Origin of the sequence: Acidovorax facilis (assembly GCF_050626955.1) — a bacterium.
Taxonomy (GTDB): domain Bacteria; phylum Pseudomonadota; class Gammaproteobacteria; order Burkholderiales; family Burkholderiaceae_C; genus Acidovorax; species Acidovorax facilis.
The window spans coordinates 57,672-115,342 of record NZ_CP192462.1; the positions used below are offsets into that span (position 1 = coordinate 57,672).

A 57,671-nucleotide genomic window follows, 5' to 3' on the forward strand; every position below is an offset into this window, starting at 1 on the left:
GGATGAAACGTACCTATCCATCACGGATCGCAAGAGTCCCGCCACCCCTGCAGGGCGCAAGAGCAGCACCACCAAAGTGTTGATGGTCATGGCGGTGGAGATCGTGGAGCCCAAGGGGTTTGGACGCATCCGGTTACGCCGCATTGACCGAGACGCCGCCACCCACGTCATCCCCTTTGTGCAGGAGGTGGTCGAGCCCGGAGCCCAGGTACGCACGGATGGTTCGGCGGCATACCGCGCTCTGGGAGAGCTGGGTTACACCCACCGGCGCACCGTCATGCTCGGCTCAGGCGTGCCTGCCCATGTCTCCATGGCGGGAGTGCATCGAGTCGCCTCACTGGTACAGCGCTGGGTGCTGGGAACACATCATGGCTCTGTACAGCCAGACCACCTGGATGCCTATCTCGATGAATTCGTGTTCCGTTTCAACCGGCGCACATCCAACTCACGCGGGATGCTGTTTTACCGCTTGCTGCAGCAAGCGGTGGTCACGCCGCCAGTGACGTATGGGGATGTCGTGAGCAAGAACACCGGGGAGAGGCAATCGGATACTATTGCTGGATGAAATCACAGCATCAACGGGGCTACTGGAGCTAAATAGATACCCCTTACTTGCATACAGTGATTCTAGCGCCCACCCATGTCGACCCTCGCCCTGTGGCAAGAAGGCCCCGAGCCTTCGCCAGGCCCATCTGCCGTCGTACCTCCGGAAGAGCTCACCAGAGCGCTGCCGGTGCACGTGGCCGAGGCCGTGTGGCGAGGGACCGAGTTGGGCAAGGTGGAGGCGCGCGTTGTCAGCAGCGGGTTTCCGGCCCTTGATGCCGAGCTGCCAGGGGGTGGTTGGCCAACCCGCAGCCTGACCGAGTTGCTGCTTCCCCAGTCGGCCATATGCGAATGGCGACTCCTCGGCCCGGCGGTGCCGTCGCTGCTCGCGGAGGAAGGCAGCACCGTCTACCTGGTGTCCCCACCAAAGCAGCCCAACGCGCCAGGTCTGGCCCAGCTCGGCGTGGCGCCTGACCGCTTGGTTTGGATTGAGGTGAAGGGGCCGGCAGACCGCCTGTGGGTGGCCGAGCAGCTCATCAAGTCCGACCCGTGCGGCGCCGTGCTCGTCTGGCTTCCACAGGCCCGGCCAGAGCAGCTGCGCAGGCTGCAGGTGCACTCACAGAGCTGCGATGCGCCCGTGTTCATTGTTCGGCCAGAGACGGCCCTGCGCGACACTTCTGCAGCTCCACTGCGCGTCTCCGTGACCCTCGGCGCTGGGTGGAACATTGACGTCCGCATCCGCAAGCGCCGCGGTGCCACGTTCGATGGTGTTCTTCAATTGCCGGCGATGCCCAGCAACCTGGACATTGTCATCCCGCCACGATTGCGAACGCTGCCTGCGCCCAGGCCTGCGCGTCAGGAGGTGCCCCATGTACTGGGCAGCCCTGCTACCAATCCAGCTGCCGCATTCCGCGTCGCCCATTGATGCAGCATCCCTCGGCACGTGGTCGCTTCAGTTCTCCCCCAGGGCCACCCTGTGCGAAGAATGCGTCCTCGTCGAAGTGGAGGCCAGCGCTCGGCTGTTCGGTGGAATTTCCAGGCTGCGGGAGCGCATCGAACTTGGTGCTGCAGAGCTAGGTGCGCGAGTAGCGTGGGCGCCCACGGGCTTGGGCGCACTCGCCCTCGTGCGCTGTGAGCTTGCGGACGGATTCCAGGCCCCGTGGCAGAAGGTGCTCGACAAGCTGCCCCTGACTGCATTGACCGCCGTGGCCGCGCACCAGGCGACGCTGGCGCGCGTTGGCTGCCGCACGCTGGGTGACGTTCGCGCATTGCCTCGGGGCGGCATCAGCCGGCGGTTCAGCAAGGAGTTGCTTTCCGCCCTGGACTTGGCCTATGGGCTCCGGCCCGAGACCTACGCATGGCTCACCATTCCCGAGAGCTTTCATGCGCGGCTGGAACTGATGTCGCGCGTGGAGAGCGCACCCGCGCTGCTGTTTGGCGCCAGGAGGCTCCTGCTGCAGATGTCGGGATGGTTGCAGGCAAGGCGCCTCGGCGCGACTGCATATACGTTTCGCTGGTGTCACGACGTGATGCGCGCCAAGGATGCCGGCACCGGTGGTGAGCTGACCATCCGGACGGCCATCCCCACACAGAACGTCGACCATCTCGGCAAGCTGCTTGCGGAGCACTTGGCACAGGTCACGCTGCTCGCGCCGGCTGGCGACATCGAGCTGCTGGCCACAGAGGTGCTGCCCGTCGTCGAAGAGAGCCGCTCATTTCTTCCCGAAGTCAGACGCAAAGGCGCCGCCACTGGCCTGGCGCTTGAACGCATGCAGGCCCGATTCGGCGACGACTGCATCCGCCGCCCACTGGTGTGCGCCGACCATCGCCTGGAGCACGGGCAGCTGTGGTCCCACACCGATGCGGAGAAGCCTGGCAAGGCGCAGTCCAACGGGTACGACCTCCCGCAGCCGAGCTGGCTGCTTGTGGAGCCGCTGCGCCTGGTCGAGCGTGACCACCGGCCCCAGTACCAAGGGGCCCTGCAGCTGCTTCTGGGGCCTGACCGCATTGAAGGGGGATGGTGGCATCGTGCGCAGGACAGCGGCGAAGAAATCACACTCAACGTGCAGCGCGACTACTACCTTGCGCTGAGTCCGCACGCGGGTGTGCTGTGGGTCTTCCAAGCGCGTCTGGCGGCCGAAGAGACTGCGTGGTTTCTGCATGGGCATTTCGCATGAAGACCAGAGCACGCTCGGTCCAAACCGGTAACGCAGTACCGTTTCTGGGTAAATCGGTACTGCATTACCGCTTTGAGGCGGGGCCACGCCCATGAGCCAGCCCACCACACTCCCCGAATACGCCGAGCTGCGGTGCATCTCGAACTTCACATTTTTGAAGGGCGCAAGCGCGGCAGATGAACTCGTACACCGCGCGAAGGAACTCGGGTACAGCGCGCTGGCCATCACGGACGAATGCTCAATGGCTGGGGTGGTCCGTGCCCATGTCGCAGCCAAGGAGGCCGGGCTGCCGCTGCTGCTGGGCGCGCAGTTCCTCGTGTCACCCCGCAGCAGTTCCGAGGCCCCGTTCATGCTGGTGGTGTTGGCCCAGACACTCGATGGCTATGGGAACCTCTGCCAGTTCATTACCAAGCTTCGGCGCAGCTCCGAGAAAGGCACCTACCACCTCACCCTGGACACTATCCGTGGCGACGAGCTCAAGAACTGTGTAGCCCTGCTGTGCCCGGAGCGGTCAGCCAAGGCTGCTCAGCTGGAGGCCATGGGCCGCTGGATGCTCGACCACTTCGTGGGCCGGTGCTGGATTGGGGTCGACCTGGTGAGACGCATCGACGATGAGATGTGGCTGTACCGGATGCGCGAGCTGTCGGCGCTCACGGCGCTGCCCCTGGTCGCCGTGGGCGATGTGCACATGCATGTGCGCTCACGCAAGCCACTGCAGGACGTGATGACGGCGACCCGTATTGGCAAGCCGCTGACCGAATGCGGCAAGGAGCTGGACCGCAGCGCAGAGCGCCATCTGCGCAGCCGGTTGCGGCTTGCGCAGACCTTTCCTGCGGAGCTGCTGGCCGAGACCCTCAACGTGGTGGCCCGGTGCAGCTTCAGCATCGATGCGTTGAAGTACCAGTACCCGACCGAGGTCGTGCCGCCTGGCCACACCGCTGCGAGCTACCTGCGCCAGGCTACCTACGAAGGTGCAGGCCGGCGTTGGCCGGCGGGCATCCCCGAGAAGGTCCAGCAGCAGATTGAACATGAGCTCGACCTCATCTGCGAGCTGCAGTACGAGCCGTACTTCCTCACCGTGTACGACATCGTGGTGTTCGCGCGGTCGCGCCACATCCTTTGCCAGGGCCGCGGCTCGGCTGCCAACTCGGTGGTCTGCTACTGCCTCGGGGTCACCGAGGTCGACCCCGCACGCATGTCGGTGCTGTTCGAGCGCTTCATCAGCAAGGAGCGCAATGAGCCTCCGGACATCGACATTGATTTTGAGCACCAACGGCGCGAGGAAGTCATCCAGTATCTCTACAGCAAGTACGGACGCGACCGCGCAGCGCTGACTGCCGCGGTCATCTCGTACCGGCCACGGTCGGCGATACGCGATGTGGGCAAGGCCCTGGGCTTTGACTTGGAGACCGTGGACGCCATCGCGAAGGGGCAGCAGTGGTTCGACGGCGACAACCTCCGCATGGAGAGATTCGATGAGCTCGGCATGGACGCTTCCTCGCTCGCGGTGCGGCAGCTTCTGACCCTGACGGACCAGTTGGCGGGGTTTCCAAGGCACCTGTCGCAGCATACGGGTGGCTTCGTGCTCACGCGCGATTTGCTGTGCCGCATGGTGCCCGTGGAGAACGCATCGATGCCGGACCGCACGGTCATTGAGTGGGACAAAGACGACCTCGATGCCGCCGGCCTATTGAAGGTCGACGTGTTGGCTTTGGGCATGCTGTCGGCGATTCGCCGGGCGCTGGACTTCATCAGCCTCCAGCGAGGCTACGACTTTGCGATGCAGGACATTCCTTCCGAAGACCGCAGGACCTACCGGATGCTGTGCAAGGCAGATACCGTGGGCGTGTTCCAGGTCGAGTCGAGAGCGCAAATGATGATGCTGCCGCGGCTGCGGCCACAGTGCTTTTACGACCTGGTCGTTGAAGTCGCGCTGGTTCGGCCCGGGCCCATCCAGGGCGGCATGGTGCATCCCTACCTGCGCCGGCGCCAAGGGCTGGAGCCTGTGACCTATCCGAGCAAGGCGTTGGAGGTTGCGTTGGGGCGGACCTTGGGCGTGCCGATTTTTCAAGAGCAGGTCATGCAGATATCCATCCTGGCCGCGGGCTTCTCTGCGGGTGAAGCAGACGGGTTGCGCCGCGCGATGGCGGCCTGGAAGCGCAAGGGCGGCCTCGAAAAGTACTACGACAAAATCGTGAACGGCATGCTGGACCGCGGCTACGAGCGCAGCTTTGCCGAGTCCATCTTCGAGCAAATCAAAGGGTTCTCGGAATACGGTTTTCCAGAGTCACACGCCGCCAGCTTCGCACTGCTGGTCTACGCCTCATCGTGGATAAAGTGCCATGAGCCTGCGGCCTTCCTGGCCGCGCTCCTCAACAGCCAGCCGCTCGGCTTCTACAGCCCGAGCCAGCTGGTGCAGGACGCCCGCCGCCATGGCGTTGTGGTGCGGCCCGTCGATGTGATGCACAGCGATGTGGACTGCACGCTGGAAGACCTGCCAGGCAAACCTGCGGTGCGCCTGGGCCTGCGGCTCATTGCAGGCCTTCGAACCGCCAGCGCCGTGCGCATCGAAGAAGAGAGAGCACGCGCGCCCTTCGACAACGCGGAGGAAATCGCCCGCCGATGCGACCTAGAGTTGCACGAAATGAAGCTGCTCGCCGCGGCCGACGCGTTGGCCTCACTGTCCGGGCACCGGCGCGAGCAGGTGTGGGAGGCTGCTGCGCTGCATGCCACCCCGGAGATTCTTCACGATGCCCCTATCGATGAAGAAGTGCTGGAGCTGCCGCCGGCGCGCGAGGGAGAGGAAGTGCTCTGGGACTATGCGTCCACCGGTCTCACGCTGCGCAGCCACCCGCTCAAGCTCCTGCGGCCCAGACTCGACAAGTACAAGCTCAAGACCTCGGCCGACCTGCGAAGGGTGCGCGATGGACAGGTGGTGCGTACCGTCGGCATCGTGACACTGCGGCAGCAGCCTGAGACGGCCAACGGGGTGGTGTTCGTTTCGCTTGAGGACGAGCACGGCGCCGTTCAGGTCATCGTCTGGGAGCACGTGCGCGAGCGGCAGCGGCAGGTGCTGTTGGGCTCGCGGCTCCTGGCGGTGCAGGGGCGTTGGCAACGACAGGGGACGGTGTGCAGCCTGATTGCGGACAAGCTGGCGGACCTGTCGCATCTGCTAGGGCGGCTGGCCACTGAAAGCAGAAACTTCAAGTAGCCTCCATAGAAGTGCTGATGGCAGCAACCGCCCCAATGTATGTGTGAGCATTGAATCTCCTCGAAAGCCTCTTCTTGTCTGCACTTACCGCTCGTGGCGACCGACAAGACTCTCAACGCTCAGAATCAGGCTCTCCTGCGGCGTCGGACCCGTCTACGATCACATGGTTGAAGTAAGGCCGGACCCTGCTATCCAGGATTGCATCCAGCACGTCAAGGTCATGTTGCTCTGGGTCTAACCAGGCGTCGATGTCTTCGCGGCGCAAAGGGATGATGCACCTGTCATGACCGGCCGCAAGCACTTCAGGCGGAGGTTCGTCTGTGATAAGCGCGAAGGACAGTAGCTCTGGCTCACCCTGCCCTGTCCACCTTGCCCACACGCAAGCCGCATGCAGGTACTGTTCGGGCTCAGGTCGAAATTCCACTACCGCAACTTTCACGAGCTCACCTGGGGCCAGCTTGCGTCCTTCGGCCATATGCCGGTGGACGTGCTCATAGAAGTTGGTCAAGATGACCACTCCGCGGCAATTGGTGTATTGCTCCCGCCAGAAGCCTTTGAGCTTGTTCCGTCTAGCGTTGTATGTCCCGTCGTACTCTTTGTCGAAGGACGGTGGCACATGTGGTGGTCGAAGCCGAAAGCGCATGGGCTTCAAGATGCGTTCTCCATCCTGCATCAGCATCATGGGAACAAACTCACCTGGGAAGAAGCGGGCGTCACTGGCAAGCGCATAGGTGCGCTGCAGGTTGTCGATGAGACCTTGTAGCCAGGGAATCTTCTTGAGCGCGACGCGTCTATCGTTGGTCGCAAGCTTGGTGACCTTCTTGAGCAGCTTGGCCTCCGCGGTCACCAGGCGCGCCTTCTGCTTCTCCAGGTCCTCTGTGAGCTCGGCCATCTTGGCTGCGGCGTGCTTGGCAATCAGGTCTTTGACCGCACGCTCGTCCTCCGTCTGCGGCGTGGCGAAGGCCATCTCAGCGCTGCGAACTACATCGAGCTTCCGGTCCTCGAGGCGCCGCCAGAAGATCTCGTAGAAATCCTTGATGCTCATCTTCGCGCCGTACTCCCGGACGAAGTTCTGGTAGTCCGCTCGGACCATCGCGCTGTAGCACATCACGCTCTCCCTGGGTTGGCTGCAGTATGCCGTGCCTCCAGAGTTCAAGAACAAGCACTCCCGCAGAGCCTCTGCGGCTTGATCGTTCACCCACTGACTCAGATTGGCGTACCAGAGCCTTTCGGAGAGGTGCTTTGACTTCCATCCCTATTCGGCCACCCTGGCGTCATCGGACAGCAATCGCTGAAGTCTTTGTAGAGGTGTGTGACCCGATTCATTCTGCGTTGAGATCCGGAAAGCTCCGCAAGCATCCGGTAGGCCAGGTGCATCAAGCCGTTGGACATGCGGATGAGTGCAAGCGCCATCTCACTCGGAAAGCCATCGCGCACCCGGCGAAGCGGATGGATGCCGGTATGGACATACGAGTTGAGCGCATGACGTGAGTATTCATTGAACTCTGCCAAGTGGGCCGTCATACCCGCAGGCCCCACTTGGACTACCCGTGCCAGCATGTCCATGAGACCAGGGAGATTCTTCGCAGCCTTCTCTGACGCAAGATCGAGGTCACAGGCCAACTTGGCAATCTGATCAGCATTGGCGACCCATCGGAGCCAGGCTGCTCGCAGCAACGCCTCGTACTGTAGTCTCAGAACACCGGAGGCCGAATTCGGCGCGTCCACCTCGAACGCCGAGCGGACCACGCTTGCGTGTTCAATGCACAGCAGACAGGCCCCAGCAACCAGTTGGCTTTGCTGTGTGTCGTGCGCTAGCAAATATCCTGAAGCGGGGTAGCAATCGACGATGGCGTCCTCGAACTCGTCAGATCGGTCAAGGAGCGTTGAAAGAGCGTCTTCGTCGGTGGATGGGTCTGCGTGAGAGGTAGTCATAGGTTGCAACGATGGGCCTGACTGGCGCCCCGAGAGTAGCCCCTGGCCTGGCTTGATGCACCTCAATTGCGACCGGTAGTTTTCCCCCTTGCAGCCCTTCGGACAACTCCACAGAATGAATTCGAGGGAGGAGATACATGTTCAAACTGCTGTTGGGGATCTTGTGCGTCTGCGTTGGCATTGGAGCAACTGCTGAAGAGCTCTGCGCAACCAAGGACACGGCGGCATATGCTGCCCACCCGGACCAAGGCCCAAAGTCTCCCGCCAAGCTGCAAGTGGTGAAGGGACGAAGCTACTCCGTCGCAACGCGCATCAGTGGCTGGGTAGGTGTCCAATCCGGAAGCGAGTTCGGATGGGCGTCAGAATCCGCTTTCAGCCGCTGCACATCAAAGAACGCGGGCTCCAGCGCTTCTTTGCTGGCGGGAACAGCGGCAGCAGCGCCAAAGTCGTCAGTTGTAGACAGGTCCTCCAGCGCCAAATCTTCGCCCGATGCTTCGCGCAAGTCTGCCTCCGCTTCATCCAGTGTCGGGGGTTGCCCTTGCGGCGGCGGAAAGGTCTGCGTCGGCCCCAGGGGCGGCCGGTACTGCATCACCAGCGGTGGGAACAAGCGCTACGGCGTGTAGCCGCACCCGGCCTCGTCGGTAAGTTGAGGGTGGTAGTTCAGCGCATTGCGGCCTTAAGCACCTTGTGCTGGAATTTCCAGGCCAGCACTTGCGGCTGGCTCCACAACGACCTACAACACCGGAGTACCCATGCGCAAAATCCTAACCTTGGCCATCCTGGCCCTGACCTTCGCTGCCGCCCACGCCCAAACCGCCCAGCAGAACCTGATGGGCACCTGCAATACCGAGGCCACGGGCAAGAAAGGCGATGAACGCAAGGCCTTCATGAAGACCTGCCTGAGCGACGGAAAGAAGCGCCAGCAGGAGCGCATGAAGTCGTGCAACGCAGACGCGACAGGCAAAAAGGGAGATGAGCGCAAGAAGTTCATGAGTGAGTGCCTCAAGAAATGAAGTTCACCTCTCTGTAAGACCCTGCTTTATGCTGCCCTTTCGGCCAGCGCGGGCTGGCCAAGGGTGGTTCAATGCGCCGTTTCCTTCAACGACGCACAACGTGAATCTGCTTTCTTCTTGGCCACGCGGTCTGTTCGTGGCCACGGCCCTGGTCCTGGGTCTTACCGGCGCTGTTTCGGCACGCTCCTCGGGCCATGGCTTTGACAGCTCCGCCCTCCTCGTTCCCCAACCCACCAGCTTCGCCCAGTGCCCACAGTTCTTTGCGCGCTCGACGCCGCCAGCGCTAGCACCAGCACCGCGGCTCCGAGAGCTCTGCTACGAGGCTTTTGCGATCTTGCACGATGGTGGTACCCATACCCCCGTCTACGTGGCCCAGCGCCTCAGCAGAAAGTCCATCGAAGCTGCCGACCACAAACGCTCAGACAGGTTCTTTGCCGACGCGCGCCTGCCTGAGAGCGAGCGTGCGGAATTGGATGACTACAAGCGCTCTGGCTATTCGCGCGGTCACATGGCACCTGCTGGGGACATGTCCACTCCGACCTCCATGGCGCAAAGCTTCTCGTTGGCCAACATGGTGCCCCAGGACATCCAGCACAACGGAGGAGCTTGGGCCAAAATCGAGCAGGACACCAGGCGCTACGTGCTCAGAGCCAAGGGGGATGTCTACGTGATCACCGGGCCGGTTTTCACACCCGCGAGCCCAGTGATTGGGCGCAATGCGGTGAAGGTCCCCACCTACCTGTACAAGCTGGTGTACGACGCCACAACGCAGCGCGCTTGGGCCCACTGGCAGGCCAACCGAGAAGGTGAACGAGTCGGTCCCCCGATCAGCTACCAGGAGTTGGTCAAACGCACTGGCATCGATTTCCTGCCCAAGCTGAATCCTCAACATTGAGGCCGTGGAGGAATGTTGGCGCAGAGAGCGCCAGATGCAAGTGCGCTATAAATCGCCTTTCCATCATTTCTGTGCAAAACCATGAATCGCGCTGATCTCGTCGAAATCCTTGCCGCCAAGCATGACCTGTCCAAGGTCGCAGCAGGCGCCATCCTCGAAACCCTCATCGACACCATCCAGACTGCTGTGAAGAAGGACGATGCGGTTCAGCTCGTGGGCTTTGGCACGTTCAAGGCTGCCAAGCGCGCAGCACGCACCGGCAAGAATCCTTCCACCGGCGAAGCCATCAAGATTCCAGCCGCTACCGTGCCCAAGTTCGTGGCCGGCGCCAAGTTCAAGGCAGTGGTAGACCCCAAAGCTGCAAAGCGCAAGGCCGAGAAGGCTGGCAAGTAATTGCCCATGACACACAAGACCGCCAGGCCCGCAGCCGTGGCGGTCTTTTTCATTTCTGCGCAGGCGATGTCTGCTTGCGCCGGCTGGTACACAATCCGCCTTGACTACCTTCTCCAATGCATTCCGCTCTGAGGTCGTTCGGATGGCTCGTAAAGAGCTCAAGCCTGAACTACAGGGCATGCGCAAAGCGCTGACTTCGCATCGTTCGGAGATCGCTGCGCTCAAGCGCGAAGTGAAGACTTTGACGTCTCAACTCAAGGCGGCTCAGCGGTTGGTCAAGGCTCCTCCGCCGCAACTCGAGGAAGAGGCGCCCTCGGTGCGCAAAGGAGGGAGAAAGTGGGTCTTCAAACCGGAAGCACTGACCGCAAAACGCGCCGAGCTGGGGATCACAGCGAAAGACATGGCCAAGCTATTGGAGGTGTCGCCGCAGTCACTCCCGAGATGGGAGTCTGGCAAATCACGTCCCCGTGCGGCGCAACTGGAGAGAATTCGGACAGTTCTTGATGTTGGGAAGAGGAAGGCGCTCGCCATACTCGCCGAAGGCCAGTAGCGTGTACCGACGGATGCGCTGCAACTAGCGAGTCCATTCGCGCGCCGCCATCCTTGGGGCAACGCCGAGTTTGACACCATCGTGCATTGGCGCTTGCACGACGTCACTCGCTTAGCAACAGAGCCCTCAAGCAATCTCGCAACGTAGGGCTTCTTCAGGTACTTGGCTGGGACCGAGAACTTCGGCCATAGGTCATGCAAGTCTCTCCGGCGACGTGCCTGCAATGCACGCAGCTCGATATCTGCGGATCTAACCTTAGCCAATTGAACTAAACTTACATGACTTGAGCTAAAAGCATGTATCAACGCACGCGACTGCCAATCAGCAAACACACTCAACAAGCTCAAGTCATGTAAGTTTAGTTTTGACATATGGTTGAACATCCACCAGACGGCAGAGAACTCTTTCAGCAATGGTTGAGGAAAGAGTCGACAAAAACAAACGACCCGCTACAGCTCAAATCAGCAGGCCCGTACCAAGCAATTTGGGAGTCATGGCTGAAGGATCTGTCGTCCGTCTTGCTCGTCTCCGAAAACGGATCTTCGATCCGAACACTTGCCTGGCACCAAGCGAAGCGAGAGCATGTGGTGCAGTTCCTTCAGCCCCGCGCAGGCCAGAAGGCGTCTCACAATCCAGCAAGGTCGATCAGCGAGGTAACCAGGCGAAGGTATTGGAGAGTTCTCGAGCGCGTGTATTCCTTCGCGTTGGCTCAGAAGTGGATCACTGAAAATCCAGCCTCAGAACTCTCCATTGAGGAAAAGCCCGCACCCTCTTCCCAACTAGGGCATGTCCTGTCGGATCCGATCTGGCATGCGCTCCCTTCATTTTTCCCCTCCGGCGAGTCGATGTACGAGATCCGAGATCGCGCAGTTCTTCTCCTGCTCTACGAACTCGCACTTGCACCAGAGGAAGTCCGACACCTACGGCCTGAAGACATCACATTCAACGGGACGGACGCGTCCCAAGGGCCCACGCCGTTTTCACTGCACATTCAAGGAAAACGCGCCAATCAAAGTCGTACGCTTTTGCTGTCGCTCGGGTTGAGCCAGGCGCTACGGCGCTGGCTGGAATGGCGATCGCATAGCGCTAAGGCTGCCTCATCAGAATGGCTGTTCGTCTCAAATCGAGGAACGGCCCTGGCAGTCTCGGTGCTGTTCTCCGCAGTGAGCGCCTGCGTGATGGCTGCCAGCCGTGGAGCTTCTCCCGGCCAAGAGCCAAAACGTGTAGGCCCACAGGTTCTGAGAAACACTTTCATCGTCCACATGTTGAATCGGGGCCACCCTGAGGTTGAAGTCATTCAATTCGTGGGAATCAAGAGCCCAAAGGGACTGCGACGGCTCGTTCAGGCCGTAAATGCACGCGATCACGTGCAAAGCTGACGACGGGGTCTCCTCGTTTTCAGTGCAATAAGTGACGGTACGCAAAGCTAGCACTGGCGCGGGGGTGGTCTGGGTAGACCGTTGATTTCATTGACTTTCCTGTTCGCTTTGTAAACGGGTATGGTGGCCTCCCACTTTTGAGGTTCACGATGCAGGGTTGGCACACAACGTTTTTGGGGATGCGTGGGCTCCCCCGCGATATCAGCGACTTCGAGATGAAGGCATTTTTCACCTTCGATGGTGCCGAGCGCGACGCAATCAATGCACGCCGAGGTGATTCCCACAAGCTTGGTCTGGCGCTCCATATTGGTTTCCTGCGCATGAGTGGGCGTTTGCTCGGTGCCTTTCGGGTAATTCCAGTAGCCTTGTGGCGCCACCTTGGCAACGAGCTTGGCATTGCAGCACCAGAAGTCGCCTCGCTGAGAGCCATGTATGAACGCGGGCGCACGCTATTCGATCACCAACAAGTAGCCTGCACGGTCCTTGGATTCCAGTGGATGAGCGAGCACCAGCGCCGCTCACTGGTACGTGAACTGCGCGACGAAGTGGCGCGCTGCGCCGACCGCGATCAGCTACTCGTGCGGGCGCGTCAATGGCTGTACAAGAACAAGCTGGTGATCGTGCACGAGCGGGCAATTCGGACACTGATTGCGGCGGCACTTGCCCAGCTTGAAGTTGAAACAGGCACCGCCATCGCCGCCAGCGTTGATCCAGCAACACTTGATCGCTGGCGAGCCTCAGTTTCAGAGCTGCGCCCAGATGGACAAACCCAGCAGAGTTGGCTATGGGCTGCACCGGCGAAACACTCAACCCGCCAAATCAGCGAGGTACTGGAGCGCATCGACCTGCTTTACACGCTGGACGTTCATAAGCACCTGGCAGACATCCCCGATCTCATCTTGCGCCGCTACGCGCGCCGACTTGTCTCCAGGCCGCCCTCAGCCGGAGCCAAGATCAAAGAGCCAGCGCGCACCGTGGAGGTCGCATGCTTTCTTCGGTATTGCCTGTTCACCACCACAGACCAGTTGATCCTTATGGTGCAGCGCCGGATCGCCGATCTGTGGCGTCAGGCTGCCGCCGATGTCCCCGCTACCGTCAATTGGGCCGCAATGTACAAAACGCTGCTCGGCGAACTTGTTGCCTTGAGCGCGCAAGGTGCGGTGCCAGATGCTGAGTTGCGTGCCCGTCTTGAAGCCTTGATCACCGAAACCCAGAAACGCAAACCACCGAGCAGGGCCTCCCTGGTCCGCGAGGGATTGATTGATGGAATTCGCCCCGTGCGGTCGTTGCTCGTCGCCATTGCAAAGCTGCCCTGGCAGGCCACCGGCGAGCATCCTGCCATCGAGTACCTTGCCAAGCTGCAAGCTTTATATCTCAAAGGATCCAGAAAGCTGCCAGTTGAAGTGGTGGCACCAAGTCTGGGAATGATCTGGCAGGTTTCGATCTCCAGCCCAGACCGGGAACGGGCGTTTCAGGCGTTGGAGGTGGCCACCCTGTTTGCCCTGCGCCGCGCGGTGCGCAATGGCTCGGTCTGGATTGAGCACAGCCTGAGCTTTCGGGGTCGTGCGCGCTTGTTCTTCACGGACGAGCGTTGGCAGGCAGAGTCCAAGAAACACTATGCCCGTCTATCGTTACCCAGCAAGGCTGCCACTTTCTTGAAGCCTTTGCTGGCCAGAGTAACTGCCGGTGTCGATGCGGTGGCCGCTGCAGCCCGCAGTGGCGTACTGCGCGTGGATGATGAACTCCATTTGTCGCCATTGCCCGCAGAGGACGAAGACCCAGAAGTGACCAAGCTGCGCGCGGCTTTGGATCACCGCATCGGTGAGGTTCAATTGCCGGAAGTGATTCTGGCCGTTGACGCCCAGGTGCGCTTTAGCTGGATCATGCTCGGACGTGAGCCGCGCTCTACCGACGAGCTGCTGATGGTCTATGCCGGCATCATGGCCCACGGCACCAGTCTGACTGCGGTCGAATGCGCGCGCATGATTCCGCAATTGTCTGCCACCAGCATTCGCCAGGCCATGCGCTGGGCGCGGGACGAACGGCGTCTGAGCCAGGCCTGCCAGGCTGTGCTGGAATTCATGCAGCGACACCCGATTGCCGCCACCTGGGGGCGGTCCGATTTGGCATCTTCTGACATGATGAGCATGGAGACCACCAAACGGGTGTGGCAAGCCCGGCTTGATCCTCGGCGCAACACACCTTCCATTGGAATCTACTCCCATGTAAAAGACCGGTGGGGCATCTTCCATGCGCAGCCCTTTGTGCTCAATGAGCGCCAGGCGGGCGTGGCCATTGAAGGTGTCATCCGCCAAGAAAAGCTGGAGACCAGCCAGCTTGCTGTGGATACCCATGGCTACACCGACTTTGCCATGTCACATGCCCGTTTGCTTGGTTTTGATCTTTGCCCGCGGTTGAAGGAACTCAAACAGCGCCACCTCTTTGTGCCACGCGGCACCAAAGTGCCCGCAGAAATCGCTGCGGTGTGCGAAGCCAATGTCGACGTCGCTTTGATCGAAAAGCATTGGGATAGTCTGGTGCACCTGGCAGCCTCGGTCATGAGCGGACATGCCAGTGCGGTGGCAGCTCTTGCGCGGTTCGGTTCTGCCGCCCAGGGCGATCCAATCTATGAGGCTGGCGTGCAATTGGGGCGGTTGCTGCGTACGGCGTTTTTGGCTGACTACTTTGTCAAGGACGCTTTCAGGAACGAGTTGCGCCGGGTGCTCAATCGGGGCGAGGCTGTTAACGCCCTCAAGCGCGCCATTTATACCGGCCGGATCAGCCCGGCGCAGGCCAAACGTGTCGATGAAATGCAGGCTGTGGCCGATGCGTTGAGCCTGATGGCCAACATCGTGATGGCGTGGAATACCTCACAGATGCAGGCGGTCCTGGATCGCTGGTCGAACCGCCGCCAGGTCATTCCACCGGAACTGATCGGGAAGATTGCGCCCACCAGGCTGGAGAGCATCAACTTGCGGGGTGTGTTTCGCTTCCCGGTTGACCGCTATGCTGACCAAATCCTGCCTTCGCGGCCAAATGCATCGATAACTGGCACCAATGGATGAAACCGACCACGGTTTGACGCCACGAATCGCAGATTTGAAAGTGAACAGGAAAGTCAATGAAATCAACGATCTACCAACACCACCTCCGCGCCAGTGCTAGCTTTTCGTACCGTCACTTATTGCACTGAAAACGAGGAGACCCCGAGTCGTTCCGGGTTCCAACGCACACGTGTCGTACATCCAGTGCACCCTAGGTGGGGACGTCCTTGAGCAGCGGCGAACGCTGGGTACTGGTAATGGCCAGCGGCCGTAGCCTTGGCTCGCTGCCCGACACGTAGGGCATCACCGCGGAGATCCACTCGAACATGATGTTCACGGTTCCCGCGATCAGGTCGTTGGTCGCGGGCGCACCGCCTTTGTAGGCGATATGCGTCAACTCGATGCCAGCAGCTTCCTGGAACAACTCACCCGCAAGGTGGTGTGATCCACCGATCCCGCCCGAAGCAAAGCTCAACGTTTTCGGCTTCGCTTTGGCCGCAGCGACCACGTCCTTGACGGTTTTGAACGGGGACGACTGCGGCACCGAGATGACCAGTGGCCCCTTCTCGATCATCACGATGGGTACCAGATCGGTCGCAGGGTCGTAGTTGAGCTTTCGGAACAGCGCTTTGTTGACCGCCAGCGGCGCGAAGTTGCCTAGCCCGATTACATAGCCATCGGCCTTGGCTTTGGCGATGTACTCCGTGCCGATGTTGCCACCCGCACCTGGCCGATTCTCGACCACTACCGGTTGGCCATAGGCGACTGCAAGCTTGGTCGCGATCTGGCGTGAGCGCGTGTCGGAGCTTCCGCCGGCCGCATAGGGAACGACGAAGGTGATGGGCTTGTTGGGATAGCTGGCTGCCATGTCCGTATTGGTAAGGCAGGCTGAAGCCGCTAGCGTTGTGCGTGCGGCCAAACAGCTCTTGCGCAGCCGCAAAGGGTCGGTCAAATACTCCGTTTTCTCTCTATGGTTGATAGACTGTGTGCAGCATCATTTTGTATTTTATAATTACTTTATACAATGCAAGCTGACCTGAAATCGTCATATTTCGCGCTTAGTAATGAACCAAAAATTGTTTTAGTGCATTCAACACCGCTTGCTGTCGTGCCAATGCAGCAAGCCCTATAGCGTCGTACACCTGCTGCGGCACGCCGTCGCGGCACGCACTGCCACTACCAATTCCCTCACCCCTACCCGCAACTGACTGGAGACCTTCGTGAAATTCATCGTTCTGCCCTGCGACGGCATCGGCCCCGAGATCGTCGACGCATCCGTGCGCGTACTGACCGCCGCAAGCACGCGCTTCGGCCTCGACTTCCAGTTCGACTATGAGGATCTGGGCTTCTCCAGCCTCGCAAAATACGGTGTCACCGTCCGCGACGAACTGCTGGAACGCTCCAAGACCTACGACGGCATCATCCTGGGCACGCAATCGCATGCCGACTACCCGCCGCCAGAGAAGGGCGGGCGCAACGTCTCCGCGGCCTACCGCATCGGGCTGGACCTGTACGCCAACGTGCGCCCCGCACGCACCCGCCCCTTCCTGCAGTCCAACATGCGCGAAGGCAAGACCATGGATCTGGTCATCATGCGCGAGGCCACCGAAGGCTTCTACCCGGACCGCAACATGTCGCGCGGCTGGGGCGAGGTCATGCCCAGCCCCGACATGGCGCTGTCCACCCGCAAGATCACCCGCCACTGCAGCGAGCGCATCGCGCGCCGCGCTTTTGAGTTGGCGATGACCCGCAAGAAGCATGTCACCGCTATCCACAAAGCCAACAGCTTCCACATGACGGACGGCCTGTTCCTGGAAGCCGTGCGCCACGTGGCCAAAGATTTCCCCGAGGTGGTGCTGGACGACCTCCTGGTGGACGCTTCCACCGCCCACCTGGTCAAGGAACCCGAACGCTTCGACGTGCTGGTAGCCACCAATTTCTACGGCGACATCCTGTCGGACCTGTGCAGCGAGCTATCGGGCAGCCTGGGCCTGGCGGGCTCCATCATGGCCAGCGATACGAACTGCTGCGCCCAGGCGCAGCACGGATCGGCACCTACCATCGCGGGTCAGGACAAAGCCAACCCCACATCCATGATCCTGTCCGTCGCGATGATGGTGGCCTGGCTGGGTGACAAGCGCGGCGACGCCAAGCTCAACCAGGCGGCCAAAGCCATTGAGACTGCGGTGGACAAGGTGCTTGAGAACCCGGCCACTCGCACCGCCGACATCGGCGGCAGCACTGGCTGCAAGGCCTTTGCCTCCGCAGTGGCGGATGCCGTGACAAACGCCTGAGCGGGGAACTATACCTATGACTCCCCCCTTTCTGGGTTGCATCGCCGATGACTTCACCGGTGCGACCGACCTTGCCAGCAACCTGGTGCGAAGCGGCATGCGGGTGGTGCAGACCATCGGTGTACCCACCGAGCAGATCGGGAGGGAGGTCGATGCCATCGTGATCGCGCTGAAGTCGCGCACCATCGCGGCAGAGGAGGCCGTAGCACAGTCCTCGGCCGCGCTGAATCGCGGTAGGCTAGCGCCAATGGCCTCCACGTGACCCTGAAGTCCGGCAACTTCGGTGCCGTGGACTTCTTCACCCGGGCCTTCGACCTGCTGACCTGATCCCCATACAACCACGTTCGCACCATGCCCTCCACCGCCGCTGCCCCGGCCGCCCCTTCCGGAAACGTCAGTCCGCTGATTCCCAAGCTGGCAGCCCAGATCCTCGACATCGTGCGCCGGGAAGAGCTGCCCAAGGGCTACCGGCTCACAGAGCAGTCGCTGTGCGATGAGCTGGGCGTCTCACGCTCGCCCGTGCGCAAGGCGCTGCAGTTCCTGGAGGCCGCAGAGGTGGTGAACTCCAGCCCCAACCGAGGCTTCCAGTTGGCCCGGGATGCGCGCGACCTGGCGGGCCTGGACCTGGCCGATACAGCGGCGCCTTCGGAAGACGCCTATATGCGCATCGCCAGCGACCGCATCAAGGGCCACATCGAGCAGGAGGTGACGGAGGCCGACCTCATGGCCCGCTATGGCCTGGCCCGCCCCCAGGTGCAACGCCTGCTCAACACCATGGCCAAGGATGGCCTGGTGGACCGCAAGCCCGGGCGCGGCTGGGTCTTTCGCCGCATGCTCACCAACGTCGAATCGCACCGCGAGAGCTACCGCTTTCGCATGATGCTGGAGCCCGCGGCCATCCTTGAACCCGGCTACGCGGTCGACCTGGCTGAGCTGGAGCGCTGCCGCCGCGAACAGCAGGAGCTGCTCGATGGGGGTATCGAACAGTGCACGCCGGCCCAATTGTTCCAGGCGGGCAGCCACTTCCATGAAACCGTGGCTGCGGGCAGTGGCAACCGCTTCGTGGTCGATGCGCTGCGCAACGTCAACCAGATGCGCCGCATCGTCGAATACGGCACCCTGCTGGACCGTACCCGCCTGCACCGCCAGTGCGAGGAGCACCTGCAGCTGATCGAGCTGTTGGTGCGCGGCGAACGCATGGAGGCCTCGCTCTTCCTCCGCCAGCACCTGAACACCGCGCGCATCACCAAGCTGGGGGGCGTAGAGTGACTGAATCCCAGGCCCGCGAAGAAATCTGCCGCGTGGGCGCCAGCCTCTTCGCTCGCGGCTATGTGCATGCCACGGCCGGCAACATCAGCACCCGCCTTGCGCCCGAGCAAGGCGGTGGCTTCCTCATCACCCCTACCGACGCCTGCCTGGGATTTTTGGATCCGGCACAACTGGCCCGCATTGGTGACGATGGCGCGCAAGTGGGTGGTGCCCGTACGAACAATACGGCGCGGTTGAAAAAACCATCCTGAGGTCGATAGCTCCCCAGACGGAGTTATCACAAGCGCATTTCCCAAGGCGTGCCCAGGCTGGTGAACCTGCCCAGGATGCACTTGCAGCTCTGTGTCTTGCCGGTCAAGGTCGCGTGCCATAACCCGCTCAGGCTTTCAGCTAGCTCTCTAGATCTCGTTGCAGGCCTGAGCGTTCGCGCTGGCATCCATCCATTGCTTTTCGTTCGTGCAGTCTGTATCTCCAACGTCTGCGTATCGACGCCCAGCTGGACTTTGCGCCACCGGCGCCAGCGGTCAGTGCCGTGCCTCATGGTCTCCCATTCACTTTCTGCCAACATCTTCACACCGGTGCTGTGAATCAGCAGGTGCGAGCCGGTGCTGCTGGGACGTGTGGTGATGCCGGCACAGCGTGCCTTAGTCAGGCACCGGCCAATCGAATCTGGCAAACCGCAGCTGGCTCTCGGACCCCTGTTGCCTGGCGCCACCCATGGCTCAACGTGCACTTGAGGGTGAGGCAAAACTGGAGCGCGGCATCATTGAAGACGGCTGACCGTCACTTCCTTCCAATGGGCGATGCCTGCCATTGCAGGTCTGCATTGAGCCAGACCATCAAAGACTCTCGGCGTTTGAGGGCGGCGTTGTACTCGGTCCAGCTCGTCGTGCGACACTTCGCCCGCGCATTGACCGACTCAACACACGAACCTATCAAATTTCCTTGAGCATCCTGCGCAACACTTTGCCAGTCCCACTGGCAGGCAGCCCCTCGCGGAACTCGATTTGCCTAGGCACCTTGTAATGCGACATGTTCTCGCGCGCCCATCCGAGCAGTTGATCGATATCGAGCGACTTCGACTTGGGCACAACAAAGGCCTTGATAACCTCGCCCTTGTCTTTGTCCGGGACGCCGATCACGGCGACCTGCCTCACCTCGGGGTGCAGGATCAGGATGGCCTCGACCTCCTCGGGGAACACGCTGAAACCCGACACCTTGATCATTTCCTTCACCCGTCCAATGAAGGTGAGATAGCCTTGCTCGTCCATTCGGCCGATGTCCCCGGTATGGACCCAGCCATTTCGGAGGACCTCGGCAGTAGCGTCCGGACGGTTCCAGTAGCCGCGAAACACGCCTCGACTACGCACCACGATCTCGCCGCTTTCGCCCACCGGTACTTCGCTGCCGTCGGCACCGAGGATCTTCAGCTCAACGCCGCGCCCCGGCACGCCGTTCGTGCCCCAGCGGACCGCGTCGCGGGGCATGAGCACGTCGTTGGTGTGCGTCTCGGACAGCCCATAGCCCGCTTCGTACACTAGGCAGCCGTTGGCGAATGCGCTCCAGCGCGTGGCGAGCTCTTCTGTCAGCTTGATGCCAAAGCTGGTCGCCATCGTGGTGCGCAGCGTCGACAGGTCGAACTTCTCCGCCCCGGGCTCATTCATCGAAGCTACCAGCATCGGAGCCATGGCAAACCACCAGGTCACGCGATGCCGCTCGACGGCCTGCAGCACGGCCAGCGCGTCCATGCGGTTGAGCAGCACCACCATCGCGCCAGTGTATGCCAGCATCGTCACGCCACTGATCATCCCGGCGATGTGATAGAGAGGCGCAACCGCGAGCATCACCTCGTCGCTGCGGATGCGAAACATCTCTTGCCCCACCGCCGTCTTGTAGAGCGCGTTCCGATAGCTCAGCATCGCGCCCTTGGGCATGCCGGTGGTGCCCGACGTGTAGGTCATCAGCGAGACATCGTCCATCGACAGCTCGACCACTGGCGCCGCAACATCTGCGCGCGTGATAGTCGCATGGAAGTCGATGGTGCCATCGGGCAGCGGCCGCCGCGCAGCGATTTCGTCGGGAACGCGCAGCGTGGGCTTCTCTGGCAGAAAATCCGCGTAGCGCACGCTGAACACGTTCGGCACCTTCACTCGGTCGGCGACCGATTGCATGATCGGCACCAGATGATCTGCCGCGACGATCGCCTTGGCGCCCAGATCGCCGACCTGATAGGCGAACTCGTGCGCCTTGAACATCGGGCTGCAGGGACTCACGATTGCGCCTATCTTCTGAATGCCGAAGTGCGCAATCAGGTACTGTGGGCAGTTCTGCATGAAGAGCGCCACGCGGTCCCCCTTCCCCACGCCGCGCTCATGAAGCGCTTGCGCGAAGGCGTCGCTCATGCGATCAAGCTCGCTATAGCTGATCTCGCGCCCATACCAGGCGAGCGCAGGCTTTGCAGGTACGCGCCGCGCATGGCCGCGCAGGTACTCGTGGAGAGGCTTCTCGCCCTGGAGGTAGTCGATGTCGTCGTCGTGTACTGGCATGCGTGTCCTCTCTTCGTCCCGGGATGTTCAAAGGCCGAGCGCGTGCTTGGCCATGATGTTCTTCTGCACCTCGGTGCTGCCGCCGTAGATCGTCATCGCTCGGCAAAAGAGGTAGTTGGCGACAGGCCCAAGCCCGTGCTCAGGGCCGATGAGCTCGCGTTCACCCTGGCCGAACAGCGGTCCGGGCTGGTAGCGGATTGCATCAGGCCCACTTGCTTGCACCAACAGTTCGGTGATGCGCTGCGCGATCTCGGTGCCGCGGATCTTGATGAAGGACGACTTGCCGGGCCCAGCGGGTGCGCCGGCTTGCATGTCCGACAGCATCCGCAGAAGACCGATCTCCAACGCCTTGAACTGCACCTCGACCGCGCTGACCTCAGCCATGAATGCGGGATCGTCCGCAAGGCGACGGCCGTTGCTACGCACCTGCGAAGCGACGTGCCGCAGCTTCTGCAGTTCCTGGGTGATAAAGCGCAGGTTCGCGTTCTCCACGCGCTCGTGCTCCAGCAGGAATTTCGCGTAGGTCCAGCCTCGCCCTTCCTCGCCGATTCGATTGGAGGTCGGCACCTTCACGTCGTTGAAGAACACCGCATTGAGGTAATGGCGTCCATCCAACATCCGGATCGGCTGCACCTCGATCCCCGGAGTCTTCATGTCGATCAGCAGGAAGGAGATTCCCTGCTGACGTTTGCCCTCGCGGCCGGTACGCACAAGGCAGAACATCCAGTCGGCGAAGTGCGCGTACGAGGTCCAGATCTTCTGGCCATTGACGAGGTAGTGGTCGCCGCGGTTCTCGGCAGCGGTCTGGAGCGATGCAAGGTCCGATCCCGCGCCGGGCTCCGAATAGCCCTGGCACCACCACACGGACGAGTCGCAGATTGCAGGCAAATGCAGGGCTCTCTGTTCCGGCGTGCCGAAGGTGTAGATTACCGGCCCGACCATCGCAGGGCCGAAGACCTGCAGTTCGGGGCAATGCATCTCCCCCGCAACGCGATTGAAGATGATGGTCTGCATGGCCGTCCATGCATGGCCGCCGAACTCTCGCGGCCAAGCACCAGTGAACCAACCCTTGCGGCCGAGGACCTGCTGCCAGCGCATAAAGTCCTCGCGATCAAGGTGGCGGTCCTGCAGCACCTTCTCGCGAATGTCGTCCGGCAGTTCTCGCGCGACGAATTCACGCACTTCCTCTTCGAATGCCCGCTCCTGGGGCGAAAGACCGAGATCCACGTTGAGGTCCTCCCGTATGGCTCAAGCCAGCGCGTGGCGCTGCAGGTGCCAGCTCATGTCGCCGAAGGTCACGCCGATCATCGACAGGCGTTTGAAATAGTGGCCCACAGCGAGCTCGTCGGTCACGCCCATCGCGCCATGCAGCTGGACCGCCTCCTGCCCGACGCGTCGCGCGGTCCTGTCGATCTCGATCTTGGTGGCCGATAGCGCCTTACGCCGCGCGGCCGAGTCGGACTCGCCCAGCATCAACGCGCCGTAGAGCGCCATCGAGCGCGCTTCGTCGAGCGCGATGTACATATCTACCATGCGATGCTGCAGAGCCTGGTTGGTGCCGATCGGCCGACCGAACTGCTGGCGGGTCTTAAGGTAGTCGAGCGTCATGTCAACCAGTGCACCCATGGCACCGACCGCTTCGGAAGCGATCGCGGCAATTGCCTGGTCGATCACCAGTTCGAGCGCCGGGAACGCCGTGCCAGCTTCGCCGAGACGGCGAGCGTCGTCGACCTGCACTCCGTTGAAGACTAAATCGGCCGCGCGCGTGCCGTCATGGCTGGCGTAGGGCGTCACTTCGAGTCCGCGCGCCCTCGCGTCGACAACGAACGCCGTCAGACCCAGCGCATCGTCGACCTGCCCCGAGGTTCGTGCGATCAGCACGTAGAAGTCGGCGACGCCGCCGCCGTGGACGAAGGACTTTCGCCCGTCGATGCGCCATCCAGCGCCCGCGCGCTGCGCAGTAGTCGTGCAATGCGCAAGCTCGTAGCGCGATTCAGGCTCGGCATAGGCCAACGCCAGCTTGCGCTCGCCGGTCATCATCGGCTGCAACCATTCCGCCTTCTGCCCGGGACCGCCGAGCGCGGCCAACACGCCGCCTCCGAGAACGACATTGGCAAGATACGGCTCCAGCAGCAGCCCGCGCCCCACTCCTTCCATGACGATGCCGGTGTCAGTGGCATCGCCGCCGATGCCGCCGTCCTCCTCCCTGAAAGGCACCGCGAGCCAGCCGAACTCGGCGTAGCTGCGCCAGCAGTTCTCGTCATGGCCGGGATCGCTCGCCGCGAGCTTGCGGCGGCGCGTGAAGTCGTATCCCTCGCGCACGAAGCGCTCGACGCTTTCCCTGAGCTGGTTCTGTTCCGGGGTGTACTGGAGATCCATGGGTCTTTGTGTTGGCGTTGGAATGGATGGAAGGCCCTTTCAGAGCGCAAGATAGCGCTGCTGGACCTGCGGATTGGCATCGAAGCGCTCCCAGTCGCCCTCGAACACTACGCGGCCGGTGTCGATCACGTAGACGTACTCGGTGCAACGGCGGGCGAACCAGATGTTCTGCTCGCACAGCAGCAGCGCGACATTGCCTTCGGTGCAGGTGCGCACCACGTCGTGCGCCATCTCCTCGACGATGATCGGCGCGAGACCCTCAGTTGGCTCGTCGAGCAGCAGGAGGCTTGGGTTTGCTGCCATCGCACGCGCGACCGCCAGGAGCTGCTGCTGCCCGCCGCTGAGCTGGCCACCATAGCGCTGCTGCAGCGGCGCGAGCATCGGAAAGCGCGCGATGATGTCCGCCACCGGCACCGAGGGCCGAGAAGGTGACGCACCGTAGCGCGCGATCGCGATGTTCTCTGTCACGGTGAGGTGGGTGAAGATTCGCCGGTCCTCCGGCACCAGAGACAGGCCCATGCGCGTACGCTGGTGGGTCTGCACGTCGCGCAGGTCCCTGCCGTCGAAGCGCACCACGCCGCGCACGCGCGGACCGGCGTTCATCACGCTCTTGAGCAGGGTCGACTTGCCAGCGCCGTTTCGGCCGAGCAGCGCGACCCGCTGCCCCGCCTTCACCGAGATCTGCGCGCCATGCAGGACATGGCTGTCGCCGTAGAAGGCATCGAGTTCGCGGACTTCAAGCACCAACCATCTCCTTGCCGAGGTAGACCTCGCGCACCTTCGGATCGGCACGCACCTGTTCAACGCTGCCAGTGGAGACGACCGCGCCGTAGTTCATCACCATGATCCGGTGCGCAAGCCCGAACACCACATCCATGTCGTGCTCGGTCATTACTACGGTGATACCCCGCTCCTTCTGCGTGCGTGACACCATCTGTGCGATCTCGGCGCGGTCACTCGGCGACATGCCGGCAGTCGGCTCGTCGAGCATTAGGATGGTCGGGCGGCCCGCGAGTGCGATCACGAATTCGAGCCGCTTCTTATCGCCGTGGGAAAGAAAGCGCGCCGCCTCGCCCGCGAGGGTGTGCAGCTTCACGTCTTCCAGCAGCGCAATAGCTTCATCGCGCACCTCGGACGAAGGCGCACAGCGCCAGCGCGAACCGAGCGGCTCGCGCTTGAATTTGCGACGCGCCTCGACAGCTGCGATCACATTGTCAAGAACGGTGAAGTCATGAAACACACGCGCCACCTGGAAGGTGCGTCCGAAGCCTTCGCGCACGCGCTCGTGCGCCGGCATCCGAGTGACGTCCTTGCCGCCGAAGTGAATGCTTCCGCCGTTGCACGGCACCTCACCAGTCATGACCTTGAACATCGTGGTCTTGCCCGCGCCGTTGGGGCCGATGATGGCGAAGACTTCGCCACGCCCCACGGACAAGCTCACGCCACGGAGCACCTCAATCGGGCCGTAGTTCTTGCGCACGTCCTGGACGCGCAGCATCGGATCGTTCATCGCGCACCTCCGGCCTTGAGCTCGCCGACTGGTGCAACCAGCGGTGGTGATTTCCCAGGTTCGCTCGTTCGCGGTGCGCGGCGGCCCCAGAGGCGTTCCTCTAGACTGCGCCACAAGCCCACCGCTCCGTTGGGCGCCAGCAGGATGATGGCGAGCAAGCCTGCGCCGACGATCAACTCCGATAGGCCGACCAGCGTGCGTGTCGCATAGGTGATGGTAGCGAACAGGCCCGCACCGACCACCGGCCCCCAGAAGGAGCCGACGCCACCCAGGAGCGTATTCAGCATCGGTTGCGCGGAAGCGAGCCAGTGCACTTCCTCCACCGTCACGATGCGCGACCACGGTGCGTACAGCGCGCCAGCCAACGCCGCGACAGCGCCCGATATGACAAAGGCCGCAAGACGGTAGCTCGCCACGTTCGTGCCCATGAAAGCGGCACGCTCTGCGTCCTGCCGCACCGTCTGCAGCGTGCGCCCGAAGCGGCTGTGCAGCAACCACCACAGGAAGGCGGTGATTAACACCGTTGCAACAAGCAGGAACCAGTAATATGCATTCGAACTTGCGAGATCGATGCGCAGCAGTCCGAAGTTCAGCGCCGGCCGCGGGATGTCGGTGATGCCGTCCTCACGCCCCAACAGGGTTGAGAAGCCGATGATGAGCCGTAGCGCCTCTGCGAGTGCCACGGTGAGCACCGCGAGAAAGACGCCGCTCATGCGCCGCAACGCCAGTACACCGACCACCCATGCAGCGGCAGCCCCGAGTAGCGCGGCCCCTCCGAGTACACCGAGAAAAGGCACGCCCGCGATATGACGCAGCGCCAGTGCCGCCAGATAGGCCCCCAGCGCGAAGAAGCCCGCGTGCCCGAAGGACACCAGCCCGGTGTAGCCGAAGAGAATGTTCCACGACAGCGCGAACACCACCTGCACCAACACCGTCCCCACCACATAGAGCGGGCCGGCGTTAACCCAAAGCGGCAGAGTTGCGAGTACTCCAACCGTGGCCACGCCAAGCACCTGCCAGACACTGCGCGAAATGCGCGGGCGATGCAGCAGTCCGGTGCCATGCGCTTCGGGGCCGGACTCAGAGTGCGCGCCGACCGCAGGGAACAGGCCGCTCGGCTTCCACAGCAGGAAGGCCGCGAGCACCACATAGATCGCAAGACCCGGTACCGAAGGCAGCAGTACCGTGTTCAGGCTTTGCACGAGCCCAAGCACCAGCGAACCGATGAACGCACCGCGGATGTTGCCTAGCCCACCAATGATGACCGCGAAGAAGGCATACATGAGGTACGAATCCCCTAGGCCCGTCGACAGGCTCTGGTTCGGCAGCAGCAACCCGCCCGCCAGCCCTGCGAGAAGGAAACTCGCCATCACGCTCAGCGCAATGCCGAAGGACACGTTGAGCCCAAGCACCCCCGACATCCACGGGTCGGCCGCAAGCGCCTGCATGAGCTTGCCGAACCACATGCGATGGATCGCCACTTCGAGCAGCGCGTAGACAAGCACCCCTGCCACGATCACGAAGATCTGGTAGGCCGAGAAGAACATGCCGAATGGGTTGAGCGGCTGGTCCAGCCCTGGCGGCGGATTGACTGAGAAGAAGTCGACGCCCCAGATCAGCTTGGTGGCGCCAGTGCACACCATCATCAGTGCGAAGGTGGCAATGAGCACGTAGTGCGGATCGACATGGCGCAGCCGGCGCAGCACCAGCTTGTCGGTCACGAGGCCCAGCAGCGCTACTACAACGCCACCCACCAGCGCTGCGAACAGGAACATGCCCAGCGACTGCACGTCTCGCCCCATGACCGAATAGGAGGTATAGGCGCCGATCATGAAGAAGCCGCCCTGCGCCATGTTGAGCAGGCGCATCAGGCCAAAGATCAGCGTCAGGCCGGCGGCGACTACGAAGATCGCCATGCCGAACGCGGCGGCGTTGAACACCGCGAAAAGGAGATCGTTGGCCACGCTCAGCCCTCGAACTTTTTGCCAGGAGACGGCGGCTCGACGATCTCTGCTTCATCCAGGCGGACGACCTGTTCCAGCCCATAGCCCGGCGCTGAGTCGCGGGCACCGATCTTCGCGAAGTAGAACGAGCCTATGCCTTGGTGGTCCTCCTTGCGGATGCGGTAGGGGCCCGCGGCCGTGTCGAATTGCAGGCCTTCGAGTGCGGAGATGACCGCGTCTGTATCGGTCGAGTTCGCCTTCTTCACCGCGTTGAAGATCGCGAGCGCGGATCGATGCGATGACTGCACGATGCCTGGCACGTAAGGCGTGCCCGCGACCTTGACGATATGTTCACTCAGGTCCTTACTGACCGGGAACTGGGTCTTGAACGGCTCAAGCTCCGGCGCCCAGTAGGTCGTGCCCCACAGGTTCTGCGGCGTCGCCTTCTGCATCGCCTTGGCGATCATCAGTTCAGTGCCTGCCTCTCCGATCACCTTAAAGCGCTTTTCCATGCCCACCGCGCGGCCCTGCTGCAACAGGCTCACGCAAGGTGCGGCGGTCAGGCCGACGAATAGGCCCTGCGCACCAGAATTCATCAGGCTGTTGATCTCGATTTTGTAGTCAGCCTTGTTGAGGCTCGCGAACACCGGCTCGAGCACCTGCACCTTGCGCCCGCTTTTCGCGGCGGCCTGCGCCACGCCGGCTTTAAAGTAGCGAGCGACATCGCGGCCGTTTTCACTGTCGGGCGCGATCACCGCCCAGGTCTCGACATCGGAGAAGCGCGTCGTCATCAGGTTGCCAATACCGCCGTAGAGCATCAGCGCGTTCGACGCGAGCCGGAAAAAGTTGCGGCTGAAGTTCTCGTGCGTCAACGACATCACGCTCGGCGCGGGGGCGACGACCACGCTCTTGAGCTCGGACAGGATTGGCGCTATGGCCAGCGCCATCGGCGATTGTCCTGCGCCAATGGAGAGATTGATGCCCTCGCCAGCGAGCTCGCGCGCCGCAGCTACCGCGCCTGCGCTTGTGAACTTGTCGTCGCGAACGACAATTTCTATCTGTCGACCCAACAGGCCACCGTTGGCGTTCCATTGCATCTGCGCGGCCTTGATGCCATTGAGCCAAGCCGCGCCGGCCTCGGCGCCGATGCCGCTCATCGGCAGCATCGCGCCAACACGTATCGGCTGGCCCTGAGCCTGCGCGGACGGGAAGAATCGCGTGTTGGCACTGCCAAACACGGCTGCCGCGCTGGCGGCCTGGATGAGGGTTCTACGCTTCAGGCTCATAGCGGTGTCTCCTTGCGTTGCGTCCCGAAGAACTAGGGACGAAATTTGTTATAACAGATGACAATTTACAGGCGCGTCTGTACACACCGCACTGGCGTAAACCCTAAGGAGATGGAATGAAGGTGACGGGAGAGCCGCTCGCCGCTGGTTCAGCGCGCAACGCAGCGCAGCAGCACCGATCGCAGCCAGCGATTGGCAGCGTCGTTGTCCGTGCTTGCATGCCAGTACATGTAGGCGTCCAACGACGATAGCGGCGTCGGAAAAGCCATCACTTGGTTGCCGAATTGGCGATTGGCCATGTGCGCGTAGCTCTCCGGCATCGTGAGCAGCAAATCGGTCTCCGATACTGTGCGACAGGCCGCGAAGTAGAACTGGCAGCGCAGCGCAATCTGGCGCTGCACGCCCATGCGACGCAGTTCGATGTCCTCGAAGCCCATGCCTTGCCGCCGCGATGTCACGAGGACATGGCGCTGGGCGATATAGGTGTCGAGGTCCACCGATCCGTTGATCGCCGGATGCCCTTTTCGCGCCACCACCGCCATGCCATCCACCGTGATGCGCTTGACTTTGACCGCATCCGAGAGCGGGAGCAGCACATCAACCGCAATATCGAGCGTGCCTGCGGCGAGGTCGCTCTCGAGGGCCCGGCGATTGGCGCGCACGCTGGAAACCTCGACCTCCGGTGCCTCGATCGCGAGCACCTTCATCAGCGGCGAAAGCACGGTGGATTCCATGAAGTCGCGCAACCCGATCACGAAGCGCTTGCGCGCCGCCATCGGCTCAAAGCTCTGCGTGTCATTGAGCAACGACCCGATCGACTGCAGCGAGCCGCGCAGCGGATCAATCAGCCGCTTAGTCAGCGGGGTCGGCACCATCCGGTGACCCTGACGCTCGAAAAGCGGATCATTGAAGAGGTCGCGCAGACGCGCCAGCGCGTGGCTGATCGCAGGCTGCGTCAGATGCAGCTTTTCAGCCGCCTTGGTGATGCCACCTTCGGTGTAGATGGTGTCAAGCACTACGAGCAGGTTGAGGTCGACTCTCGATATATGCATTCGCTGTATCCAGGCCCATTCCAAGCATTCATTGGCCTCGCGGGCACTGGTGCCCTTAGGCTCAATGCCAATGAACGCGCCACATCATGCCGCGTGATGGCGCCCGAGTGCATTCACCGAGGAGACAAGACCCCATGAGCGAGCCCTTCAGCGGCACCACCGATGTGCAGCAATCTCAGCGCTTCGACGAGGCACGCCTGCGGCAATGGTTCGCGTCGCATGTGGACGAGGACGTGCGGAGGCACTTCGGCATCCAGCAGTTCAAGGGTGGCCAGTCGAACCCCACCTTTCTCATCGACGCAGGCCGACGCCGCTATGTGCTGCGCCGCAAGCCTTCGGGGGATTTGCTGCCATCCGCGCACGCAGTCGAACGCGAATTCCGGATCATGAAAGTACTCGCGCAAACCGATGTACCGGTGCCGCGCGTGCATGCGCTGTGCGAAAACGACGAGGTGATCGGTAGCGCCTTCTATGTCATGGATTTCATGGACGGGCGCATTCTCTGGGACCCGAAGCTGCCGAAGGTCAGCCGCGAGGAACGCAGCTCAATCTGCGACGACATGAACCGCGTTCTGGCTGCACTGCACGAGGTGGATTTTGAAGCGGCCGGGCTTGCCGACTTCGGCCGCACCGGCAATTACATCGAGCGCCAGATCGCACGGTGGACCCGCCAGTACCGCGCCAGTGAGACCGAGCGCATCGGGGCCTTCGAAAACCTCATCGCGTGGCTGCCGCAGAACGTGCCCGCCGAATCGGCCACCCGCATCGTGCACGGCGATTTCCGGCTCGACAACCTTGTCTTTGCACGCGACGCGCCCCGCGTCGTCGCGGTGCTCGACTGGGAGCTCTCTACGCTCGGCGACCCGATGGCCGACTTCGCCTACCACTGCATGGCCTGGCAGCTCTCGTCGCCGCTCCGTGGACTCGGCGACCTGTCGAGCATCGAGCTAGTCAAGCTCGGCTTGCCTTCCGTCGAGAGCTACCTCGCGCGCTACTGCCAACGCCGCCGCCTTCCGGCGGTGACCACTTCGGCATGGCGCTTCTACGGCGCCTTCAACCTGTTCCGCGCCGCGGCGATCGCGCAAGGCATCATGGGCCGGGCGATTGCAGGAAACGCTTCGAGTGCCCATGCGCTTGAAGCAGGACAGCAAGCCCGCGCGCTGGCGGAACTCGGCTGGCGCAACACCCTGGATTGCGCCTAGGATGACTGCAGATCTGCAGCCTCCCCGCTTGCGCGGCCTGCGCCTGGCGCTCGAACGCGAGGACGCGGCCTCGGTGTTCGGGCGGATTCTGGGCATGGAGGCCGCGCAGCGATTCTTTCTAGACGGGCAATGGATCGAGGTGAACGCTACGTCGGGTGACGCACTGGACCTGCACTGCAACGATCTCGATACCCATCGCACGCACTTGCACCGGCTCGGCGTCGAGACGCTGGATTGCGCTGCACTCGGCTACGCGTCGGCTCTGCGCCTCGACGCCATCGAAACAGGCGCATGCACTGTACATCTGAGGGAAGAATGCGCAGTATCCGCTGAGGACCCGCATGCACCCGGCGCGCGGCTCTGCGCGCTGGAACTCGCGGTTCGCGCACCAGAGCGCGTCGCACTGCATTGGGCGCAGATGTTCAACGCGCCGAACTCACGCAACGGCAACGGACTTCCGATGCTGGCGCTCGATGGCGTAGACCTGCGCTTTTTGCCACCAGCGGAAGGCCGCCTGGGCATCAGCGCGCTGCACTTCGCGACCCCCGATATTGCCGCTTGGACGCATCGAGCATCCGCGCAGGGCTTCAAGGTTGACGACGGCCGCGACCACGCGACCTTCGTCGCGCTCGGTGTCGCTTTCCGCCTGCGCGCACTTTAGACGAAAGACCGGCCTTCGGCCGCCAGCTTGGCCAGCAGCGGGGCGGGCTTCCAGAACGCCGCGTCGTCGTTGGGGTTCTTGGCAAAGCGGTCCATGGCCTGCACCACGTTGAACAGGCCCACTTCGCTGGCGTAGTGCATGGGGCCGCCGCGGTAGATGGGGAAGCCATAGCCCGTGAGGTAGACCATGTCGATGTCGCCGGACTTGCTGGCGGTGCCGTCTTCCAGGATGTGCGCGCCTTCGTTGACCAGGGAGAACACCAGGCGCTGCACGATTTCCTCGTCGGAAATCTTGCGCGGCGTGATGCCCAGTTCCTTGCGGTGGTCTTCGATCATCTTGTTGACCAGCTCGCTGGGGATCGCATCGCGCTTGCCGGCCTGGTAGTCGTACCAGCCCGCGCCGGTCTTCTGGCCGAAGCGGCCCAGCTCGCAGAGCTTGTCGGCCGTGCGGCTGTACTTCATGTCGGCGCGCTCGACGGCACGGCGCTTGCGGATCGCCCAGCCGATGTCGTTGCCGGCCAGGTCGCCCATGCGGAACGGGCCCATGGCGAAGCCGAACTTCTCGATCGCCTTGTCCACCTGCTGGGGGGTTGCGCCCTCGTCCAGCAGGAAGCCGGCCTGGCGGCTGTACTGCTCGATCATGCGGTTGCCGATGAAGCCATCGCACACGCCCGAGACCACGGCGGTCTTCTTGATCTTCTTGGCCACGGCCATCACGGTGGCCAGCACGTCCTTGCCGGTCTTGGCACCGCGCACCACTTCCAGCAGCTTCATCACGTTGGCGGGGCTGAAGAAGTGCATGCCCACCACGTCTTCGGGGCGCTTGGTGAAGGCGGCGATCTTGTCCACGTCCAGCGTGGAGGTGTTGGAGGCCAGGATAGCGCCGGGCTTCATCACGGCGTCGAGCTGCTTGAACACGGTTTCCTTGACGCCCAGTTCCTCGAACACGGCCTCGATCACCAGGTCGGCGTCCTTGAGGTCGGCATAGTCGAGCGTGGTGGTCTGCAGGGCCATGCGCTGCGCGTACTTGTCTTCCTTGAGCTTGCCCTTCTTGACCTGGGCTTCGTAGTTCTTCTTGATCGTGGCGATGCCGCGGTCCAGGGCTTCCTGCTTGGTCTCCAGGATCTTGACGGGGATGCCCGCGTTCAGGAAGTTCATGGAGATGCCGCCGCCCATGGTGCCGGCGCCGATCACGGCCACCGACTTGATTTCGCGCTTGGGCGTGTCGGACGGCACGTCCGGGATCTTGGAGGCTGCGCGCTCGGCGAAGAAGGCATTGCGCAGCGCGGCGCTCTCGGGCGACCATAGCAGCTCGGTGACCGCAACGCGCTCGTAGTCCACAGCCGCATCAAATGGAAGCCGCACCGACTGAGCGATGCAATCGAGGCAGCGTAGAGGTGCCGGATAGTGTGGCCACTTGGCTGCAACCATGTTGCGCGCGAACTGCAGATACGCCTCAGCATCAGGATGCTCGACCTTGCGCTCGCGTGAACGTGGCAACGGCCGCAGGTTGGCTATGTCGTGCGCAAGCTCAGTGGCAGCAAGCACTACATCGTCTTCCACTAAGCGATCGAACAACTTCTGCCCCGGCATTGCCGCAAGCACTTCGCTCATCACGGTGTCGCCGGACACGATCATGTTGAGCGCGGGCTCGAGTCCAATCAGGCGCGGCAACCGCTGAGTGCCGGTCGCGCCGGGCAGGATGCCGATGCGCACCTCCGGCAGCGCTACCTGCGTGCCACGGCGAACCACACGGTAGTGGCAGCTCATAGCTAGTTCGAGCCCACCGCCCATCACCACGCTGTGAATCGCGGCCACAACCGGCTTTTCGCAACCTTCAACGACGCGGATGACATCGACGATGTCGGGCGCCATCGTGGCCTCCGGCTTGTTGAACTCGCGAATGTCGGCGCCGCCGCAGAAGGCACGGCCGCGACCGGTCAGCACGATGGCGTGCACCGCTGCATCGTCCTGCGCGCGCCGGACCGACTCGGCGATGAAGCGGCGATTGCCGAAGCCCAGACTGTTGACGGGCGGATTATCCATCGTGACAACGGCAATGCCGTCGCGAACTTCATAGCTTGCAGTCACACGCGCTCCTTCTGAAATTGGGGTTGACAAGCAATGTTCGTTCACGCGCAGCGGGGCCGCATCAACAAGGCGCATGTGACGGATGAAAAGTCTTCATGTGCCGATGTACCAGCGCACGGCACCATCTACGCATCCTCATCAGTAGTCCTTACCATGCCAATACTCACGAGAGACAACTTGCAGCAGCACATCGGCCGATTGATCGGAACCTCATCCTGGGTGAACGTTCCGCAGTCCCGCATCGATGCCTTTGCGGACTGCACGGAGGATCGCCAGTGGATCCACATCGACGTGGATCGCGCCAAGCGCGAAAGCCCTTTCGGCGCGCCAATCGCGCACGGCTTTCTGACGCTCTCGCTGCTGCCGATCACGTCCTACGAACTACTTTGCGGGCTCAAGCCGGCCAAGTCCGTCAACTACGGACTCGACAAGCTGCGCTTCATGTCGCCGGTGATCGCCGGCTCTCGGGTGCGCAATCACATCAAGTTGTTGAGCGTCGAGCCACGCGAAGACGGATGGACGCTGCTGCGCACCGAAAACACCATCGAGATCGAGGACCAGCCCAAGCCGGCGCTTGTCGCCGTTTCCCTCGGCCTGCTCTCGTGGAACTGAGCGGTCAACCTCTTCAATTTCCTACTCACTCGCAAAAACGCCATGCAATTCGAATACAGCCCCAAGGTCCAGGACCTTCGCAACCGTTTGCTCGCCTTCATGGATGAGCACATCTACCCGAACGAAAAGCGCCATGAGGAGGAAGCCCATCAGTCATACCTCAACGCGCAGAAAGGCGGAAGGTACACGACCCTTGCGCTGATGGAGGAGCTCAAGCCGAAGGCTCGCGCCGTGGGCCTGTGGAACCTGTACCTGCCCGAAGCCGGCCACGGTGCCGGACTCACGAACCTGGAGTACGCACCGCTGTGCGAGATCATGGGCCGCCGTTACTGGAGCGCCGAAGCATTCAACTGCAGCGCGCCGGACACCGGCAACACCGAAGTCATCGCGCGATATGGATCGCCGGAGCAGCAGGAACGCTGGTTGCGTCCGCTGCTGGATGGCGAGATCCGCTCCTCGTTCGCGATGACTGAGCCTGCGGTGGCCTCATCCGACGCGACCAACATCGAATGCAGCATCCGCCGTGACGGCGACGACTACGTCATCAACGGGCGCAAGTGGTACATATCGGGCGCGATGAACGAGCGCTGCAAGCTCTTCATCCTGATGGGCAAAACCGATCCGGACAATGCTGATCGCCATCGCCAGCAGTCGATGATCATCGTGCCGAGCGACACGCCCGGGGTGACGGTTGTGCGCGACATGGCTCTGATGGGACACTATGACGCGCCCTTCGGCCATCCTGAAATCTTGTTCGAGAACGTGCGGGTTCCCGCATCGAACATTCTGCTGGGCGAAGGCCGCGGCTTCGAGATCGCGCAAGGCCGTTTGGGCCCCGGTCGCATTCACCACTGCATGCGGATGATCGGCATGGCCGAATCGGCGCTGGAGATGATGTGCGAACGCGTGGTGTCCCGCGTGGCGTTCGGTAAGCCGCTTGCCGAGCAGGGCGTGTGGCGCGAGCGGATTGCGCGTTCGCGCATGCTGATCGACCAGACTCGTTGGATGGTGCTGCATGCCGCTTGGCGCATGGACACCGTTGGCAACAAGGTCGCAGCGAAGGAGATCGCGATGATCAAGGTGATTGCGCCCAACAACTGCGCGCAGGTGATCGACGATGCCATGCAGGCCTTCGGCGCGGCGGGTTTGAGCCAGGACACGTTGCTGACCTCGTTCTACGCGTATGCGCGCCATCTTCGTGTGGCGGACGGTCCGGACGAGGTGCACCGCAACGCCGTCGCCAAGCACGAGCTGGCCGGCTACCGCCCCAAGGCCGTGACGCGCTGAGGCACGCGCGGTCCGGCTTCTTCAGCTAATGGCCATCGACGTGGAAGAGGCCGGATCGCTCAGCATGCGGCGCAGCAACTTGCCGTTCTTCGACGATGGCAGCCCGCTGCGAAAGATCACCGTGCGCGGCACCTGGTAGTGGGACATGTGCTGCAGGCACCACTCGATAATCTTCTGGTCTGCACGGTCTCTCGACCGCCCTGCGCGAACGCGCGCGGCGGCCTCCTCCTTGAGTACGACATATGCCTGCACCGACTCGCCGCGGTCGGGATCGGGCAGGCCAACGACGGCAGCCTGTCGCACATCAGGGTGCAGCGCCAGGATGGCCTCGACTTCTTCTGGAAACACGCTGTAGCTCCACACCTTGATCATTTCCTTGGTGCGACCGAGGAAGGTAAGGTATCCCTCCTCGTCGAGCTTGCCGACGTCGCCAGTGCGTAGCCAGCCGTCAAGCATCATGGCCTGCGTGGCCTCGGGATGCAGCCAGTAGCCCCTGTAGCGCACGGGGCTGCGCAGCACGATCTCGCCGCGCTGACCGACGGGCATGTCGCGGCCGGTCTCGGGATCAACGATGCGCACTTCCACGCCGGGTAAGGGTTTTCCGTTGGTACCCCATTTGATGGCGTCCAAGGGCATCACCGTGTCGCAAGTATGGGTCTCGCTCAGGCCGTAGCCGGCCTCGTAGACGAGGCAGCCGTTGGCGAAGCTGCTCCAGCGTCGCGCGAGCGATTCGGTCAAGTGCACGCCGAAACTGGTGCCCACGGTGGCTCGTAGCGACGAGAGGTCAAACGTTCCCGCGTCGTCACAGTTCATGACCGAGAGCAGCGAAGGCGCCATGGTGTGCCACCAATTCACCTGGCAAGCTTCTATTGCCTGCAGCACCGCACAGGCATCGAAGCGATGCAGCAACACGACGGTTGCGCCACAGTAGATCGGTAGTGCCAGACCGTTCATCATCCCCGAAATGTGGTGCAGCGGGACGTCGGCGAGTATCACGTCATCGGGTGCAATCCTGAAACCGTCGGCGCTGACTCCTGTCTTGTAGAGCGCGCACTCGAAGCTGATCATCGCGCCCTTGGGTAACCCCGTGCTGCCCGAGGTGTACGCCATAAGACAGACGTCGTCCATCGCGATGGTGCTGACGGGCGTGAAGCCCTCCGCCTCAGCCAGCGCATCGGCGAAGTCAATGACGCAGGACGGAAGCGGCGGCGCCGCTTCGTGCCGCATGCGGATCCCGGGAGGCACGTCCATCGCGAGCGTCGCAGGCAGCATCTCGCCATAGCGCACCGCGAAGACATGCTTGACGGTGCGCATCGCTTTGGAACCCATGAGCACCTTAAGCAGGTCTTCTGCCGCCACGAGAGCGCTGGCGTCCAGTTTCGAGAGCTGGTGTTCGAGTTCGTAAGCTCGCGCATCGGGATTGCAAGGACTCACGATCGCACCGAGCTTCTGCACGCCGAAGTGGGCTATCAGGTACTGCGGGCAGTTGTGCATGAAAAGCACCACCACGTCACCTTGCCCGATCCCGCGGTCCCGCAGACTTTGCGCGAAGCGGTCGCTCAGGTCGTCGAGCTCGGCATATGTGATCTTTCGGCCATACCAGATCACTGCAGCCTTGTCGGGCTTCTGGCGGGCGTGCTGGCGCAAATACTCATGCAGCGGCTGGAAACCGTGGCGATAGGCGAACATGCAGGCTTGTCTCCGGGTCGTTCGGCGCTTCCGGATCAACACCCGTCTCGGGCGGCTTTGTCCGGTTTTCGCGATCATGCAGCCAGAGTCCGAATGCGGCAAGAGAATCCCAATGAATATTGGGCATTTACTTCCATTTCCCTGATGCATGGACCCGGCTGGACCCTGACCAGGTCAGACCGGAAGGTTAGGCCAATTGGCCCGCGATGCGCCGCACGTTCGTGGGCCCCTGCTCCACCGCAGCCGCGCGCTCGCGCAGGTATACAAGGATCGGCGCCGCGGTGCGCTCGATCTCTTCATGAATGCCGCGCCGTGCGACTTCGGCATCGTGCTTGCGCAGGCCGCGCATCACCATGTGGTGCGGATGCTGTTTACGTGGATCGTCCAATGCATGGGTCTGCAGCGCCTTCATGAGTGGGCCGCACTGAAGCCAGAGGCTTTCGACGATGCGCTGCAGAATCGGCATGCCTGCAAGCGCATATACAGCCATGTGGAAACGTTCAGATTCGAGCAATTCGCCGGCCGTGTCGCCCGCCTCCTTTAACGCCGCCATGCGCTCGTGGATGGCCGCCAGCTTTTTAATATCATCAGCGCCCGCAAGCTCGGCGGCGCGCGCGGCGGCCTGGCCTTCGAGCATGAGCCGCAGTTCGCGCACCTCGGAGAAGCGTGCCTCGCTCATCACCGGCACGCGCACCGAATGGTGACCCATCTGTTCGAGCGCCTGCTCGGAGATCAGCCGCGCCAGCGCCTCGCGAACCGGAGTTGGGCTGATGCCCATCACCGCCGCGAGATCCCGCAGCTTGAGCTTTTCGCCGGGCGCGAACCTGCCGGCCTTGAGGTCGCGGCACAGCCGGTTGTAGGCCTGTGCGTTGAGGCTATCGCGGGTGATGATGTCTTCCATGGCGGGGAAGACGTGCGGGTAGCACGTCTATTTCAAATAGCCTATATGTTATTTCAATGCGGGTACCGATTTCATCGCCCAGTGAAGGCCGACGGACGCTTTTCGAGAAAGTGAGCCACGCCTTCGCGGAAGTCCTCACTCGCAAAGGAAGCCTGCATCTCCTCGTCGGCGCGGCGCCACGCGGTGTCGAGGTCCTGGAACAGGCTGTCGTACACCTGCCGCTTGATGACGCCGATCGAACGCGGCGACGCGCTCTCGATCATTTCCCGTGCGATGGCCTGGACTTTGGCGAGGAAGTCGTCTGGCGGTAGCGCCTTCACGAGGCCCAGCGCCGCAGCCTCTGACGTGACCAGCGTGCGCGCGGACAACAGTAGGTCGAGCGCGTTCGTCGGCCCAACCAACCGCGGCAACATCCACGAGATTCCGTGCTCCGCGATCAACCCGCGCTTAGCGAATGCGGTGGTCAGCTTTTGACCTTCGGCCATATAGCGGAAATCGCAGAACACGGCCATGCACAGGCCAATGCCGGCGATCGGTCCGTTGATCGCGACGAAGATCGGCTTGCGCACCCGAAGCAGGTAGCTGAACTTCCACGCGTAATTGACTTCAATGCCCGACGGCGGCGCTTCCGCCACTGCGGCGGCAACAGGCTCGCTGACCGCGCCGGCGGCGCCCGCTTCGACGATATCCATGTCCACACCCGCGCAGAAGCCGCGACCTGCACCGGTGACCACGATCGCGCGCACCGTTTCATCGCTCTCTGCCGCATCCACCGCTTGGCGGAACTCGGCCTCCATGCGATGCGTCCAGGCGTTGAGCCGGTCGGGGCGATTCAGAGTGAGCGTGCGAACGCGGCCTTCGGTCGCCACGGTGATGTCCTTGTAGTCCATGCCTTCTCCCCTGTGCTCAGGCTTCGCCGCCGATAGTTACGCCGCCGTCAATCACGATGGTGGTGCCGGTGATGAAGCGCCCCGCATCGGAGCCCAACAGCAGCGCCGCGCCCGCGATATCCTCGGGATCGCCTATCGCGTTGAGCGGGCTCGAAGCCAGCGCCGCCGCGAGCGTCTTCGGGTTGTCCCACAAATCCTTGGCAAAGTCGGTCTTGATCAGCCCCGGCGCGATGCAGTTGGTACGCACGCCCTGCTTGCCCCATTCGAGCGCGAGGTTGCGAGCGAGTTGCATGTCCGCAGCCTTCGAGATCGCATACGCCCCCAGCACGCGCGAGCCAGTGATCCCTGCGATTGAGCTGATGATGACGATCGATCCGCCGCCGCGCTCCGCCATGCCAGGCGCGACGCGGTTCACCAACCACAGGTTGGAGCGGATGTTGACGTCCATTACCTTCGAGAACGCCTCATCAGAGATGCCCGACATCGGCCCGTAGTATGGGTTGACAGCCGCATTGCATACCAGCACATCGACCTGTCCGTAGATTTTCTCGGTCTGGCTGACTAGCGCGAGAACCTCGTCCTTCTTCGAGATGTTGCAGGCGATCGCAGTGGCCTCCAAGCCTTCACTGCGAAGCGCCTCGACGACCGCGAGGCAGGCATCGGCCTTGCGGCTGGTGATAACGACGCGCGCGCCCGCGCGTGCATAGGCGACGGCGATGGCGCGCCCGATCCCGCGCGATGAACCGGTGACGATGGCGGTCTTGCCCTTGAGAGAAAAGGGGTTCATGGGTGCTGGCTCCTTCAAATATGGACGAACTTCGGCGCGCGCTTCTCGACGAAGGCCCGGGCCGCTTCCTGATGGTCATCGGTCATGCCGCAGCGGATGTGGCGAATGGCCTCGTGGTCGAGCGCTTGCCCTAACGTGACGCCCTGCTCGGCGGCATTCAGGTTCGCTTTGATGTGCCCGATCGCGATCGATGGCCCATCGGCAAGCTGACGCGCGAGTGTCGTGGCCTCAGCGTCGAGTTCGGCATCTGGCACCACGCGCGCGGCCAGTCCAAGCGAAAGCGCTTCGTCGGCCTTGACGACCGGAGACAGCAGCGCGAAGGCGCGCGCACGCGGGCCAAGCAGCTGTGTAAGGAACCAGGTGCTGCCGAAATCGCCCGAGAGTCCGACCTTCACGAAGGCCGATGTGAACTTCGCAGTATCGCTCGCCAGCAGCAGGTCGCATGCAAGCGCTAGCGATAGACCCGCGCCGGCCGCGGCGCCGCGCACAACGGCGATGGTCGGCTTGGGCATTTCGCGCAGCAGCCGCGAGCTTTCCATGTGCTCGCGCAACTGCAACGTGCGCGATTCAAGCGTGTGCTGCGTCGCGTCGTCCTCGGCCATAGCCTTCACGTCGCCGCCGGCACAGAAAGCGCGGCCCGCTCCCGTGATTACGACGACGCGCACCTTCGTGTCGACCGCAGCGCGCCGGAGCGCGGCGAGCATCGCTTCGGTCATCGGAACGGTGAGCGCGTTGAGCTGCTCTGGCCGGTTGAGGGTGAGCGTAAGAACCCCCTGCTCTAGATGCTCGATGAGTTCGGTGGCCAAATAGATGTCTCCTGTTGATATGTTGTCTGGAGCGATGGACCGGATCAGAGCGCGCCTTCGGACTCGAGCGCCTCGATCTGGCTGACTTCGTAACCGAGCCATTGCCTGAGCACTTCAGCGTTGTGCTCACCGACCTGCGGCAGTGGGCTGCGAATCGACAGCGGCGTGTCGGACAGATGAATGGTTACACCCTGCATCGGCACCGTGTAGTCTCCGAAGGAGATCTCCGCAATGGCGCCGCGATGATGCAGTTGCGGATTTGCAACCACCTCGTCCACCGTCGCGACCTTGGCGCATGGCACGCCTTCGGCTTCCAGGCGCGACACGATCTCATCGGCGTCGAGCGAAAGCATCCATTCGGCCACGGCACCTTCAACTGCCTCGCGATGCTTGAGACGCGACACCATAGTCTGGAAGCGCGGATCATCGAGCAATGCCGGTTGCTTCATCGCACGGACCGTGCGCGGGAACATGTTGTCGTCGCCGCCCACTATCAGCACATAGCGGCCGTCGCGCGTCGCGAAGGTATTAGACGGCGCGACGAAGCGGTCGCGGCTACCCACGCGCGTCATGGTGGTGCCGAAGAGTTTGTGCTGCGGGATCGCGGTCATCAGCATCGACACTGCGCTCTCGAGCAGTGACACATCCACGAACTGCCCTTTGCCTGAGACGTGACGCGCATGGAGTGCCGAGAGAATGCCGAGCGCTGCGTACATGCCACTGGTGTAGTCGCACATGAAAGAGCCGATCATGGTCGGCGCGCCGTCATCGGGGCCGGTCATGTCCATGAGGCCGCTCATCGCTTGTGCCACGCCATCGAAGCACTGCTTATCGGCGAGCGGCCCGTCCTGCCCGAAACCGGAGATGCGCGCCATCACGAGTCGTGGATTGAGCTCGTGCACTGCATCCCAGCCGAGCCCCATCTTCTCCATCGTTCCGGGGCGGAAGTTCTCGACCAGCACGTCGGCCTGCGCAATTAGTTCGCGCAGCACGTTCAGACCACTTCCGCTGCGTAAGTCGATCGCCAAGCTCTTTTTGTTGCGGTTGACGATGAAAGTGTAAAGGCTCTGTCCGTTGATACCCGGCGCGGCGCGGCGAGCGTACTCGCCCTCGCCCGGCGGTTCAATCTTCACAACCTCCGCTCCCATGTCGCCCAGGATCATGGCGCAGTAGGGCCCAGCAATGAAGCGGGAGAGATCAAGAACACGCAATCCGGTCAGAGAAGTCATGGATCAATGTCTCATTGTGAGTTTTATATTTGTTATATCATATTAAATACAACAACGAGAGGCAATCTGATGTTGAATAAATATCTGCGGCTGCGACAGCTTTGTCTTGTGGCGCGCGAGCTCGCACCGGTGGAGGAAGACCTTTGCGCTGTTTTCGGCGTGCACGTGTGCCACCGCGACCCAGAAGTCGGCCAGTTCGGCCTGCACAACGCGCTCATGCCCTTCGGCACCAGCTTCGTGGAGGTGGTTGCGCCGCTGCGCGAAGGCACCAACGCCGGCCGCTATCTCGAGCGGCGCAAAGGCGACGGCGGCTATATGGTGATCCTAGACAGCGAATCACTGGAGCGCTGGCGCACGCATGTCGACGCGATCGGCGTACGCATCGCGGCACCTCTCGCGGTTGGCGACTACGAGGGATTGCAGCTCCATCCGCGCGACACCGGCGGTGCGCTGCTGGAAGTCAACTCGACGTTGAACGGCGCGGACCTGCAAGGCCCTTACTGGCCCGCAGGTCCGCATTGGCGGGACGCGGTGTCGCAGCAGCGCGTAGAGGGTATCACCGGCGCGGCATTGCAGTCGGTCGATCCCTCGGCGCTGGCAGAGCGCTGGAGCCGCATCCTGCAGCGACCCGCAGAGCGAGACAGCGCGGGCTGGCGCCTGTCGCTCGATCAGGCTACCCTGCGCTTCATCGCGCCGCGCGACGATCGCGGCGAAGGGCTGGCCGGCATTGAGCTGGCGGTGCGCGATGCCAAGGCCATCCGCGGGACGGCCGAGTCCCGTGGGCTCCTCACTGATTCAGACGGCGTCTTCGTCGGCGGCGTCCACTTCGCATTGCATTCAATCAGCTGACAAGAAGACACCCGGGGGAACTGGCAATCGCGCAATAGGATCAGGCGTTTGCCGACGAAGTGAGCGCCTTCACTACTGAGAACCCGCCGCGGGACATCGCACGACGCGTGGAGCACGACCTATCCCTGCACCCAGACGATTTCATTCGTTGGCAGCACATCCGCGGTAGGGCGCGGCTGGCATGTCTACACCTGGCCCGTTGCGCAGGGTTGCTCGGGTTGGTACGCCACTCAGCGCTACCTCTTCGAGACCATCAGCGCGGTGCCGAACTGCCCGACATTTCGACCCGCGCACAGCGGGGATCGATGATCTTCAACTTCGGCAGGAAAACGCAGAAGCAGCGACACCAGTCTCGTCGGCGAGGAGGGTCGAGCCACTCAAGCTAAGCCAAGTTCCTGCTCGATCACGACCAGGTCTAGAACATCGGTATCTCGACATTCGCGCTGCACCGCCTGCACCACATGGCGTCCGAGATTCGGCATCACGGCCGGCCGCTGATCGAAGGCACCGTGTTCCGCGCGAATTTCGCAGAGACCGAAGCGCAACTTTAAGTGGTCGCAGTGTCCACATCGGCGTCGCTCTGGCATCTGCGCTGAAGATCCGCGGCACCGCGATCGGCCAACGGCGCATCACAGAACTGATCTTTGCAGCTGCCGGCCCTGCCAGCCAGGTGCTCGATGCGGCGCAATCGAGCGGCGAAGGCGGCATCGACGCCAACGTACGCAACGCACCGCCCCACTACTTCTGGCGGAGTGCGATGTCGATCTACGGCGGCAGCAACGAGACTCAACGGAACATCGTTGCCCAGCACGTCTTGGGGTTGTCACGCCGCCAAGTCGTCTGCATTCCAGACTGCCACCAATAGAGCGCCTTGATCATCGCATCAAGATGCATTTCGCCGCGCGACAGATTAGCCACGCCATCTGGGAGACACACGACCCGATGCGCGAACAGCTGTTCGACAACACTCATTCTTCGTCAGTCTTGCCCTCGGGCTGGGATTGGTGGGCCGCGAGACATACGACGGCCTCCGAGCAGGCAGGTCCGGGCCGATGTATCGTCAAATGATCGTGGGACGCCGCGACGGCAAACGTATTTCGTTGAAACGCACAACTCTGCACCGAAGGTACGATTGCCCCATACAAGAACTCGAATCTCTAGCTTCTATGAGCCTCCAGTCGTTTCACCTCTCCGCCCTGTTCGACACGCTCGCCGCCTATTCGGAAGGCATCGTTGTGGTCAACGCAGCGACTGAGATCGTCTGGATCAGCGATGCCTACCTGGCAATTCTGCCCAAGCTCTCGATATCCAAGGCATCTCAAGTTATCGGTCGCAAGGTCCAGGACATCATATCGGGTACACGTTTGCACGAAATCGTGAAGTCGGGTGAGCCGATGATGATGGACCTGATGGTCTCGTCGGCTGGTACTTTCCTTGTCAGCCGTATTCCGCTGCGTGATATGAAAGGCCAGATTTCGGGCGCTATGGGCGTTGTATGGCTGACGGATCCATTCGGATCCCTGCGTCCGTTGATGTCCAAGTTCGTGGAGATCAACCAGGAACTGATCGCACGGCGCATACCCTTGAAACGCACGCGTGGTGTCCAATACACCTTGGACGACTATATCGGAGCCAGTCCTGTGGTCCAACAGATGAAGAAGAAGGTCATGCGCTGCGCTCAGTCCAACAGCGCAGTCTTGCTATTGGGCGAAACTGGCGTGGGCAAGGAGATCATCGCGCAGGCTCTCCACGACGCCTCGCCACGAAGCAACGGACCATTCGTTGCGATTAATATGGCCGCAATACCAGAAACCTTGCTGGAGGCCGAGCTCTTCGGTGTGGCGCCTGGTGCCTACACCGGGGCCGACAAACAAGGACGTCGGGGAAAAATCGAACTGGCCAACCACGGAACGTTGTTCCTCGACGAGATTGGCGACATGCCGTTGTCTATTCAAGTCAAACTGTTGCGTGTGCTGCAGGAGCGTGTCTTGGAGCCGTTGGGCTCAAACAAATTGGTGGCAGTCGACGTGCGATTGGTGTCTGCTACTAGCGTCGACCTCGAGAAGAAGATCCGAGCAGGCGCTTTTCGTGCCGACCTTTTCTACCGACTTAGCGCGCTGCCTATTCGGCTGCCGGCACTCCGAGAGCGGACCGAAGATATTCCCGGCATTGCGCATGCGATTCTGCAGAGCATCTGCGAGGCCGATCGAGTGCCAAGCAAGCGCCTCACGCGCGAAGCGCTGAGCAAGCTACAGCGCGGCGCCTGGCCAGGTAACTATCGCCAGATTCGCAACGTACTTGAGTACGCTATCGTCATGTCCGATGGCAACACCGTCGGGCCGCAGCACCTCGATTGGAGTCAGGGCTCAGTGGCACCGGCAGTTGGGAGTCAGGACACAAATAGCGTTTCTAACGCCTCGGTGAGTGCCGACTTGCCGCTGGCAGATCAAGTGCGTGCATTTGAACGTGCGACGATTCAAGCTGCGATCGATGCTGCTGACGGCGACAAGGCGGCCGCCGCACGTCGGCTTGGGATATCACGCGCCTCGCTCTACCAGAAGCTACGCGCTTGAATCAGCCAGCTATCCTCACCGCTGGAGGAACTGGGACACCAGCCTATCTGTGACCCCACTGGCGCGCAATTCCTTGGATAGGGCGTGTTCGCGCGCATAGCCGGCGAGTTGGCTCAGCCCTTCGATGGCCCGCATGCATTGCTTGGTGTATCGGGCAGCCTCCGGCTCCTTGTCAGCGATGGTCCGGGCAATGGCAGCCGTTCTGTCGCGAAGTGAATCCGGGTGCACGATTTCCAGAAACAGGCCGGTATGCGCCAGTTTCTCTGCCTCGATGGGCAGACCTGTCAGCGCCATGTAGTGCACAAGCGCCTTGCCCAGTGCTGCGCGAGCATGGCTAATGCCCCCCAGCACACCGACATCGATCTCAGGTAGCGAAATGCGTGTGCCTGCCGCCGCGATGGCAAAGTCGCAGCACGCAATGATGGATAGGCCAGCACCGGCCACCGCGCCATGTGCCATGCCGATGAGCGGCTTGGGGAAATCGAGTAGCGCGGTATAGAGAGCCTCGCCGAGGTCCGCAGGTCCAAGGTCATCGCTTTGCCAAGCGCGCTGTTGTTCGCGAAGGTCTGCGCCAGCGCAGAAATGTCGCCCCTCACCTCCAAGAACGACGACTCGTGTGCCTGGGTCATCGGCAGCTCGGCGCAAGCCTGCGACCAATTGTTCGATCAACGCGCGTGTCACCACATTGACGGGCGGATTCGTGAGCGTTATCCACTCGATTCCGTCCTGGTTGCTGTCTTGTCGCAGCATCATGAGGTGGCTCCTGCGGGATGTTCTGTCAGCAGATCCCGGTATTGCTGCCTCAGGACCTTCTTGTCGGTCTTTCCGGTACCTGTCTTTGGCATGACCGCGACCTGAATCACTCGGTTGGGCACTTGCCAGGACGCGACATGCGCCTTGACGTATGCGAGTACGGCCTGCTCATCCAGAACGACCCTGGGAACGGCAACCGCCACGAGTACCGGTCGCTCCTGCCACCGAGCGTGCGGCAATCCAATGGCCGCAACATCGGAGATGTCGGGGTGGCCTGCGGCAATACGCTCCAATTCGAGCGAGCTGATCCATTCCCCGCCGGACTTGATCATGTCTTTTTCCCGGTCGACAATTTGCATGTATCCCTCGCCGTCGATGAGGGCGATATCTCCGGTGTCCAACCAACCATCCGTGTCCACCGCGGATTGTTGTTGGTTGAAGTAGCGCTCAATGGCCCAATAGCCCCGAGCTTGCAACCTGCCGCGCACTTCCGATCCCCAGGAGAGCTCTACACCGGCGTCGTCAACGATGCGAAGGTCCACGCCGAATGGCGGACGCCCCTGCTTCAACTTAAGTGTTCGGCGCTCGGCCTCGTCGATGTGCTGGTTGTGATTCTTGAGCTGATTCAGCGTACCGAGCGGGCTCAGCTCCGTCATCCCCCACGAATGCAGTACTTCGATGCCATAGTCTTCCAGCGTATTGATCGCGTGCGCGCTGCACGCAGCACCTCCGATCGAAGCCCGTTGGAGGCCGCGAGGCGCCCGGCCTTGTCTTGCGATTTCGTCCAGCACGCCAATCCACACGGTTGACACTCCGGTTGCGATCGTGACGCCTTGCGTATCCATCGCGCGGAACAACGCAGATCCACTCATATCGGGCCCGGGAAGTACGAGCTTGGCACCTACCATGGGTGCTGCGAAGGGGAACCCCCACGAAGCGACATGGAACATCGGTGCTACAGCCAAGACCGCATCGCGCGCGCCAAGATGAAAGACGTCGGGCGCCACCATTGCGAGGATCATGAGCATGTTCGAACGATGCGAGGTCAACACCCCCTTCGGACGACCGGTTGTGCCCGAGGTGTAGCACAGGGAACTCGCTGTGTCTTCGCTGAACTCGGGCCACACGAACTCCGGCGAGTGCAAACGGATGAAGTCTTCATAGTCCACGTCCTCGATTTCGCCTCCTAGAGCGCGGTCAGTACAGATCCATAGGTTGACGCTTGGGCAGCGATCGCGCACCGCGCCTACCAACGCGGCGAATGCTGGGTCGTAGAACACGATGCGGTCCTGCGCATCGTTAAGGATATAGGCGATTTCGTCTGCATGCAGTCGCGGGTTAACGGTGTGGCACACTGCGCCGATCCCCGTGACTGCAAAATAGACTTCCAGATGGCGATGATCGTTCCAGGCCAGCGTTGCCACACGCTCTCCAAGCCTGATTCCCGAGTCACGCAACGAGTTGGCCAATTGGCAACTGCGCCGATGGATGTCGGTATAGGTCATTGTGGTGGCTGCCCCATAGCGGTCGTACGAAACGACCTCCACTTCACCGTGGAAGCGGTGTGAGTGACGCAATATGCGTGAAAGCAGCAGTTGTCTGTCTTGCATCAGGCCGAGCATGTGCGGTCTCCGTTGAGTGATCAGGTGTTGATTGAAGTGGCGACTGAGCCGATTCGTGCGTGAATCCTCATGGCAAGGCGCCCGTTGGAATGGGCAGTGCTATCTACCGCTTCGATCTCGCAAGCGCCCCACAATGCCCATTGGAAAGTAGTAGACCGAGAGCACAAAGAGTACCCCGAGCCATAACAGCCATCGATCCGGAGACAGCAGTGCAGAAAGCCAAGAGACACCGCTCACTGCCTCGCTGCCCAGGCGCAGCAGATCCTGGAGGTAGCTCTGCGCGATCACGAAGATCACGCTGCCAATCACCGCTCCGTAGATCGTCCCCATGCCGCCGATAACCACGATCAGCAGCACGTCGATCATGATTTCGAAGCTCAGCGAGGTGTCCGGCCCGTTGTAGCGGAGCCAGATCGCAAGCATGGCGCCGGCCAGGGTCGCGAACAGCGCCGATAGCACCGATGCGGTCGTTCGGTACACCACTACTCGGTAGCCGATCGCCTCGGCTCGAAATTCGTTCTCGCGGATGGCCTGCAGCACGCGTCCGAAGGGCGAATTCACGATGCGCAGCAAGGTCAACACCAGCACCGCTGCGAGCACGAAGAGCACGTAGTAGCAAAGCAGCCGGCCGTCGAGTGACACACCGAAGAACGGCTTCTCTGCGAACTCGAAGCTCGGCGAGATCAGCTGGGGCAGCTTAAACGTCAGGCCGTCCTCGCCACCAGTGAAGTCAGACAACTGCGAAGCCAGTGTCTGGAAAGCCGAGGCCACCGCCAGCGTGATCATCGCGAAGAAGATGGCACGCACGCGCAGCGAGAACAGACCGATCGCCAGCGACAGCACCAGCGAGATCAAAAGCGCCATGCCCAACCCGAGCAGCAAGGCTCCCCAGCCGGAACCGAGGCGTGTCGCGGAAATCGCGATGCCGTACGCGCCAATGCCGAAGAACATCGTCTGTGCGAAGCTCACGATGCCGGTGTACCCAAGCAGAAGGTCGAAGCTCGCGACCAGTACGATGAACACCAGCACCTTGGCCGCCACGCTGAGCGCCTTGACACCCGGGAAGATGAACGGCGCAAACGCAAGGCCCATAACCACTGCAAGCAGCAGCGCCGTGAGCACGCGGTTGCGTGGCATATCGTTGGAAAGAAGGCGGGAAATCATGGATCATCCTTTCAACGATTCGCGACCGGATAGACGCCCTGCGGACGCCACAGAAGCGCCGCGACCATCAGGAAGATGCTCGCAAACTGCGTGAGCGTCGGCATAAGGAAACCGGTATAGTTGTTCACCAGGCCAACGAGCAGTGCGCCGATCAGTGCACCGGTCGTCGAACCGAGGCCACCGATGATGATCACGATAAAGATCAGCACGTTGACCTGCGCGCCCATCTGCGGAATCAAGTTCTGCTGGAATAGGCCCCACATCACGCCACCGAGGCCGGCGAGCGCACTGCCCACAACGAACACCCCGATGAACAGCCGGCCGATGCGGTAGCCGAGCGACTCGACCATCTCGCGGTCTTGCACGCCTGCGCGGATCAGCAGGCCGATCTTGGTCCTGCCCAGCGTCCATGCGAGCAGGCCAAAGACGACGATGCCGACGATCACCGCCAGGATGCGGTACTTGCTGATCGCCGATTCGCCGATGAGCAGCGATCCACGCAGTGCATCGGGGAGTGGCAGGGGGATCTGCGCCGGGCCCCAGATCACCTTGATCAGCTCCTCACCGATGATCATCCCTCCCATCGTGATGAGAATCTGCTTCAGGTGCTGGCCGTAGACCGGCCGAACTATGAAGTGCTCGAACGCGAGTCCGATTGCGCCCGCAACGAGCATCGCAACCAGCATTGCTGGGAGGACGGCCGCGAGGTTACGCCACAACTCCTGCGAGCCCGTCCAGTCACTCATTCCGCCAAGTACGGTGCTCGCAACAAAGGCGCCGAGCGCGATGAACACGCCGTGGCCGAAGTTGAGCACATCCATCAGCCCGAAGACCAGCGTAAGGCCCGAGGCGATGATGAAGATGATCATGCCCATCGCAAGACCCGCAATCGTCAGCGTGAGCCAGGTCGATACAGATCCTGTCAACGGCAGTGCGACAAGCGCAAGCACCGGTACAAGCGCCAGCGGCTTCCAGTCGAAATCATTTTTCATAGTGCCAACCCCAGGAGCGATTGCTGCAGGGCTTCATCTGCGGAGAACGCAGCCATGCCGCCGCTGTGCACCACGACGCCGTTGTCCATCACGGCGACCGTGTCGCCCAGCCGTTGCGCAAACTTGATGTTCTGTTCGACGAGCAGGATCGTCACCCCGCTCCGTTTGAGCTCACTGAATGCGTCGATCATGTTGTTGATAATCGAGGGGGCAAGGCCTTTGCTGGGTTCGTCGACGATCAGCAGTTCGCGTGGCTCGACGATCGCACGTGACACCGCGAGCATCTGTTTCTGCCCGCCGGAGAGCTTGCCGGCCGGGTGGTTCCAGAATTTCTCGACCGCTGGGAAGAGCCCGAAAATCCACTTCAGCCGCGTGTCGTCCATCTGGTTGACGTTCTTCGCGGCGCGCGCGGCCAGCAGCATGTTTTCTTTCACGGTCAGATCCGAGAAGATGCCCATGTTCTCGGGCACGTAGGCGATTCCACGCCCGGCGATCTGCGGCGTGCGCATCGCTGTGATGTCGGTGTCGCCGAAGCGCACGATGCCTTTCGACGCGCACCACAGTCCCATGATGGTCCGCAGCGTGGTCGTCTTGCCGGCACCGTTTCGGCCTAGCAGCATCGTAAGCTGGCCCTTGGGCACAGCAAGGTTTACGCCGTGAAGAATGTGATATGCGCCGATGTGCGTGTGCACGCCGCTCAGCTCCAATAGATTGGTAGTGCTCACGAGGCCTCCTTCGCAACGCCGAGATAGGCCTCTTGCACCACTGGCGAGGCGATCACCTCCGACGGTTCACCATCGGCCACGAGCTGGCCGTTATGCAAAACGATGATGCGATCTGCGAGTTCGCGCACTACATCCATCTTGTGCTCGACTAGCAGAATGGTCTTCGTCTTGTCCTTCTTGAGCGCGCGGATCAGGTCTAGGATCACCGGCGCTTCCGCCGCGTTCATCCCAGCGGTCGGTTCGTCGAACATAAACACCTTCGGTTCCAGCGCCATCAACAGCGCGACTTCGAGCTTGCGCTGGTCACCGTGCGGCAGGCTCGCAACGGTGAAGTGCTCCTTGGCTTTGAGTGCCACGTCCGTGAGGATATGGTCGGCGCGCTCGGTCAGCGCGCAATGGTCGCTCCAGATGCTCCAGAGATTCAGCCCGCGCCTATGCGCGCCTTCTCGCGTCGCCTGCACTGCGAGCCGCACGTTTTCCAGCACGGTGAGATTGGGAAACAGGTTCGTGAGCTGGAACGCACGTCCCAGCCCCGCTCGCGTGCGCGCCGAGGCCGGCAATCCCGAGAGCAGTTGCCCATCAAGCATCACCGTGCCCTCGGTTGCCTTGAGCTGACCCGAGATGAGATTGAAGTAGGTGGTCTTGCCGGCCCCATTGGGGCCGACAATGGCAGTCAGCGTGCCAGGCGCAAAAGCGCAACTGACAGCATTGACCGCCACGTGTCCGCCAAAGCGGATCGTGAGGTATTTGGTTTCAAGCATGGAGAGAGGCCGTGCGACCTTCAGCCCCCGAGGGGCCGAAGGCCGCACGAACCGCCGAGGGATTAGCGCTTGTTTTGAATTGGGATATCCATTTCGGACGGCTTGATCTCTCGCACCAGTTCCGGAATACCCCAGGCCACTTCCGAGTCAACTTTGATCTTGAAGTGGTACATGCTCTGCATCGCCTGGTGGTCTTCCTTGCGGAAGGTCATGGTGCCTTTGGGCGTCTCGAAGCTCATGCCTTCCATCGCAGGGATGAGCTTGACGGCACTCGTATCGCCGTCCGTTTTCTTCAGCGCGGTGACGATGGCCATCGCGGCCGAGAAACCACCTGCGGTGAAGAAGTCGGGTGGCGACTTGAATCGCGCAAGGTGCTTTTCGACCAGCCAGGTGTTGGCCGGATTCTTCGGAATGTCGTAGAAATAATAGGTGGCGCCTTCCATGCCAGGAAAGCGCTTGTATTGCGCCATGGCAGGTAGGAAGTTGCCCGTGGAGGAGACCTCGATGCCATACCGCTCCAGTCCGAGATCAGCCACCCTGAACGGATTGCCCGCCCCGGCCCAGAGAATGAAGAGGATCTTGCGCCCCTTGAGATCCTTCATTTTCTCAATGACACGCTGGCCTGCCGCAGTGAAGTCACTCGTAGTGGCCGGAAGGTATTCCTCGTGGACCAGCGATGCTTTCTTGAGAGCACTTTTGAATGCCTTGATGCCATCGCGCCCGAAGGCGTAGTCCTGCGCCAAAGTGGCGATGTGAGTGCCCTGCTGGTCAATCGCGACCATTGCCGCAACTGCGTCCTGTGTACTGTTGCGGCCAGTGCGGAACACGTATTTGTTCCACTTCTCGCCGGTGATCGAATCAGCTACGGCGGGCTCGACGATCAGGACTTTCTTGTATTCCTCGGCAATCGGCAGCATTGCAAGCGTCACCCCGGATGAGGACGCACCAACGGCAATGTTGGCCTGCTCATCTGCGAACGCCTGTTCGAGCAATCGCTTACCGACGTCTGGCTTCCCTTGATCGTCCTTTTCTAGAATTTTTATGTTGCGACCGCCCAGTTTCATGGTGCCGCCGGTCGCGTATTCGAACCCCAGGCGCAGACCATCCTGCGTTTGCTTGCCATAAGACTCCATGATGCCAGTCCGACTGTAGATATGTGCAATGACAAGGTCGGTTCCGGTATCAGCGGCCGTGGCAGCCAACTGAAAGCCTGCAAGGGCAAGACATGTGGCCAGTCGGCCGATCGATTTTTTCAAGATGATTGTCTCCATATCTAGAATATTTAGAGGAACTGCCCTCTAAATATGCATGGATCGTGCCAGTGACGCTGCGCAATAGAAACGGGCACCTAGATGCTTGCAAGTCATCCCCAACTTCTGAAAATCTAGAATTGTGGACACCGCTTTTGCACTCGAATGGAGGGCATGCGTGGGCAGCGGTTAAGCAATCCATCCTGAGGCCGAGCGCCGCCCAGGCGGAGTTATCCCAGGCGCACCGTTCAAGGCGTGACCATGCTGGTCAACCTGTACAGCGCATTTCCAGTTCTGTGCCCTACCGGTCAAAGTCGCATGCCATGACCCGCCAAGGCTTTCGGCTGTCTCCCAAGATCTCGTTGCAGTCCTGGGCGCTCGCGCTGGCCTCCATCCAGGTGTTTGCATTCCTGAGGGTGGGAACAATGGCCGTGGCCTTTCGACCCGGCATGCCTTCGTGACAGGCTTTTGTGCCCTAGATCCCTGCGGAGCTGACCGAGTGCTGGGGCTTCCCAACCGGAGTCTGTGTCGGCAGTTTTGGGAGTCTGGACGCATCACCGATGGCGTTGTTTTTGATCTCGATGGCCCGGATCTGCAGCGCCTGCGTATCGACGCCCAGCTGGACTCTGCGCCTCCGGCGCCAGCAGTCAGCGCCGTGCCTCTTGGTCTTCCATTCACCTTCTGCCAACATCTTCACACCGGCGCTGTGAATCAGCAGGTGCGAACCGGTGCTGCTGGGACGTGTGGTGATGCCGGCGCGCCGGCCTGAACCATGCCGGCGCCCGAATCGCGCCGGCACGGCTCACCCCTTGGTGGCGGCCACGGCCGGGGTCCCTTTGGGATCGTCCCAGCGCGCCCACAACTCAGCGCGCTGGCGCGCGACACCCTCGGCGCTGCGCCCGCGCACGTGGCCGTAGCCGCGGATGCGGTCCGGCAGCTCGGCGATCGAGACGGCAGTGTCGAGCCGTCCGGCATCCAGTTCCGCAAGTAGCCGCTCGACGTCGCGTTCGTAGTCCGCGATGTCGCGCAACGCGTGGCGCCGCTCCTCGTTGCCGCGGAACGGGTCCAACAGGCTGCCGCGCAGGAAACGCAGCTTGGCCAGCACCTTGAACGCCGGCAGCACCCAGCCACCCACCTCGCCCTTGCGGACCTTGCCATCGGCACCCCGCCGCGCGAACGGCCACGCGCCAAGGTGAAAACGCAGCTTGTAGTCGCCTTCGAACTGGGCCTGCAGGTCGCGCTCGAACTGCGGATCCGCGTAGAGACGCGCTACCTCGAACTCGTCCTTGTACGCCAACAGCTTGTGGTAGCCGCGGGCGACGGCCCGGGTAAGACGGTCGCCAGCGCCGAGCCGCGCTTCCGCGGAGGACACCCGGTCGACCAGCGCGGTGTAGCGCGCGGCGTAGGCCTTATCCTGCCAGTCCTCCAGCGCGCGGGCGCGGTGGGCGATCAGCGCCGGCGTCTTGCGTGTCGAGGATGGAACCAGCGTCACGACGTTAGACGGCCGGGCCGCCGCGTCGACCGCTGCCGGGTCGTGCGCCGCCTGCCGGCCCCAGAGAAAGGCGCGCCGGTTCGACTCGACGGCGACGCCATTGAGTTCGATCGCACGGTCCATCGCGGCCCCGCTCACCGGCAGCCAGCCGCGCTGCCAGGCGTAGCCCAGCATGAACATGCCGGCGGCGATCGGCTCGCCGACCAGCGCGGTCGCGAGCGCCGTCGCGTTGACGGGCCGAACCGCTTCGCCGGCCTCGCCCTTCGGGTCGCCGACGGCGGCGCGCACCCGGGCCATCAGGCCGTCAGCGTCGGCCGACCAGTCCGGGTTCTTCGCGAATGCAATGGTCGGTGAGACCTCAGCATTCACCGCCACCCGCGTGCGTCCCGGAGCCATCGTCGCGACCGCCTCTGGGCCGGCGCTGACGACGAGGTCGCAGCCAACCACTACGTCGGCCTCGCCGGCCGCGATGCGGGCCGACTTCAGAGACGCTCGCGAGGCGGCAACCCGGACATGCGACATCACCGCGCCGTACTTCTGGGCCAGGCCGGTAACGTCGAGTGCACTCGCCGCATGACCGTCGAGGTGGGCGGCCATCGCGACGATCGCCCCCAGTGTGACCACGCCGGTGCCACCGATACCGGTAATCAGCACGTTGTAGCCGGTTTCCACCGATGGCAGCACCGGTGCCGGAGGTTCGGCGAGTCGCGCCCCGTCGACACCGCCCTGCGAGCGTCGCGGCCGGCCGCCGTGCACAGTGACGAAGCTGGGGCAGAAGCCCTCGACACAGGACAGATCCTTGTTGCAGGAGGACTGGTTGATACGTCGCTTGCGGCCGAACTCCGTCTCCAGCGGCTCGACCGACAGGCAATTGGAAGCTTCGCCACAGTCTCCGCAACCTTCGCACACCGCGGCGTTGATGAAGGCCTGTTTGGTCGCGTTGGCGACCTTGCCGCGCTTGCGCAGACGGCGCCGCTCGGTGGCGCAGACCTGATCGTAGAACAGCACCGACACGCCGCTCACCTCGCGCAGCTCGCGCTGCACCGCATCGAGCTCGCGGCGATGACGCACGCTCACGTCGGCCGGCAACGCCATCGCCGAGTCGTCGTACTTGTCCGGGTCGTCGGCGACGACGACGATGCGGCCGACACCTTCGGCCTGCAACTCGCGCACCATCTGCGGCACGGTGAGCTCGCCTTCGATGGGCTGGCCGCCGGTCATAGAGACAAAGCCGTTGACGAGGATCTTGTACGTGATCGTCGTCTTCGACGCAACCGCCTGCCGGATCGCGAGGAAGCCGGAGTGGAAGTAGGTGCCGTCGCCCATGTTGGCGAAGATGTGCTTCTCGTCGGTGAACGGTGCCTGACCCATCCACAGGATGCCCTCTGCGCCCATGTGACCTATGGTACCGTAGGGATCAAGGCCGGTCAGCGCCACCATGCCGTGGCAACCAATGCCGGCGATCGCGCGGCTGCCCTCGGGCAGGCGCGTCGACGTGCTGTGCGGGCAGCCAGAGCAGAAGGTGGCCTTGCGCAATACCGACGGCGCGGTGGTACTGGACGGGTTGCCCGGCCGCTCGTAGGGCAGACCCAGCAGGGCCGCGAGTTGTTCCGCAATTACCGGCGGTGACAGCTCGCCGATTGAGGCCAGCACCTCCTCACCGCGACGCGGAGACCATTCGTTGGCCCCATCGTACTTGCCGACGACCCGCGGCTTGCGGGCCATCGGAGCGTCGTAGAGGATGGACTTCAGCTGCGACTCGATCAGTGCGCGTTTCTCCTCGACGACGAGGACTGTCTCTAGTCCGTCGGCGAAAGCCTCGACGGCCTCCGGATCCAGCGGCCAAACCAGGCCGATTTTCAGCACCCGCAGACCGGCGGCTTCCGCCCGGCCGTCCTCGTCCAGGCCGAGCAGCCGCATTGCTTGGCGCAGGTCGGCGTAGGCCTTGCCGGCCGCAACGATGCCAACGCGGGCGCCCGCGCCCGCCTCGACCACCACGCGATCGATTCGGTTCGTGCGAGCATAGGCGTGCACCGCGTGCAACTTGTGCCGGTACAGGCGCGCTTCCTGTACAAGCGGCACGATGTCGTTGCCGCGAATGTTCAAGTCCTCGGCCGGCGGCTCGGGCAGGCGGATCGCCGGCAGGGCGTCCCCCACCTCGACCGAGCCGGAACTCTCGACCACGTCGGTCACCGACTTCAAGCCGACCCAGCAGCCCGAATAGCGACTCATCGCGATGCCGTGCAGGCCGAAGTCGAGGATGTCCTGCACATCCGATGGGTAGAGAACTGGGATGCCGGCGGCGATCAGCGCCTGGTCCGATTGGTGGGCCGTGGTCGACGACTTCGACGCGTGGTCGTCGCCAGCCACCGCCAGCACGCCGCCCCAACGATTGGCGCCAGCCAGATTGGCGTGTTTGAAGGCGTCGCCGCTGCGATCCACGCCGGGACCCTTGCCGTACCAGATGCCAAACACGCCGTCGTAACGCGCGCCCGGGGCGGTGCCCACGTACTGCGAGCCCCACAACGCGGTAGCAGCCAAGTCCTCGTTGATGCCGGGCTGGAAACGGACGTGGTGCGTCTTCAGCAGTTCAGCGTTGTTCCACAGCTCAATGTCAAAGCGACCGAGCGGCGAGCCGCGGTAGCCCGAAACGTAGCCGGCGGTATTCACGCCGGCCAGTTCGTCGCGCCGGCGCTGCTGCAGCGGCAGCCGCACCAGGGCCTGCGTGCCCGACAGGAAGACGGTGCCTTCGCGTTGCAGGTACTTGTCGTCAAGTGCGACCTGGAGCAGGTCGTGATCAGGGGTCCGAGCGTTCACCAGTGTCTCCGTCAGGCGCCTAGGTTCACCGCACCAGAGGCGGCCAGATCGTCGATCGCCGTGTCGGCGTAGCCCGCGTCGCGCAGCACAGCGCGGGTGTCCGCGCCTAGGGTTCGCGGCATGTGCCGTAGCGGCGGCGGCTCACCGTCGTAGCGGACCGGGTGGGCCAGCACGGTCGCGCTCGCATCACCCACTCGGAACTCCTGGAAGCAGCGGTTGTGCAGCACCTGCGGGTCGCTGCGGATCGCATCGTAGTCTTGCACGCGGGCATACCACAGGGCGTGCGGCGCCAGCGCCTGGTCCAGGCGCGCATAGGTCCAGCCGGCCAGTTCCTCGCCCAGCACCCGCATGAATTCGTCGCGGTTCGCCATGCGGTCGGCCGCGAGCGGCTGCAGCGCCGGCACTCCGATAGCCGCTGCGAAACGCTCGATGTCACCGCCTAGGCTGATCACCGCATGGCCGTCGGCCAGCGCGAAGATGCCATAGGGTGCCGGCAGGAACCATGAGGCGAGCCGCGGATCGCGGTGCATGCGCTCGGACGTGCGGCGGCCTGAGTAATAGGCAGCCATCGACTCGCACTGCAGATCAAGGCCCGCGTTGAGCAGGTTGGACTCGATGCGGGTGCCCTGCCCCGTATTCAGCTTCTTCACGTAGGCCGCGGCGATGGCCATCGCCATCAGCGCCGCGCCGTGTTGGTCCACGATAGGCACGCCGGGCACGGTGGGCTGCGAGGCCAGATTGCCGGTCACCGAGATCAACCCGCAACGGGCCTGCACCAGCAGGTCCTGGCCGGGCGCATCGCCCATCGGGCCGGAGGATCCCCAACCCGACGCCGACGCGTAGATGATGCCGGGCTGCACCGCCTTCACCGCCTCGTAACCGAAGCCAAGGCGGTCGAGCACGCCACCGCGGTAGTTCTCGAGCAGCACGTCGGCGTCGCGCAGCAGCGCATGGACGATCTCCTTCGCCTGTGGCGACTTCAGGTCCAGCGAGATCGAGCGCACGTTGCGGTTCACCGAGAAGAAGGTGGCGCTGAGGCCTTCGACGAACACGTCGTCCGCCCCGTAGGCGCGCTCGAACGCGCCCTGTAGCGGTTCGAC

General features: G+C 62.4%; 50 protein-coding genes and 2 pseudogenes (2 of these 52 cut by a window edge). 21 read left to right on the plus strand and 31 right to left on the minus strand.

Annotated features, from left to right (window positions below; translation table 11 throughout):
- The 4 genes from ACQ4MJ_RS26275 to ACQ4MJ_RS26290 all read left to right on the plus strand — a co-directional run.
- Positions 1-565 carry the 3' portion of an IS1595-like element ISCsp2 family transposase gene (locus ACQ4MJ_RS26275; RefSeq protein ID WP_431153180.1) on the plus strand. Its footprint begins 437 nt before the window's first position, so only the last 565 of its 1,002 coding nucleotides appear in the window; the start codon falls outside the window, past its left edge; its stop codon occupies positions 563-565.
- 75 nt (positions 566-640) lie between these two features.
- A complete protein-coding gene (gene imuA / locus ACQ4MJ_RS26280; protein WP_431153181.1) occupies positions 641-1,468 on the plus strand; it encodes a translesion DNA synthesis-associated protein ImuA in 828 nt (275 codons plus the stop codon).
- On the plus strand, positions 1,413-2,720 hold the full coding sequence (locus ACQ4MJ_RS26285; protein ID WP_431153182.1) for a Y-family DNA polymerase: 1,308 nt from the start codon (positions 1,413-1,415) through the stop codon (positions 2,718-2,720). Before imuA ends, ACQ4MJ_RS26285 begins: the two co-directional genes overlap by 56 nt.
- Positions 2,721-2,811: 91 nt before the next feature.
- The gene (locus ACQ4MJ_RS26290; protein ID WP_431153183.1) at positions 2,812-5,931 is read left to right on the plus strand and encodes an error-prone DNA polymerase; all 3,120 of its coding nucleotides are present in this window, start codon (positions 2,812-2,814) and stop codon (positions 5,929-5,931) included.
- Positions 5,932-6,043: 112 nt separating this feature from the next.
- On the opposite strand, the gene ACQ4MJ_RS26295 is transcribed toward ACQ4MJ_RS26290, so the two are convergent.
- The 3 genes from ACQ4MJ_RS26295 to ACQ4MJ_RS26305 all read right to left on the minus strand — a co-directional run bounded on the left by ACQ4MJ_RS26295 (position 6,044) and on the right by ACQ4MJ_RS26305 (position 8,473).
- Positions 6,044-7,039, minus strand: coding sequence for an SOS response-associated peptidase family protein (locus ACQ4MJ_RS26295; RefSeq protein WP_431153184.1), 996 nt, complete (start codon positions 7,037-7,039; stop codon positions 6,044-6,046).
- Between the two features lie 98 nt (positions 7,040-7,137).
- A complete protein-coding gene (locus ACQ4MJ_RS26300; protein ID WP_431153185.1) occupies positions 7,138-7,866 on the minus strand; it encodes a DUF6988 family protein in 729 nt (242 codons plus the stop codon).
- Between the two features lie 292 nt (positions 7,867-8,158).
- Positions 8,159-8,473 carry a hypothetical protein gene (locus ACQ4MJ_RS26305; RefSeq protein WP_431153186.1) on the minus strand — a complete coding sequence of 105 codons (315 nt, stop codon included), beginning with the start codon at positions 8,471-8,473 and terminating at the stop codon, positions 8,159-8,161.
- A 145-nt stretch (positions 8,474-8,618) separates the two neighbouring features.
- On the opposite strand from ACQ4MJ_RS26305, the gene ACQ4MJ_RS26310 reads away from it, so the two are divergent.
- The 5 genes from ACQ4MJ_RS26310 to ACQ4MJ_RS26330 all read left to right on the plus strand — a co-directional run bounded on the left by ACQ4MJ_RS26310 (position 8,619) and on the right by ACQ4MJ_RS26330 (position 12,096).
- Entirely contained in the window at positions 8,619-8,879 is a 261-nt protein-coding gene (locus tag ACQ4MJ_RS26310; protein WP_431153187.1) for a PsiF family protein, read from the plus strand.
- Between the two features lie 148 nt (positions 8,880-9,027).
- Positions 9,028-9,774: a DNA/RNA non-specific endonuclease gene (locus ACQ4MJ_RS26315; protein ID WP_431153309.1), complete on the plus strand. Its 747-nt coding sequence runs from the start codon at positions 9,028-9,030 to the stop codon at positions 9,772-9,774.
- An 81-nt stretch (positions 9,775-9,855) separates the two neighbouring features.
- Entirely contained in the window at positions 9,856-10,167 is a 312-nt protein-coding gene (locus tag ACQ4MJ_RS26320; protein WP_431153188.1) for an HU family DNA-binding protein, read from the plus strand.
- Between the two features lie 100 nt (positions 10,168-10,267).
- The gene (locus tag ACQ4MJ_RS26325) at positions 10,268-10,717 is read left to right on the plus strand and encodes a helix-turn-helix transcriptional regulator (RefSeq protein WP_431153189.1); all 450 of its coding nucleotides are present in this window, start codon (positions 10,268-10,270) and stop codon (positions 10,715-10,717) included.
- 371 nt (positions 10,718-11,088) lie between these two features.
- On the plus strand, positions 11,089-12,096 hold the full coding sequence (locus ACQ4MJ_RS26330) for a tyrosine-type recombinase/integrase (protein ID WP_431153190.1): 1,008 nt from the start codon (positions 11,089-11,091) through the stop codon (positions 12,094-12,096).
- A gap of 47 nt (positions 12,097-12,143) precedes the next feature.
- On the opposite strand, the gene ACQ4MJ_RS26335 is transcribed toward ACQ4MJ_RS26330, so the two are convergent.
- Entirely contained in the window at positions 12,144-12,401 is a 258-nt protein-coding gene (locus ACQ4MJ_RS26335; RefSeq protein ID WP_040214134.1) for a hypothetical protein, read from the minus strand.
- On the opposite strand from ACQ4MJ_RS26335, the gene ACQ4MJ_RS26340 reads away from it, so the two are divergent.
- Complete coding sequence (locus tag ACQ4MJ_RS26340) at positions 12,297-15,161, plus strand: Tn3-like element IS1071 family transposase (RefSeq protein WP_236749962.1); 2,865 nt, start codon at positions 12,297-12,299, stop codon at positions 15,159-15,161. The genes ACQ4MJ_RS26335 and ACQ4MJ_RS26340 overlap by 105 nt on opposite strands.
- 190 nt (positions 15,162-15,351) lie before the next feature.
- On the opposite strand, the gene ACQ4MJ_RS26345 is transcribed toward ACQ4MJ_RS26340, so the two are convergent.
- On the minus strand, positions 15,352-16,008 hold the full coding sequence (locus tag ACQ4MJ_RS26345; RefSeq protein WP_431153191.1) for a Bug family tripartite tricarboxylate transporter substrate binding protein: 657 nt from the start codon (positions 16,006-16,008) through the stop codon (positions 15,352-15,354).
- Positions 16,009-16,360: 352 nt separating this feature from the next.
- Here ACQ4MJ_RS26345 and ACQ4MJ_RS26350 point away from each other — a divergent pair, with 352 nt between their 5' ends.
- The 4 genes and pseudogenes from ACQ4MJ_RS26350 to ACQ4MJ_RS26365 form a co-directional block, all read left to right on the plus strand.
- Complete coding sequence (locus tag ACQ4MJ_RS26350; RefSeq protein WP_431153192.1) at positions 16,361-17,434, plus strand: isocitrate/isopropylmalate dehydrogenase family protein; 1,074 nt, start codon at positions 16,361-16,363, stop codon at positions 17,432-17,434.
- Positions 17,435-17,450: 16 nt separating this feature from the next.
- Positions 17,451-17,660 (plus strand): annotated as a pseudogene (locus ACQ4MJ_RS26355) (four-carbon acid sugar kinase family protein); the annotation flags it as partial.
- 125 nt (positions 17,661-17,785) lie between these two features.
- A complete protein-coding gene (locus ACQ4MJ_RS26360; protein WP_431153193.1) occupies positions 17,786-18,703 on the plus strand; it encodes a GntR family transcriptional regulator in 918 nt (305 codons plus the stop codon).
- A pseudogene (locus tag ACQ4MJ_RS26365) lies at positions 18,700-18,939 on the plus strand (class II aldolase/adducin family protein); the annotation flags it as partial. The gene ACQ4MJ_RS26360 and the pseudogene ACQ4MJ_RS26365, both read left to right, overlap by 4 nt.
- Before the next feature lie 699 nt (positions 18,940-19,638).
- Here ACQ4MJ_RS26365 and ACQ4MJ_RS26370 read toward each other — a convergent pair.
- From ACQ4MJ_RS26370 to ACQ4MJ_RS26405, 8 genes are all read right to left on the minus strand, one after another.
- Positions 19,639-21,249 (minus strand): AMP-binding protein, encoded by a 1,611-nt coding sequence (locus tag ACQ4MJ_RS26370; RefSeq protein ID WP_431153194.1) that lies wholly within the window; start codon positions 21,247-21,249, stop codon positions 19,639-19,641.
- Between the two features lie 27 nt (positions 21,250-21,276).
- Complete coding sequence (locus ACQ4MJ_RS26375) at positions 21,277-22,476, minus strand: acyl-CoA dehydrogenase family protein (protein ID WP_431153195.1); 1,200 nt, start codon at positions 22,474-22,476, stop codon at positions 21,277-21,279.
- Between the two features lie 21 nt (positions 22,477-22,497).
- The gene (locus ACQ4MJ_RS26380) at positions 22,498-23,628 is read right to left on the minus strand and encodes an acyl-CoA dehydrogenase family protein (RefSeq protein ID WP_431153196.1); all 1,131 of its coding nucleotides are present in this window, start codon (positions 23,626-23,628) and stop codon (positions 22,498-22,500) included.
- Between the two features lie 39 nt (positions 23,629-23,667).
- Positions 23,668-24,372, minus strand: a complete 705-nt coding sequence (locus ACQ4MJ_RS26385; protein ID WP_431153197.1) for an ABC transporter ATP-binding protein — start codon at positions 24,370-24,372, stop codon at positions 23,668-23,670.
- Positions 24,365-25,138, minus strand: a complete 774-nt coding sequence (locus ACQ4MJ_RS26390) for an ABC transporter ATP-binding protein (protein ID WP_431153198.1) — start codon at positions 25,136-25,138, stop codon at positions 24,365-24,367. The genes ACQ4MJ_RS26385 and ACQ4MJ_RS26390 overlap by 8 nt, the downstream gene beginning before the upstream one ends.
- Positions 25,135-27,102: an ABC transporter permease gene (locus tag ACQ4MJ_RS26395; RefSeq protein WP_431153199.1), complete on the minus strand. Its 1,968-nt coding sequence runs from the start codon at positions 27,100-27,102 to the stop codon at positions 25,135-25,137. Before ACQ4MJ_RS26395 ends, ACQ4MJ_RS26390 begins: the two co-directional genes overlap by 4 nt.
- A 2-nt stretch (positions 27,103-27,104) precedes the next feature.
- A complete protein-coding gene (locus ACQ4MJ_RS26400; protein ID WP_431153200.1) occupies positions 27,105-28,367 on the minus strand; it encodes an ABC transporter substrate-binding protein in 1,263 nt (420 codons plus the stop codon).
- Positions 28,368-28,516: 149 nt separating this feature from the next.
- Positions 28,517-29,419 (minus strand): LysR family transcriptional regulator, encoded by a 903-nt coding sequence (locus tag ACQ4MJ_RS26405; RefSeq protein ID WP_431153201.1) that lies wholly within the window; start codon positions 29,417-29,419, stop codon positions 28,517-28,519.
- A gap of 134 nt (positions 29,420-29,553) precedes the next feature.
- On the opposite strand from ACQ4MJ_RS26405, the gene ACQ4MJ_RS26410 reads away from it, so the two are divergent.
- Positions 29,554-30,621: a phosphotransferase gene (locus ACQ4MJ_RS26410; protein WP_431153202.1), complete on the plus strand. Its 1,068-nt coding sequence runs from the start codon at positions 29,554-29,556 to the stop codon at positions 30,619-30,621.
- Between the two features lies 1 nt (position 30,622).
- Positions 30,623-31,282, plus strand: coding sequence for a hypothetical protein (locus tag ACQ4MJ_RS26415; protein WP_431153203.1), 660 nt, complete (start codon positions 30,623-30,625; stop codon positions 31,280-31,282).
- Here ACQ4MJ_RS26415 and ACQ4MJ_RS26420 read toward each other — a convergent pair.
- Positions 31,279-33,372 carry a 3-hydroxyacyl-CoA dehydrogenase NAD-binding domain-containing protein gene (locus ACQ4MJ_RS26420; RefSeq protein ID WP_431153204.1) on the minus strand — a complete coding sequence of 698 codons (2,094 nt, stop codon included), beginning with the start codon at positions 33,370-33,372 and terminating at the stop codon, positions 31,279-31,281. The genes ACQ4MJ_RS26415 and ACQ4MJ_RS26420 overlap by 4 nt on opposite strands.
- Positions 33,373-33,549: 177 nt before the next feature.
- On the opposite strand from ACQ4MJ_RS26420, the gene ACQ4MJ_RS26425 reads away from it, so the two are divergent.
- On the plus strand, positions 33,550-33,984 hold the full coding sequence (locus ACQ4MJ_RS26425; protein WP_431153205.1) for a MaoC family dehydratase: 435 nt from the start codon (positions 33,550-33,552) through the stop codon (positions 33,982-33,984).
- Between the two features lie 42 nt (positions 33,985-34,026).
- Positions 34,027-35,271, plus strand: a complete 1,245-nt coding sequence (locus tag ACQ4MJ_RS26430) for an acyl-CoA dehydrogenase family protein (RefSeq protein ID WP_431153206.1) — start codon at positions 34,027-34,029, stop codon at positions 35,269-35,271.
- 21 nt (positions 35,272-35,292) lie between these two features.
- Here the strand turns inward: ACQ4MJ_RS26430 and ACQ4MJ_RS26435 are convergent, their stop codons facing one another.
- From ACQ4MJ_RS26435 to ACQ4MJ_RS26460, 6 genes are all read right to left on the minus strand, one after another.
- Positions 35,293-36,960, minus strand: coding sequence for an AMP-binding protein (locus ACQ4MJ_RS26435; RefSeq protein ID WP_431153207.1), 1,668 nt, complete (start codon positions 36,958-36,960; stop codon positions 35,293-35,295).
- 187 nt (positions 36,961-37,147) lie between these two features.
- Positions 37,148-37,861, minus strand: a complete 714-nt coding sequence (locus ACQ4MJ_RS26440; RefSeq protein WP_431153208.1) for a GntR family transcriptional regulator — start codon at positions 37,859-37,861, stop codon at positions 37,148-37,150.
- 71 nt (positions 37,862-37,932) lie between these two features.
- Complete coding sequence (locus ACQ4MJ_RS26445) at positions 37,933-38,751, minus strand: enoyl-CoA hydratase-related protein (protein WP_431153209.1); 819 nt, start codon at positions 38,749-38,751, stop codon at positions 37,933-37,935.
- A gap of 16 nt (positions 38,752-38,767) precedes the next feature.
- Positions 38,768-39,538 carry an SDR family NAD(P)-dependent oxidoreductase gene (locus ACQ4MJ_RS26450; protein WP_431153210.1) on the minus strand — a complete coding sequence of 257 codons (771 nt, stop codon included), beginning with the start codon at positions 39,536-39,538 and terminating at the stop codon, positions 38,768-38,770.
- Between the two features lie 14 nt (positions 39,539-39,552).
- Positions 39,553-40,344, minus strand: a complete 792-nt coding sequence (locus tag ACQ4MJ_RS26455) for an enoyl-CoA hydratase-related protein (protein ID WP_431153211.1) — start codon at positions 40,342-40,344, stop codon at positions 39,553-39,555.
- 44 nt (positions 40,345-40,388) lie between these two features.
- Complete coding sequence (locus ACQ4MJ_RS26460; RefSeq protein WP_431153212.1) at positions 40,389-41,573, minus strand: CaiB/BaiF CoA transferase family protein; 1,185 nt, start codon at positions 41,571-41,573, stop codon at positions 40,389-40,391.
- A gap of 69 nt (positions 41,574-41,642) precedes the next feature.
- Between ACQ4MJ_RS26460 and ACQ4MJ_RS26465 the strand changes: the two genes are divergently transcribed.
- Complete coding sequence (locus tag ACQ4MJ_RS26465) at positions 41,643-42,422, plus strand: VOC family protein (RefSeq protein WP_431153213.1); 780 nt, start codon at positions 41,643-41,645, stop codon at positions 42,420-42,422.
- 377 nt (positions 42,423-42,799) lie between these two features.
- Here the strand turns inward: ACQ4MJ_RS26465 and ACQ4MJ_RS26470 are convergent, their stop codons facing one another.
- Together ACQ4MJ_RS26470 and ACQ4MJ_RS26475 are read right to left on the minus strand one after the other, a co-directional pair.
- Positions 42,800-42,967, minus strand: coding sequence for a hypothetical protein (locus ACQ4MJ_RS26470; protein WP_431153214.1), 168 nt, complete (start codon positions 42,965-42,967; stop codon positions 42,800-42,802).
- Positions 42,968-43,208: 241 nt separating this feature from the next.
- Positions 43,209-43,394, minus strand: coding sequence for a hypothetical protein (locus ACQ4MJ_RS26475; protein ID WP_431153215.1), 186 nt, complete (start codon positions 43,392-43,394; stop codon positions 43,209-43,211).
- 80 nt (positions 43,395-43,474) lie between these two features.
- On the opposite strand from ACQ4MJ_RS26475, the gene ACQ4MJ_RS26480 reads away from it, so the two are divergent.
- Entirely contained in the window at positions 43,475-44,995 is a 1,521-nt protein-coding gene (locus ACQ4MJ_RS26480) for a sigma-54 interaction domain-containing protein (RefSeq protein WP_431153216.1), read from the plus strand.
- A gap of 15 nt (positions 44,996-45,010) precedes the next feature.
- Here the strand turns inward: ACQ4MJ_RS26480 and ACQ4MJ_RS26485 are convergent, their stop codons facing one another.
- The 7 genes from ACQ4MJ_RS26485 to ACQ4MJ_RS26515 form a co-directional block, all read right to left on the minus strand.
- Positions 45,011-45,748 carry an enoyl-CoA hydratase/isomerase family protein gene (locus ACQ4MJ_RS26485; protein WP_431153217.1) on the minus strand — a complete coding sequence of 246 codons (738 nt, stop codon included), beginning with the start codon at positions 45,746-45,748 and terminating at the stop codon, positions 45,011-45,013.
- Positions 45,745-47,370, minus strand: coding sequence for a long-chain fatty acid--CoA ligase (locus tag ACQ4MJ_RS26490; protein ID WP_431153218.1), 1,626 nt, complete (start codon positions 47,368-47,370; stop codon positions 45,745-45,747). The genes ACQ4MJ_RS26485 and ACQ4MJ_RS26490 overlap by 4 nt, the downstream gene beginning before the upstream one ends.
- 99 nt (positions 47,371-47,469) lie before the next feature.
- Entirely contained in the window at positions 47,470-48,534 is a 1,065-nt protein-coding gene (locus ACQ4MJ_RS26495) for a branched-chain amino acid ABC transporter permease (RefSeq protein WP_431153219.1), read from the minus strand.
- 11 nt (positions 48,535-48,545) lie between these two features.
- Complete coding sequence (locus ACQ4MJ_RS26500) at positions 48,546-49,526, minus strand: branched-chain amino acid ABC transporter permease (protein ID WP_431153220.1); 981 nt, start codon at positions 49,524-49,526, stop codon at positions 48,546-48,548.
- Positions 49,523-50,251: an ABC transporter ATP-binding protein gene (locus tag ACQ4MJ_RS26505; RefSeq protein WP_431153221.1), complete on the minus strand. Its 729-nt coding sequence runs from the start codon at positions 50,249-50,251 to the stop codon at positions 49,523-49,525. Before ACQ4MJ_RS26505 ends, ACQ4MJ_RS26500 begins: the two co-directional genes overlap by 4 nt.
- Positions 50,248-51,012, minus strand: coding sequence for an ABC transporter ATP-binding protein (locus ACQ4MJ_RS26510; protein ID WP_431153222.1), 765 nt, complete (start codon positions 51,010-51,012; stop codon positions 50,248-50,250). Before ACQ4MJ_RS26510 ends, ACQ4MJ_RS26505 begins: the two co-directional genes overlap by 4 nt.
- Positions 51,013-51,074: 62 nt before the next feature.
- On the minus strand, positions 51,075-52,283 hold the full coding sequence (locus ACQ4MJ_RS26515; RefSeq protein ID WP_431153223.1) for a substrate-binding domain-containing protein: 1,209 nt from the start codon (positions 52,281-52,283) through the stop codon (positions 51,075-51,077).
- A 302-nt stretch (positions 52,284-52,585) separates the two neighbouring features.
- On the opposite strand from ACQ4MJ_RS26515, the gene ACQ4MJ_RS26520 reads away from it, so the two are divergent.
- On the plus strand, positions 52,586-52,723 hold the full coding sequence (locus tag ACQ4MJ_RS26520; protein ID WP_431153224.1) for a hypothetical protein: 138 nt from the start codon (positions 52,586-52,588) through the stop codon (positions 52,721-52,723).
- Positions 52,724-53,064: 341 nt separating this feature from the next.
- Here ACQ4MJ_RS26520 and ACQ4MJ_RS26525 read toward each other — a convergent pair whose 3' ends face one another.
- Both ACQ4MJ_RS26525 and ACQ4MJ_RS26530 read right to left on the minus strand, forming a co-directional pair.
- Positions 53,065-56,571 (minus strand): indolepyruvate ferredoxin oxidoreductase family protein, encoded by a 3,507-nt coding sequence (locus tag ACQ4MJ_RS26525; protein WP_431153225.1) that lies wholly within the window; start codon positions 56,569-56,571, stop codon positions 53,065-53,067.
- Between the two features lie 11 nt (positions 56,572-56,582).
- Positions 56,583-57,671 carry the 3' portion of a CaiB/BaiF CoA transferase family protein gene (locus ACQ4MJ_RS26530; protein WP_431153226.1) on the minus strand. It continues 123 nt past the right edge of the window, so the window shows 1,089 of its 1,212 coding nt (coding positions 124-1,212); its start codon lies off the right edge, out of view — the gene reads right to left on this strand; it ends in the stop codon at positions 56,583-56,585.

Excerpts from the sequence above, each read along its gene's own strand:
- ACQ4MJ_RS26520 (WP_431153224.1), top strand. The coding sequence starts at position 52,586 with ATGACCCGCCAAGGCTTTCGGCTGTCTCCCAAGATCTCGTTGCAGTCC.
- ACQ4MJ_RS26485 (WP_431153217.1), bottom strand. The coding sequence starts at position 45,748 with ATGATGCTGCGACAAGACAGCAACCAGGACGGAATCGAGTGGATAACG.
- ACQ4MJ_RS26450 (WP_431153210.1), bottom strand. The coding sequence starts at position 39,538 with ATGAACCCCTTTTCTCTCAAGGGCAAGACCGCCATCGTCACCGGTTCA.
- ACQ4MJ_RS26405 (WP_431153201.1), bottom strand. The coding sequence starts at position 29,419 with ATGCATATATCGAGAGTCGACCTCAACCTGCTCGTAGTGCTTGACACC.
- ACQ4MJ_RS26295 (WP_431153184.1), bottom strand. The coding sequence starts at position 7,039 with ATGTGCTACAGCGCGATGGTCCGAGCGGACTACCAGAACTTCGTCCGG.
- ACQ4MJ_RS26445 (WP_431153209.1), bottom strand. The coding sequence starts at position 38,751 with ATGGACTACAAGGACATCACCGTGGCGACCGAAGGCCGCGTTCGCACG.
- ACQ4MJ_RS26475 (WP_431153215.1), bottom strand. The coding sequence starts at position 43,394 with ATGAGTGTTGTCGAACAGCTGTTCGCGCATCGGGTCGTGTGTCTCCCA.
- ACQ4MJ_RS26460 (WP_431153212.1), bottom strand. The coding sequence starts at position 41,573 with ATGACTTCTCTGACCGGATTGCGTGTTCTTGATCTCTCCCGCTTCATT.
- ACQ4MJ_RS26500 (WP_431153220.1), bottom strand. The coding sequence starts at position 49,526 with ATGAAAAATGATTTCGACTGGAAGCCGCTGGCGCTTGTACCGGTGCTT.
- ACQ4MJ_RS26495 (WP_431153219.1), bottom strand. The coding sequence starts at position 48,534 with ATGATTTCCCGCCTTCTTTCCAACGATATGCCACGCAACCGCGTGCTC.
- ACQ4MJ_RS26360 (WP_431153193.1), top strand. The coding sequence starts at position 17,786 with ATGCCCTCCACCGCCGCTGCCCCGGCCGCCCCTTCCGGAAACGTCAGT.
- ACQ4MJ_RS26465 (WP_431153213.1), top strand. The coding sequence starts at position 41,643 with ATGTTGAATAAATATCTGCGGCTGCGACAGCTTTGTCTTGTGGCGCGC.
- ACQ4MJ_RS26380 (WP_431153196.1), bottom strand. The coding sequence starts at position 23,628 with ATGGATCTCCAGTACACCCCGGAACAGAACCAGCTCAGGGAAAGCGTC.
- ACQ4MJ_RS26330 (WP_431153190.1), top strand. The coding sequence starts at position 11,089 with ATGGTTGAACATCCACCAGACGGCAGAGAACTCTTTCAGCAATGGTTG.
- ACQ4MJ_RS26510 (WP_431153222.1), bottom strand. The coding sequence starts at position 51,012 with ATGCTTGAAACCAAATACCTCACGATCCGCTTTGGCGGACACGTGGCG.
- ACQ4MJ_RS26290 (WP_431153183.1), top strand. The coding sequence starts at position 2,812 with ATGAGCCAGCCCACCACACTCCCCGAATACGCCGAGCTGCGGTGCATC.
- ACQ4MJ_RS26415 (WP_431153203.1), top strand. The coding sequence starts at position 30,623 with ATGACTGCAGATCTGCAGCCTCCCCGCTTGCGCGGCCTGCGCCTGGCG.
- ACQ4MJ_RS26320 (WP_431153188.1), top strand. The coding sequence starts at position 9,856 with ATGAATCGCGCTGATCTCGTCGAAATCCTTGCCGCCAAGCATGACCTG.
- ACQ4MJ_RS26515 (WP_431153223.1), bottom strand. The coding sequence starts at position 52,283 with ATGGAGACAATCATCTTGAAAAAATCGATCGGCCGACTGGCCACATGT.
- imuA (WP_431153181.1), top strand. The coding sequence starts at position 641 with ATGTCGACCCTCGCCCTGTGGCAAGAAGGCCCCGAGCCTTCGCCAGGC.
- ACQ4MJ_RS26440 (WP_431153208.1), bottom strand. The coding sequence starts at position 37,861 with ATGGAAGACATCATCACCCGCGATAGCCTCAACGCACAGGCCTACAAC.
- ACQ4MJ_RS26335 (WP_040214134.1), bottom strand. The coding sequence starts at position 12,401 with ATGGAGCGCCAGACCAAGCTTGTGGGAATCACCTCGGCGTGCATTGAT.
- ACQ4MJ_RS26490 (WP_431153218.1), bottom strand. The coding sequence starts at position 47,370 with ATGCTCGGCCTGATGCAAGACAGACAACTGCTGCTTTCACGCATATTG.
- ACQ4MJ_RS26480 (WP_431153216.1), top strand. The coding sequence starts at position 43,475 with ATGTATCGTCAAATGATCGTGGGACGCCGCGACGGCAAACGTATTTCG.
- ACQ4MJ_RS26410 (WP_431153202.1), top strand. The coding sequence starts at position 29,554 with ATGAGCGAGCCCTTCAGCGGCACCACCGATGTGCAGCAATCTCAGCGC.
- ACQ4MJ_RS26430 (WP_431153206.1), top strand. The coding sequence starts at position 34,027 with ATGCAATTCGAATACAGCCCCAAGGTCCAGGACCTTCGCAACCGTTTG.
- ACQ4MJ_RS26345 (WP_431153191.1), bottom strand. The coding sequence starts at position 16,008 with ATGGCAGCCAGCTATCCCAACAAGCCCATCACCTTCGTCGTTCCCTAT.
- ACQ4MJ_RS26435 (WP_431153207.1), bottom strand. The coding sequence starts at position 36,960 with ATGTTCGCCTATCGCCACGGTTTCCAGCCGCTGCATGAGTATTTGCGC.
- ACQ4MJ_RS26285 (WP_431153182.1), top strand. The coding sequence starts at position 1,413 with ATGTACTGGGCAGCCCTGCTACCAATCCAGCTGCCGCATTCCGCGTCG.
- ACQ4MJ_RS26400 (WP_431153200.1), bottom strand. The coding sequence starts at position 28,367 with ATGAGCCTGAAGCGTAGAACCCTCATCCAGGCCGCCAGCGCGGCAGCC.
- ACQ4MJ_RS26310 (WP_431153187.1), top strand. The coding sequence starts at position 8,619 with ATGCGCAAAATCCTAACCTTGGCCATCCTGGCCCTGACCTTCGCTGCC.
- ACQ4MJ_RS26390 (WP_431153198.1), bottom strand. The coding sequence starts at position 25,138 with ATGAACGATCCGATGCTGCGCGTCCAGGACGTGCGCAAGAACTACGGC.
- ACQ4MJ_RS26370 (WP_431153194.1), bottom strand. The coding sequence starts at position 21,249 with ATGCCAGTACACGACGACGACATCGACTACCTCCAGGGCGAGAAGCCT.
- ACQ4MJ_RS26300 (WP_431153185.1), bottom strand. The coding sequence starts at position 7,866 with ATGACTACCTCTCACGCAGACCCATCCACCGACGAAGACGCTCTTTCA.